Genomic DNA, 56,775 nt, shown 5'->3' on the forward strand with positions numbered 1-56,775 from the left:
CCGCCTTGATGAGCGACTGGCGCGCCGGATTCTGGCCCGAACCGGCCGCGAGCACTTGGCCCAGGATCACTTCGCTCACCTGATCCGGCTTCACGCCCGCGCGCTCCAGCACGGCCTTGATGACCGTCGCGCCCAGTTCCGGCGCCGCGATTTTCGCGAGCGAGCCGCCGAATTTGCCTACCGCCGTACGCGCGGCCGATACGATCACTACGTCAGTCATTTTCTATCCTCGTGAAACTGCGAAAGCGTCAACGGACTTCCGTTTGCGAAGCGATGCACGCGATACGGAAACGCATCCATTACGAATGGATTCGGTGAGTTCGATTCGAACCCGGGCGATTGATGCGCAGCGTCGATTGCGGAGCGATGTCCGACCGTCCGATGCTTGAGCGAGCGACTTTCAAAGGGCGTCGCGCCGACTGCGGGATGACCTCGCCTGAAGGACGCGGTCTCTTCCGCATAGAAAATCCCGAACGGGATGCGGCAAACGTGCAGCCAATTGCGTGGTCCATTTATATGGGCCTTTAATAAAATCTCTCAGGTTCAGCACCGCCCTTCTCTTTCGCCTTGCCGCGCAAATCGCGCAGACGCAATTCCACCGCGCGAATTTCGCGCAGTCGTGCAGCAAGGTTTATCGGAAGTTATTCGGTCGTGCGTGCTTGTGCGACGCACCAAATTAGTAACAATTCTAAACGCAAAACATGCGTAAAAAATTTCATATTAGTAGGTAAAAACCCTAGATCGCGGAAAAACCGCTTATCTTTCATGTAAGAAATTCGCGAATTACTCGAACGCACGTTCAATAATCATCCTATATTACGGTGAAAATTGCGCGGTTGTATGATCACTTTGCGCGAATTCAGGTAATTAGGTAATACCTAAGCCCGGCATTTGAAGCATGCGCTACATTGAAAAGGTTTGCGCCGTCTTTAACGTTATATTCGAATTAACTACTGGGTATAACCATTCGATCTTTAATCGACGTGGTTATTCGGACACATATGACGCCATGATGAAAGTGCGAGCCATTAATCGATTGCCAATTGCTGCGGCAGTTTGACATCCGTCAACAAAAAGTAATTGTGTCGGACGGCAGCAAAAGCCGCCCGACATTCGGCCAAACCTTCACAGCGCCAGAACGAGCCTTTTGCCCTTCGCGCGTGAACAGCACGTCATCATGCGATTGTTCGACTGGCGTTCGCCTCGGGTCAGCACCACGTCGCGGTGATCGATCTCGCCTTCCAGCACGCGCACCTCGCACGATCCGCACAGCCCTTCTTCGCAGTCGCTCTGAACATCGACGTTCGCGCGTCTGAGCGTCCTGAGCAGTGTCTGATCGGCCGGGACGGTCAGGACGAGGCCGGAATCCTTCAGTTCGACTTCGAACGCGCGTTCCTTTTCGGGATCGAGCGTGCCGATCTTCGATTCGAAATGCTCGATTCGAAGCGCGTCTTCGGGCCACGACGCGCTCGCGTCGGCGAGCGCGTCGAGCATCCGCGCCGGGCCGCACGCATAAACGCGCGTGCCCTCCTCCACGGCGAGCGCGGCGAAGTCGTTGCGCACACCCTCTTCCGAGACGTACGCGCGCAGACGCTCGCCGTGCAGCGCGCGCATTTCATCGAGAAGGGCCATGGACGCGCGCGAGCGTCCGCTGTAGTGCACTTCGTAGTCGATGCCGAGCGAACGCGCGCGACGCGCCATCGCGCTGATCGGCGTAATGCCGATGCCGCCCGCGATCAGCACGAGCTTCTTCGCGGTCTCGTCGAGACGAAAGTGATTGCGCGGGCCGCGAATGCGCCAGTGCGCGCCCGGCTTCACGTTCTCGTGCACCCACGCCGAACCGCCACGGCTCTCGCTCTCGCGCAGCACGGCGATTTCGAACGCGCGGGCGTCGGCGGGATCGCCGCACAGCGAATACTGGCGCGAGATGCCGGTCTCGCCGCACACGACATCGATATGCGAGCCCGCCGTCCAGCGCGGCAGATCGCGTCCGTTCGCCGACACGAGCCGCACGCGCACGATGCGATCCGCGCAGGTCTCGACCGAATCGACGATCACCGCGCGGCTCACCGCATGCAACGACGGCTCGCCGATCCGCACGACCGCGCGCGGCTCGCGCACCGATGAATCGGCGCGCTCGGGATTCATCGCCGGATCCCATTCCACATATAGATGCTCCGGCCCGCGAAACGACGTGTTCGGCACATACGTGAAGCGTTGTTCGGCGAGGCGCATGTGCGGCAGACGGCGCGTGAGCTCGTCCAGAAAAACCTGCATCTCCATGCGCGCGAGATTCTTGCCCATGCACTGATGCGCGCCATAGCCGAACGTCAGCTGATCGCTGGCGTTTTCGCGGCGGATGTCGAAAAGATCGGCATCGGCGAACTGATGTTGATCGTGATTCGCCGACGACGTCACGATCAACAGCTTCGATCCCGCCGCGATCTCGATGCCGCCGATCGTCACGTCCTTCGTCGCTAGCCGTCGCCATGCAGCGACCGAGCCGTTATGCCGCAAGCACTCTTCGACTGCGTTGGGAATCAGGCTCGGGTCGTCGCAGATGTCGCGCCAGGCGTCGGGGTGTTGCAGCAGCAGTTTCATCGCGTTCGCGGTCGCGTTGGCCGTCGTCTCGTGCGCGGCGACGATGCCCGCCATCATCATCGAATGCAGATAAGAGTCGGTGACGACTTCGGGCAGCTCCTTCTGCTTGCGGATGCCGTATTGCATCCAGCCGGGGCCGGACGGATCTTCGCGCATCTTGTCGAGCACTTTGCCCGCGTATTGCCAGAACTTGCCGACCGCGTGCGCGACTTCGACCTGTTCCTCGGGCTTCGGCCGTCCCCATGTGTTGACCGTGTGCGCAATCGAATAGCGGCGCAGCGTGTCCATGTCTTCTTCGGGCACGCCAAGAAAATGCAGCGCGACGGTGAGCGGCACTTCCCACAACATCTGATCGACGAGATCGGCGCGGCCATCGTCGATGAAGCGATCGACGTACTCGCGCGCGAGCGCACGCACCATCGGCTCGTGATGCGCGAGCGCTTCGGGCGTGAACGGATCCATCAGCGCGCGGCGGCGCGGCATGTGCGCGGGCTCGTCCTCGTTGACGAGCGTGCGGTTCAGCGCGAATCCGTAGGACGCGAGCACCGCGTTCGCTTCCGAGCCGGTCGGCGTGATTTTCTCGAGCGCGATCGACGGACTGAACGTGATGTTGTCGCGGAAAATCGCCTTGATGTCGTCGTAGCGCGTGACGACCCAATAGCCGAGCTTCGGGCTGTAGAACACCGGTTCCTGTTCGCGCGCCCATCGCACGTATTCGGGCGGGTCTTGCTGATAGCCGTCGCCGAACGGATCGAACTCGGCCGCGCCCGCGCTGATCGGGCAGCCGTTCGGTGCTTTGACGTGGAATGGGCAATGCGGCGCAGCGGTCATGCTCGTCTCCTGTTTTTTTCGCGTGACCACAGTATGCAACGCGTCACCACTTCCAGCGCACGCCCAATCCTCCGCCGATGGAATCGCGATGCGAACCGCCGATGTTCGTCGAATACACGAGGTTCGCGAAGAGACTGCCGCGCGCGCTCACTTTCGCGACGATGCCCGCGCCGAATTGCGCGGTCGTCGCGGAGACGTTCGTCGGAATGACGGTCGTGCCCGCGAACGTCGTGGTGTCCGTCGCGCCGAAGTAGCGCCACAGGTTCGCGGTCACATACGGCTCGAAGGTCGTGCGGGCCGCATCGAAATGACCGTAGAGGCGCACGCCGAGCCGGCCGACGAAGCCGCTCGCTTGGTCGAAGGACACGGACGAAATGCCGTCGTCGATGTCGTGGAGATTCGCGTGTTGCCAGATGAGTTGCGCTTGCGGTTCGATCGCGAGGCGGGCGGATAGCGGAATCGGCAGACCCGCTTCGACCGATGCGGCGAACGCGCTGCCGTGCGTCGTCGCGCCGACGCCGCGGTTCGATTGCGGATCGGCGGTGAGCGAACTGCCGAGCAGCACGGCGTCGGTGTACCAGCCGCCCGGGCCGATGTGCGTCCAGTACAGCCCCGCGCTGTACGCGTTGATCGACAGGTGGCCGACGCTCGAGTTCGGAAAGCCGAGTGCAAAACCGTCGACGTCGCCGCTCGCGCGCGCGAAGCCGAGGAAGAAGCCGTAGTGATTTCGATGACCGGCCGGCGTCGCATCGGCATGGATATCGTGGCCGACCTGCAGGCCGCCGATGCCGCCGCTGAATTCGGGATCGGCCGCGCCGCTGTTGTGCTGGGTCGCGTGGCCGCCCCAAACGCGCGACCACGCGGCGGGCAGCGCGCCGGTTTCCGTCAGCAGCGACTGCTCGCCCTGACGTTCGTGGAATGTGCCGATCTGCTGGATCGCGAGTTCGCGGACGATCGGCGACAGCTCTGCGTAGACGGGCACTTCCATCCGATAGAGCGGGATCGGCGCCGCGCCGGGCGGCGGTGGCGGCGGCAGCGGTGGTGTACCCGCGGCGGCGGTTGGTATGGGTTCGGGCGTTGGGGCTGGCGTTGGCGTCGGTGTTGGACTTGGCGTGGGCGTGGGCGTCGGAGCCGGCGTCAGTGTTGGTGGGGACGGCGGCGTCGGCGTCGGCGTCGGCGTTGGCGTTGGCGTTGGCGTTGGCGTTGGCGTCGGCGTTGGCGTTGGCGTTGGCGTTGGCGTTGGCGTTGGCGTTGGCGTTGGCGTTGGCGTTGGCGTTGGTGTTGGCGTTGGTGTTGGCGTTGGTGTTGGCGTTGGCGTTGGTGTTGGCGTTGGCGTTGGTGTTGGTGTTGGCGTTGGCGTTGGCGTTGGTGTTGGTGTTGGCGTCGGCGATGGCGTTGGCGTAGGCACCGGCGTCGGCGTCGGCATAGGCACAGGCACAGGCACAGGCACAGGCACAGCAGGCGCGGGCGGCACGCTCGAACGCAGATACCAGTTGTCCGCCGTTCCGTCACTCACACCGCCCTTGAACAGGAAATACCTGTAAGCGCCCACCTCCAGCGGATGTGCGAGCGAAAACGCCCCCGCCGACGTCGTCGCCCCGTTCGTCGCCTGCACGACCAGAATGCCGTCGTTCACCGTCAGGCCGCCGATGCCGCCGACATTCGTCACGCCGATCGACGTCGTTCCCGCACCCGCGCCTTGTGCGATCACGAGCCGGTCGCTCGGCGCGCCGTCCGCGCCGAGCACGCTCTGCACGAGAAGCCGTCCGTCGTTGCCGGTGTAGTTGCCGTTCACCACGAACGCATCGCTCGTGCTCGAACCGCCGTTCGTCAGATCGATCGTGCCCGCGTTGTTCAGCGCGACAAGTCGCCCCGCGATCGCCGGCTGTACCGACGTGCGTCCGATGCCGCCCGCGAAAATCGTGCTCGTCGCGTCGAGATTGAGCGCGCCGGTTCCGGTCGCGGCATCGCCGAGCGTCAGACCTTTCGCGTCGAATGTGAGTTGCGTATTGTTCGACGCGTTCACCGTCTCCCAATTCGAAAAGCGCGCGAGGCCGCTTGCCTGCACGTTGTCGAACGTGAGCGAATCGGTGCCCGCACCGCCATCGAAGCTCGTGGTCGCGGCGAGCGTCGCGTCGTTCAGATTGCGGATCACCGCCGAATCGTTGCCCGCTCCGAGCGACACCGGCCCGGCGATCGTGCCGCCGCTCCAGATCAGCGTATCGACGCCGAAAGTCGTCGTCACTCCTTGCCCGATCGAGCCGCCCGCGATCGCCAGCGAGTTCGTGCCGCTGCCGAGATCGACGCGTCCGCCGATCGTCCCGCCCGACAGCGTGAACGTGTCGTCGTTCTGCGCGGCGGTCACGTTGCCGTCGACCTGTCCGCCCGACATGTCGAACACGTTGTTTCCGACATTCAAATCCACCGTTGCGAGGCGCCCGCCAGTGATCTTCACGACGTCGCCGTTCGCGAGCGTGCCAAGCACGCGCCCGCCCGATATCGAGAACGTGTCGCGCCCGTCGCCCTGATCGATGGAATCGATCTGTCCGCCTGTCATCGTGGCGGTGTCGGCGCCGTCGCCCTGGCGAATCTGTCCGGTGACGACGCCGCCGTTCATGTCGAAAGTATCGTTACCGGTATCGGTGCGTACGGCGACGCCCGCGCCCCCCGCAATGGTCCCGCTATTGATGATCGACACGTTGATCTTGCCGGTCGCGGCAATCGCCTCCGCGCTCGTGCCGCGAATCGCGCCGCTGTTGCCGATCGTTTCTGCGCCATTGGCAATCGTCACGCCGGTCGCGCCCTGAATCGTGCCGGCGTTGTCGATCGCGCCACCCCGATTCGCGACGATGCCGCCCGCCTGCTGGCTGACGATGCTCGCGCCCGCCGCATTCGTGACGGACGCCGCATTCGCGAGCGACACGCCCGCCCCGCCCGCGCCACGCGCGACGATCGATCCTGTGTTGGTGATCGCGCCGGGCGTCGCATCCTGCGAAACGATGCCGGACGCGTTGTTGCCCGACACGTCGATGGTGCCGTTGTTGGTCACGACGTTCTGGCCCGGTGTACCGGCCACGAACATGCCGTTTGCGCTCGCGCCGGTCGTCGTGATGGCGCCATTGTTCACGAGCGTGTCGCCGCTGGTTCGCGCCGCCATGCCATGAGAACCCGCCCCGCTCGTCGCGATCGCGCCATCGTTGACCAACGTGCCGCCGCCCGGACTGGCGAAGTCGTTCATCGCCGAAGCGCTTGCACCGCTCGTCGTGAGCGTGCCGCCTGCCTCGTTGCGCATCGTGACGGCGGCGGCGTTGTTGAACATCGCTTCCGAATTCATGCCGACCGTGAAGATCGCGCCGCGATTGACGAGCGTGTTGCGCCCGGTCGTCGCGCTTTGCGACGTCATGGCGTCGGAACCGTCACCTGTGATTTGCAACGTGCCCTCGTTGGTCGCCGTGCTGGTGTTGCGCACGAATAGCCCGTTGCCGGCAATGTCGAGTTCGACGCCCGTCAACACGTTGATCGTCACGTTGACGCTGCCCGGCACCGCGATGACCGATACGTTCGAAGGATTGGGCGAGCGTGTATCGCAAGTCGCGGTCTGATTGGACTGCGGCGCAGTCCTGTCGCACCCGGCGACAGCGGGCGCCACGCGAACGAGACAGGACACGCCGAACGCAAGCGATAACGCATGAGCGAGCGGCGTCGATCGCATCGGAAGCGAAAAGCGGCGCATGGGTTCTCCGGCTCCGCTGACGATTTCATTTTTATCAGCAGTGCTTCGCATCGTTGCGACGATGATCGGCCCGCTGATTGCTGCTTCTCGTCAACGTTTTTGCTCAGAGTAGTCCACGCATTGCGCGTCAGCAATGTCCGCTTGATCGCTTGCCGCTTCAGATGGGCTTGCCCTCGCTCGATGCCCAATTGGGCATCAACGCGTTGCTCGGCAATGTTTCGTCGATCAACTTTTCGGCCGTTCGCCGGCCCGCGACCGGCAGCCCTTCGGGGTTCAGCACGCCGATCTGCACCAGCACCGAAGCCTGATCCCAGTAGATATGCTCGTTGTAGAGCTTGTCGCCGCGAAAGCGGATAACGGCTAGCATCGGAACCTCGAAGTATTTTCCCGTCGGCGCGAGGCCGGGCAGCAGCCAGTCGATTTCGCAACTATGCGTTGCACAGAACACGAATTCGTCGACGACGCGATCCGCGCCGATCGTGCGCGATACCGGAATCAGCTTCGTATCGGCGGGATTCGAGTGGACGAAGTGATATCGATAGAAACGCTTCAACTGATCGTGCCCAACGCCGCCTGTCATCGTCGGGACGTGGTTCACGTATGGCTCGGCGACCATCGTCGGCATGACGGCGTCGACGTCGCGCGTGGCGAATTCGAAATAGCAGTGCTGCTCCCACAAGTGATTCAGATCGAAGTGCGGACCGAGCACCTTGCGCAACATCGAAAGCGTGCGTGAGTACGCCATCAGCGCGGCGGGTTTGTCGTAGTGCGCGGAATCCGAAACGATGAAGCCCGCCGACGCGCCCGGATAAACATAGCGTTCGATGTGCGGTCTGCCCGTGAGCGCCGGCTCGACTTCGCGCGCATCGTGCGCCGCGCGTTCGGCGAAGTGGAAGACCATCGGGCAGCGGATCGTCGGGATATCGGCGAGACAGGCGCTGAAATCGTCCGCGTAGTAGCAGGCAGCGCAATCGACGTCGGCCTGCGCGGCGATGCGCGTCGCGAAGCGGCCGCCGCGCCCGTACCCGATCACGCCCACTTTGCCGGCGTGCTGCGGCAACGCGCGCAGGGCATCGACGAGCGCCGCGAAATTGTCCGCGGCGATACCGCCGGGTTGCGGATCGTGCCCGGGAAGTTGCGGCGCGATCACGACGTACCCTTCTTCGGCGTACAGATCGGCGGAGCGCATGACGAATTCGTCGAGGCCGGCCGCGTCGTGCAGCAACACGATGCCCGGTCCCGAACCTTTCGCGGGCTGCGTGACGTAAGCCGGAATGATCGTGCCGGCGCGAAGCGCGATGTCGATGAAGCTGCCGCTCATATCTGCGTCTCCTTATATATAGAAGTTGTTCTTGCGCTTACGACGTCAGCGTGTCCGCGAGCAGCTTCACGTTGAGCGCGACGATCACGGCCGCGACGAGCCACGCCAGCGCGCTCGTCCAGCGCGAAATCGCGAAGACGCCCATTTTTCGCCGGTCCGATACGAAGCGCACCAGCGGAATGACGGCGAATGGCAGTTGCATCGACAAAATGACCTGGCTCAGCACGAGCAACTGGCCGGTGCCCTTTTCGCCGTAGATCGCCGTCACGACGATCACGGGAACGATGGCGATCGCGCGCGTGATGAGACGCCGCGCCCAGTTCGGTATGCGCAGGCGCAGAAAACCTTCCATCACGATCTGGCCGGCGAGCGTCGCGGTCACGGTCGAGTTCAGGCCCGACGCGAGCAATGCCACCGCGAAGAGCGTCGATGCGATGCTCAGGCCGAGGAGCGGCGAAAGCAGGCGGAACGCATCGCCGATTTCCGCGACCTCGTCGTGACCGTTCGCGTGAAACACCGCGGCGGCGACGATCAGGATCGCCGCGTTGATGAAAAGCGCGAGCGTCAGCGCGATGGTGCTGTCAATCGTCGCCCAGCGAATCGCAGCGCGCCGGGCCGTGACGGACTTGCCATACGCGCGCGTCTGCACGATCGACGAATGCAGGTAAAGGTTGTGCGGCATGACCGTCGCGCCGAGGATGCCGATGGCGACATACAGCATTTCGCGATCGGCGACGATGCGCGGCGACGGGATGAAGCCGCGCAGGACTTCGGCGAACGGCGGCGCGGCAGCGGCGATCTGCAACGCGAAGCAGCTCGCGATCACGACCAGAAGCGCGATGACGAAGGCTTCCAGCAGACGGAAGCCTTTGTTGATGAGAAGCAGCAGAAGGAAGGCATCGAGCGCGGTCAGGAGCGCGCCCGCGATCAGCGGGATGCCGAAGAGCAGTTGCAGCGCGATCGCGGTGCCGATCACCTCGGCCAGATCGCACGCGACGATCGCCGCTTCGCAGGCGAGCCACAGGGCGAAGTTCACCGGCTTCGGATAATGATCGCGGCAGGCTTGCGCCAGATCGCGCCCGGTCGCGACGCCCAGTCGGACGGCGAGCGCCTGAAGCAGAATCGCCATCAGGTTCGACAACAGGATGACGGCGAGCAAGGTGTAGCCGAAGCGCGAGCCGCCAGCGATGTCGGTTGCCCAGTTGCCCGGGTCCATATAGCCGACCGAAATCATGTAGCCGGGACCCGCGAACGCGAGGAAGCGCCGAATCCATCGGCCGGTTTCGGGCACATGAACCGACGCGTACACCTCGGGGAGGCTCGGGCGGAACGCGTCGTCCTGCTCGGGCGGTTTCGAAGCGGGGCGTACAGGATCAAGCATCGGCTCGTTTCTCCTGCGGAAACCTGCTGTGGATGTTGTGAAAATATGCGCCGCGGCGAGTGAACATTCAAGCGCATCGGACGGGCGTTGGTTACAGATGCCGCAGCCCTGTGCTTCGCGTCTGATAATCGGACTTATCAGACGTAGCGATTTTCCTTGTCAAATTCGAAGTCGGTTGCTAACCTTCGCCCAAATCACTGAAACGTAAGGATAAATGCCAGACAACACAGGGCGCTCCAGAGAGCGCTTGGCAGATAACTCGGGGCAGGCGAATGCGCCGAGCCGTCTCACGCGTCAACACTTCGCGCTTTATCGCGGTTATCTCGACGGCGTTTCCGAAGCACAGTTGCATGCATCGTATGGCGATTCCAGCGCCGATGTACGCTCGACTCGACGGCTGATCGAGGCGCTGCGCGACACGCTTTCCGTTCTCGCACGCCGCGCACGGGACACGGACGCGGCTCACCTGCTGCGGCTTCGTCCCGGCAGCATCCCGCTGTTCGAGCCGCCGCCCGCCGCCGTCGCCCCGCCGCTCGACGCGTTCCGCGAAAAAATCGATCCGGACGGCGTGTACGGCGAATCGGAACTGCTCGCGCTTTACGAGGAGGCTTATCCGCCCGAGAGCTCGCCTGCTCTCGATCGGCGCGCGGCGCGTAACGCCCGATTGCGTCGCCGGCAGGCGGACGCGCTCGCGCGCATGGAGGCGTCGCTCGCACAGGATCCACGTCCGGATCATCCGGTCGATGGCTGGTTCGAGCCGGCCGTCGCCGCGCGATTGACTGCCGCCGGACTTTCGACGCTCGCGGATGTCATCGAACTCATCGAGCGGCGACGGCATCGGTGGTATGCGGCCGTGCCACGGCTCGGTCCAAAAGGCGCGCAACGCGTGGTCGACTGGCTGCAACTCCACGCCGAGGCACTCCGGCACACGCTTTCGCCGGCCGCGCTCGTGCCTCGGCGCCAGTGGCAGCCCGGAGACGTCGTGTCGACGCAAAGCGCGGACGTCGACGCAAGCGACTCGATCGCCATTTCTCCCCTTGAAACGTTGCGGGTTCCGCTGGCGCTCGACGGATCGAAAGGGTCGAATCGGGCGCACACGCACCCGCGATTCGATACGGACATCCGCGCGATCACCGCTTGGCTGGAGGCCCGGTCAAACAGTACGCACACGCGGCGTGCCTATCGGCGGGAGGCGGAACGCCTGCTGCTGTGGGCGTTGATCGAGAAAGGCAAGCCGATTTCGTCTCTCGATGCAGCCGATTGCGCCGAGTACGTCGGTGTTTTTCTCGCGGATCCGCAGCCGGCGGCGCGCTGGATCGCGAAGGGTCGCCCTGAGCGTTGTTTTGCCGACTGGCGCCCTTTTGCCGGCCCGCTTTCCGATCGCAGCCGCGAAACGGCCCGGTCGATATTGGGCGCCATGTGCGAGTGGCTCGTCGGCGAAGGTTATCTGGCGGCCAATCCGTTTGCCGGATTTGCGCGTGTCGCGACGCCGCCGGTATTCGATTCGGCGACGCGGTCGCTCGATCTGACGCAGTGGAAATGCGTGTTGCAATCGGTCGAACGGACCGAATACTCGTTCGCCGAGCATCGCGACAAATTGGCGCTGCTTCTCGCGTACGCCACGGGCCTGCGACGGGCCGAACTCGCATTCGCAACCACCGACGCGCTCAGCGCCGGGCGTCTTTCCGGCGTGGACGGCGTGGTCTGGCGACTTGCCGTCGATGGCGGCCGCGGCGCGACGCGGACGGTGCTTTTGCCGCCGATCGTCGTCGAAACGCTCATCGAAAACCTGGCGATGCGCGGACTGCCGCGCCCGTTGGATTGCGCCGAAGGCACGCCAATACTGGCTCAGGCGCGCGGCGGACAGTCATTGACGCCCGACGGCATTGGGAAAATGTTCAAGACGATTTTCTCGAACGCGGCCGCATTGATGGAATCTCATGCGCCCGGCGCTGGCAGGCACCTGACTCGCGCGAGTACGCATTGGCTGCGCCACACACATTCGACGCACGCGCTCGGACACGGCGCGGATCTGCGCGAGGTCAGCGCCGGACTCGGCCATTCCGATGTTTCGACCACCGCTCTGTATCTGGAAAACGAAGACGCGGGGCGTTTCCTTGGCATCGAGAAGTTGATTCGCGGCATCTCGTTAACGCGTAAACCTTCGGATCGGTCCTAATTTCGCGTTTACACGAGCGTCGAGCGTTGTAAAAATGTCCGCTGCGGGCGATCAAGTACTTCAGAGTTTACTTGAGGTTTACCGGTTCGCCGTTTATTCTTCGGTTTGCAGCTTGTTTTCCACAAACCGAAGAATTATTTGCTTACCCAGGCCCGCCAGTGACTGCGAATTCCATGCTAAGCGCTCGGCTTCCCGAAGTCGATCAATCCGTTTCGATCGAAACGCTCTTGGGGGTGGCCGCCCAAGCCACTGACATTCTCAATCAGATCCGCGATGCAATGTTGGAGCCGTATCCGCGCAAAAGCGCACCAACATTCACGAGCGCGCAGGTCGCGTCGCTCTGCGGCATCGACAAGCAGCGGTTCCAGTACCTGACGACCAAGGGCGAGCTGCCAGCGGGCACGTCCAAGGGCGCGGGCCGCAGCAAGGAATTCACGCTCGAAGAAGCGCTCACATGGATCCGCGCGACGAAAGAACGCCCCCGCCGGCCTGAAGGCAAGCGCGGGCGGATCGTGACCGTCGCGAACTTCAAAGGTGGCGTCGCCAAGACCACAACCGCCGTCTCGGCCGCACAGGCCCTGACGCTGCTCGGCCGCAGAGTGCTGGTCATCGACTGCGATCCGCAGGGCACGACGACACAGCTATGCGGCTGGGCGCCCGACGCCGAAATCTCGGACGATCAGACCCTTCTTCCGCTGATCTACGGCGATCAGCAGACGTTGCACTATGCAGTGCAGGAAACGTACTGGCATAACTTGGATCTCATCCCGGCTTCGTCATCGCTCTTCGATGCGGAGTTCGAGATTCCCGCCAAGGTGCTGAACGACAGCACGTTCGAATTCTGGGAAATCGTCCGCAAAGGCCTCATGCCGCTGACGGAAGAGTACGACGCGGTCGTCATCGACACGCCTCCGGCGCTCAGCTATCTCACCATCAACGCGCTGCTCGCGTCGGATGCGATTCTGCTGCCCTGCCCGCCCGAGGCGCTGGATTTCGCAAGCTCGACACAGTTCTGGCATCTCTTTGCGGACATCGCCAAGAAGCTGCCGGGCGTGCTCGAGCAAAAGCGCTTCGACTTCGTGAATGTGATTCTGACTAAAGCCAAGTCGGATGACGTGTCGCGTGTTGTGCGCGGTTGGCTTCAGAAAGCATACGGCGATCGCGTCCTGCCTTTCGAGATTCCGGAGTCGACCGTACCAAAAGGTGCGTCGGCGCAATTGTCGACGGTATATGACTTGTCGAAGCCGGACGGCAGCACGGCCGCTTACAACCGATTCAAAGAGCCGCTCGACCGGCTCGCCGAGCATCTCGACGCGCAGTTCGCCCGCGCGTGGAATCAGACGGAGGATTAAATGGGCATCGGGGACAGACTCCTCGCCAAGACAGCGAACATCGGCAGTAAGCCCACAGAAGGAACGCAAGCGCGTCCAGTCAGCACGGAACCGCGTACGTCTCCCGGTCGGTTGATGGATGCGCAGCATCGCATCAATACGGCGCAGGCGCGCATCAAAGAACTTGAGTCGCAACTCGAGGAACGAGCGGCGCTCGAAGTGCCGCTCGATGCGCTCGTGGAAGTCAGCGGACGGCGTCGCAAACTCACGGCCGAGCAGTTCCAGGAGTTGAAGAGCAATCTCGCGCAACACGCGCTCGCCACGCCTATTCTGGTGCGCGCTTTGCCGGATGCTCGTTACGAGATCGTTGCGGGACATAACCGCGTCGCTGCATACCGGGAACTCGGACGATCGACGATACGCGCCAACGTTGCTTCGATCGAAGAAGGGGAAATCGAGTTCGCGGCGTTCTTCTCGAACCTGCTATCGCCATCGCTTACGGATTTCGAGAAGTATTGGAACTTCAAACGATTGCAGGAATTGAGCGGACTCTCGCGCACGGAAATCTCTGAAAGCGCCGGATTGAGCAAGAGTCACGTCACGCGAATCTTCTCATTCGACGCCCTTCCAGAGGCAGCCAAAGCCGCACTCGCCGAAAAGCCAGAGCGACTCGGCAGCAATGCCGCGCAAAAGCTCGCGGCGCTAACAGAAGCCGGCAAGGCGGAAAAGGTCGTCGAAGCCGTCCGACGGTTGGTCGAAGACGAGAATTTTACGCAGGACAAGGCGGTCGCCCTCGTCGCGGAAAAGCCGCGCGCAGTGACTCCAAGCGCAACAGTGGTCCGAGCGGGCCGCAGGAAGGTCTGCGAAGTGTCCACGCGAAATGGTGTGGTGGGAGTTCGTTTCTTCGAGAAGGACGCGGGCGACGCAGAGCAATGGGGACAGCGCATTGCTGACTTCATCAACAAGACACTAAGTGAATCGGAGCAAGACTGAGGCTCTACTAGAGTTTTCTTTTAAATCAATGACTTAACGAGAACCGGAAAGTCGTTGACACTGAACCTAGTAGAACCTCTTTGCAAATCAGAGACTTAGCGTAGTGGCAAACCTGAGGGTGCTATGTAACGAACAAGTTCCACAAAGACAAAAGCCTTCGGCGCCAACCGAAGGCTTTTGAATATCGGGCTTAACTGCTTATCGCCCGGTCCGCTTCCCGACGCCAATCGGGTCACGAGTACGCAACTCGAAGTTTAGCGGAACGCGATTAGCAGTCAAGCATTTGTCTTCCATTTTTCGAAATGGACGTACTTGACATGCGTATCGCGCAACTTTCCGTTGCAGGCGAGGCTCTTTCTCGCCTAAAAAACTCTGGACCGTCTTCAGCGGTTGCCGATCAAGAAGCTCTCGATGAGTACGCTTGTGATCGTTCGAATCTGCCTTGGGTCATTTTCCGGGCCGCTCATCGAGCCACGCACACGACGGCGTTGCCTGCACGCGCGCGTGCCCTGCTCGCCGCCTTGGCCCGCACAGTCGACGCATCTCGTCCGTTCGCACCCATCTTCGCGCGGCGCGAACTGCTCACGGGCCGGGCCCAGCAATCCATGCGGACCTTCTATCGCAGCATGGACGACCTCGAGGGCGCCGGGTTTATCATCCGGCCGCCTCAGACCCGCTATGGCGCTGCCGGCCTGTTTGGTCGCGCATATATCCACCTGACGCAGAAGGCAGCCGCTTTGCTCGGACTCGTTGACGTAGCCGATGCGACCACTACGCAGCCCGCTCAACATCGGGAGAGCGCGTCAGACGCCCAAGCCGGCTTTTCTGACGGCCATCCGTCTGTCACCGTGGCAGACGGTGCTATATATAAGGATCTACTCCCTAATACTCAAAAGAGACAACCAGGACGACTTCCCGCCGATCTGCAACGCCTCGTGTCTCTGGGATTTCGTGAATTCCTGATCTTCAAACTCATGCAAGAAGCGAAAGCCCACGGCAAGCTTCTCTCCGATGTCGTCGAAGCAAGTTGGGCACCCTTGCAACGCGCAACGCATCCGATCAGCTACCTTCGCACCCTTCTGCGAGTCCCGGTCGACTTCGCCTATCGGGCGCGAAGCCAGCGCGAAGCCCACGTGCAGCAGCAAATCGAGCGAACGACTTCTGCGCGCACAGATGAAGTTGTAGGCGGTTTGGCCGGCCGGTCATTCGTCAGCCGTGACGGCTTGCGCCGCTACCGCGTCTCCGACGACGCCCGTTCCATCGTGATCTGCCATCGCGACGAGCCGCATCCGCGCGTCCATGCGGGCACATGGCAGAAAGATTTCGTTGCGGCCTTTGAGGCAGGTCACATCCTGCTCGACGACAAAGATCGCTTCGGCTCTCACGTCGATTTCCCGACGCCTCGAGCCGCAGTCCCGACCGACCTCCAGCGCAAATCCGAAGCGCGCCTGAGCGACATCAAAGCGCTTCTCCGCTTGAAGAGCGTGGGCGGGACCCCATCTGCGAAACCAAGGGACGTGGCGCGACCAATGCTGAAGGACAAGTCCGCTATCGCCCCTTTGAGTTCGCTTTTGCAGGCGGTGCTCCGTGCGGCGCCATCAACCAATTTTCGCGATTCAGCGGGTACGAGTTCGTGATGAACGGGCGGCCAAAACATCAGATGAATCGACGTGAGACCGCGCCCGGAAACTTTTTGAATTAGGCTGCTGCGTCGCAGCAAAAGCTGATATACTCTAAGGTTGCGCCTGAATGGGCGATTGGAAAACGCAAACACCGCGTCTGGATGCGGTTTGCGTGCTTTGCTCGATGCGATTTTCAGCAAGCCGTCCGTGGTCGAAGCTGTCATCGAAATCATCGCGAGCCGTTACGCTCGCTCCCGGGGATCTGTCGTCGCCGAGCAAACCTGTCGAGGAGAAAGTATGGCAAGTTTTGATCGGGAAGATTCGGAGCTGGATATCGTCGCGCCGGCGCGCAAGGCACCGGGCCGGCGGGCGAACAAAGGGAAGGGCCAGGCCGGCACGATACAGCCCGATGTCGCGATGACCGCCGAACAGAATGAAGAGCGTCAGCGTCAGATGCGCGCGCTCATCCAGTTGGGCAAGGAGCGCGGCTATCTCACGCACGCCGAGATCAACGACCACCTTCCGGATAACTTCGCTGAAACGGCGGCGATGGAAACCGTCGTCAGCACGTTCCACGATATGGGTGTCGCGGTCTACGAGCAGGCGCCGGACGCCGAAACGCTGCTGCTGAGCGACAACGCCCCAAGCGTGGTGACGGACGAGCAATCGGACGAAGAAGCGGAAAACGCGCTGTCGACCGTCGATTCCGAATTCGGCCGCACGACCGACCCGGTTCGCATGTACATGCGTGAAATGGGCGCGACCGAGCTGCTCACGCGCGCCGGCGAAATCGCGATTGCGAAGCGCATCGAAGACGGGCTGCACGAGATGATTCAGGCGATCGCGGCGTGCCCGTCGACGGTCGCGACGATTCTCGCGGACGCGGCGCAAGTCGAATCGGGCGAGCTGAAGATCGACGAACTGGTCGATGGCCTGAAGGAAGAGGACACGGCAGATGAAGACATGTCGGCTTCCGATACGACCGACTCCGCCGAAATCGATACGGATACCGACGAATCCGACAGCGACGAAGACGACGACGACGATCTCGATGGCGCTGGCGATTCCGCTGCATCGAACGAAGCGCGTCTGAAGCAACTGAAGGCCGACTGTCTGGAGATCTTCGCACGCGTGCGCGAGCTGGCGGAACAGGCGAGCAGTCCTAAGGGTTCGGGTGCCGCTGCGGCGAAGGCTGTCGAAAAGGCTCGAGCCGAAATCCAGCGCGAGCTCGGTTCGATCCGCTTCACGGCGAAGACCATCGACCGCCTGTGCGCGAACGTTCAGCAGCAGGTCGCGCAGGTGCGTGACATCGAACGTCGCGTGTTGCAGATCGCGGTGGATCGTTGCGGCATGCCGCGCGACAAGTTCGTCGAATCGTTCGTCGGTCACGAGACCGATCTCGAATGGACGGCACGTGCGTCGGCGGCTTCGAAGCAATACGGCGCGTCGCTCGAGCGCAGCCTGCCGGCGATTCAGGCAGAGCAGCAGAAGCTCATCGACATCGAAGGCGTCGTCGAGATGCCGCTGCAGCAACTGAAGAAGATCAACCGTCAGATGACGGCTGCCGAATTGAAGATGCGTCAGGCCAAGCGCGAGATGATCGAAGCGAACCTGCGTCTCGTCATCTCGATTGCGAAGAAGTACGTCAATCGCGGCATGCAGTTCCTGGATCTGATTCAGGAAGGCAACATCGGTCTGATGAAGGCGGTGGACAAGTTCGAATATCGCCGTGGCTGGAAGTTCTCGACGTATGCGACGTGGTGGGTTCGTCAGGCCGTGACGCGTTCGCTCGCCGATCAGGCGCGCACGATCCGCGTGCCGGTGCACATGATCGAAACGATCAACAAACTGAACCGCATCTCGCGCGAGATCCTGCAGCAGACGGGCCTGGAAGCGCATCCGTCGGTGCTGGCCGAGCGCATGGAAATGCCGGAAGAGAAGATCCGCGGCATTCTCAAGATCGCGAAGCAACCGGTGTCGCTGGAAACGCCGGTCGGCGAAGATGCCGATGCAACGCTTGGCGACATGATCGAAGATCAGGGCGCTGCTTCTCCGGCAGAGGCCGCCGTGCACGCGAACATGCGCGCCGCGATCGACGATGCGCTCAACGCGCTGTCGCCGCGCGAGGCGAAGGTGCTGCGCATGCGCTTTGGCATCGACACGGCTTCGGACTATACGCTTGAAGAACTGGGCAAGCAGTTCGATGTGACGCGCGAGCGCATTCGCCAGATCGAGAGCAAGGCGATGCGCAAGCTCATGCATCCGAGCCGCGCCGACAAGCTGCGTCCGTTCCTGGATCGCTGATTCTGCGGGCCGCCTGGACTGACGTTCGGGCGAACTCTGAAGCGCGTGCCGCCAGAAATGGCGGCACGCGCTTTTTTATTTGCGCGATGACATCAGCCGTGCGTCGTGCCTTTAGGCATCCTTGACGACGCGCACGCCTGCAACGCGACGATCGCCTTGTTTGCGAGCGTGAGCGTTTCCTCGCAGGCGAGGCGGTCGCGAAAGATCGAGCATCCGCCGCCGGCGTTCACTTTCGCCACCGCGTTACGCAGCTTGTCGAGCGCGGATTGCGGCGAGCCGGCGTCGCGAATCATCGATGCGATATCGAAAGCGCTGCCGGCGTCGGTTTCGACGTAGCCGGGGCATTGCGTTTGCGCGTGAGCCGCCATGCAAATCATGCCGGCAGCCGCAGCTAGCGAAAGGCGCCGGGCGCGGCGTCGAGAAGGGTAGAGGAGGGCATCCATTGGCGTCACCATCGTCAGATTCGCATTGACAAATCATGCGTTCGGCGAACTCGTGACGGCTGGAACGGACGAATGCTTGTCCACAGAATCGGTGGGCAAGATTGTGGATATCCTGAGCATCGCCGGGCCAACGTGTTGATGCGTAACGCATTTGACCCGGCGTACGAAATTCGCGCGTTGCTTCGTCTCCCATTCTGAACCGGTAAAAAAATTCGCGCCGGCCGCGTCAAAAAAGCCTAAATGCGGAATGCCTGGACGGTTTGCCCGAGTTCGCGCGCCTGCGCGTCGAGCGCGTGCGCGGCCGTCGCCGCTTCGTTCACGAGGGCGGCATTCTTCTGCATCAAACGATCCATCTGCGATACCGCGTCGTTCACTTCGTCGATGCCGCTGCTTTGCTCGCGCGAAGCCGTCGCGATCGCTTCGACGAGCATCGACACGGCGTCGACGGAAGCGAGCAGATCGGCGAGCGTCGTGCCCGCGCGCATGACCGTCGAGCCGCTCGATTCGACGTGCGCGTTCACTTCGCGGGTCAATTGCGAGATTTCCTTCGCCGCGGCCGACGAGCGTCGCGCGAGCGCGCGAACTTCCTCGGCGACGACAGCAAAGCCACGTCCGAGCGACCCGGCTCGCGCCGCTTCGACCGCCGCGTTCAGCGCGAGCAGATTCGTCTGAAACGCGATGGATTCGATCACGCTCGTAATCTGCCGGATCTGCGCCGAACGCGACGACAAATCCATCATGCGCGCGATTGCATCGGCGACGGCGCGTTCGCCATCCTTCGCGCGCCCAGACGCTTCCCTCGCCAACTCGCGCGCGCGATTCGCGTGCTCGGCGTTCGCGCGAACGGTGGATGCGATCTGCTCCATGCTCGCCGACGTCTGCTGCAAGCTCGCCCCATGTTCCTCGGTGCGCGCGGACAGCGCGTGGTTGCCCTCGGTGATGTCCGCCGCCGCGACGCCGATGGTCTGCGTCGAGCGCTTGATGTCGCCGACCATCGACGCGAGCTGGCTGCGCATCAGGCTCATCGCGTACATCACACTTTGCGTGTCGCCGCGCGCGACGGGCACATCGGTCAGCAGATCGCCTTGCGAGACGCGCCGCGCCACGCTTGCCGCGAGTTCCGGTTCGCCGCCGAGCTGGCGCATGAGCGAGCGCGCCAACGAAAAGCAGAGCCAGCCGACGAGCGCCACGCCCGCCCCGATGCACGCGCCCACGCTCCATTGCACGATGCGGCTCACGCGTTGCGCGTCGTCGTATTCCTGCTGTGCGGCGGTGAGCTGAAACGCGCGCAGATCGGTGCTTTCCTTCTTGACGCGCTTCGCTTGCGGCTCGATCTGCTGCGTGACGATCCACTGTGCTTCGGCCAAATTGTTGGCGGCGAGCAGATCCGTCGACGGACGAAAGCCTTTGTCGCGCAGTGTCGCCCAGTCGGCGGCGAGGCGCTTTGCGAGCGGCGCTTCGGTCGAATCGAGCGGATAGCGCAGATAGCGGCCGAGCAGGGCATCGATATTTGCGACGCGCTGCTGCGTCGATGCGACCACGGCTTGCGTCTTTTGCGCCGATGGATCGAGCACGGCATCGCTGATCGCGAACTGGCTTTGCGTGATGAGTTCGTCGATCGTGGAAATGGTCTGCAGCGCTTGCACGCGCCCTTCGAAGACGTGGCGTAGCGCGGCATTGCCTTGCTGGACGCCGAATAATCCGACGCTGCCGACCGCGACGAGCACGGCGGCGACCGCGCCCGTGACGATCGCGAGGCGCGCCTTGACGGTGAACTTTGACATGTTCGGTAGAAGAGAAACGTGCGCGGAGAAGTCCGAGGCGCGCAGCGGCCAATCATCGGACTTTTATGGAGAGCGCAATCTACCGATCGTCGACGACGTTTGTGTGACAAGCGCCGCGGTCACGCGCCGCAAACCTTTGCGTGCGCGTTCCCAACGAAAGCGACCGATGCCCCGCAATCAATCACGCTTCGGAACCTCCAGTCCGCGCTTCACCGCAGGCCGCGCGAGAAACGCGTCGAGCACGCGCTCGACGTTCTTGAACTCGTGAAAATCCACCAGCTCGCGCGCTTCGTAAAAGCCGATCAGATTGCGCACCCACGGAAACGTGGAGATATCCGCGATGCTGTACTCGTCGCCCATGATCCAGTCGCGACCTTCGAGCCGCTTGTCGAGGACACCAAGAAGCCGCTTCGATTCGGCGACGTAGCGCGCACGCGGACGCTTATCCTCGTAATCCTTGCCCGCGAACTTGTGAAAGAAGCCGACCTGCCCGAACATCGGGCCGACGCCGCCCATCTGGAACATCAGCCATTGCAGCGTTTCGTAGCGCTTCGCCACATCGTCGGGCATCAACTGGCCGCTCTTCGCCGCGAGATAGACAAGAATCGCACCGGATTCGAAGAGCGGCATCGGCTCGCCGTTGGGTCCGTCCGGATCGATGATCGCGGGAATTTTGTTGTTCGGATTGAGCGACAGGAACTCGTCCGACATCTGATCGTTCTTGTCGAAGCGCACGAGATGCGGCTCGTAAGGCAGGCCGGTTTCCTCGAGCATGATCGAGACTTTCACGCCATTGGGCGTCGGCAGCGAATAGAGCTGAATGCGCTCGGGATGCTGAGCGGGCCATTTGCGGGTGATGGGGAAATCGGCAAGCGCGGTCATTTAGAGTCCTCGAAGGTCGAAGCGCCGAATATAACGATTTCGCGGCTTTCCTGCGTCGAAGACACCATCGCGCGCGCTGTCATCCGCTCGCCGCATCGACAGGAAAAGATTGAGGGATCTCGTACAGACGACGTATGTCGAAACGCGGAATCTGTTCTTGCCTCGACTACAAAAGCGATTGTAGGAATCGCAGCATCGATACGAGGATTGCGCGCAGCGCGAAGGTCAAGAAGTCAACGAACAACGAAGAAACCAAGCCCTTGCGGGAATGTGCAGCGCGAACGCGACGTGCGGGCCGGTCCACTGGCTCGGTTATTGCATCGGCACGGGTGCCCGGGAATCCGTGCCGGCCTTACGAACCGTTGGTTACGCTGCCATGAAAACCGCTCCTCTCGCAACGCTTACCGCAATCGCTGCCGTGGTCGGGGGACTGCTGCCCAGCCTGTGCACCGCCACGTCTCTCGAAAGCCAGCTCGACTGCAAGTCCAGCGCGCACAACTTCATCGCACCGCTCGTCGCCGATAAATCCATCGACGCCCGCCCCATGCGCGTCGAGGCGAATTCGGTCAACGCGTTCAAGCCGACCCAGGGAAGCGAGCTCACCGCTTACGGCTTTCGCGTCTATGCCGTGCTGGGCTACGAGCACGGCGACGACATGTTCAAGCGCGGCAGCGGCCAGCCGATCAACGATTCCGCGTATGGCGTCGTGGTGCTCGCCGCGTCGGAAACGGTCGAGGCGAAGGTGCGCGAATCGGGCAGCACGGCGGTCGTCAAACAGGTCGTGCCGATGATGATGACCGCCGTCTTCTGCGACGGCAGCGGCGCGAGCAAGACGACGGCCGGCGCCGTTACGACGGAAGCGTCGCGGAATCGCTGAATCATCGTCGATAATGTTCTCCCCAAAAGCGCGCGCAAAGTGTCGCGCGCCCGACAACAGGAGAACGCCGACATGTCTGACGCAGCCAAGCAGTCTCAACGAATCGCCATCGTCACCGGAGCGGGAAGCGGGATCGGCCGTGCGGCGGCGCTGGCCTTGCTCGGCGACGGCTGGTCGGTCGTGCTTGCCGGAAGACGTCCCGCGCCGCTCGACGCGGTGATCGGCGAATCGAATGCAGCGGAGCGCGCGCTCGCCGTGCCGACCGACGTCTCCGATCCGCAATCGGTCGAGAAGCTCTTCAAGGCGGCGGTCGAGCGCTTCGGCCGCGTCGATCTGCTGTTCAACAACGCTGGCGTGACGAATCCGCCGGGACCGTTCGAGGACTGGACGCCCGAGCAATGGAAGAACGTCGTCGATATCAATCTGAACGGCATGTTCTATTGCCTGCAGCAAGCATTCCGCACGATGAAGGCGCAAACGCCCACGGGCGGCCGCATCATCAATAACGGTTCGATTTCCGCGAGCGCGCCGCGCCCCAATTCGGCGGCCTACACGGCGACGAAGCACGCGGTGCAAGGTCTCACGAAGACCGCATCGCTCGATGGCCGCAAGTACGACATCGCGGTCGGTCAGATCGATGTCGGCAATGCTTTCACCGAGCTGTCGGAGCGCATGTCGAAGGGCGTGCCGCAAGCGAACGGCGAGATCGCCATCGAACCGATGATGGACGTGAAGATCGTCGGCCAGTCGGTGCTCTACATGGCGAACCTGCCGCTCGAAGCCAACGTGCTGTTCCACACCGTGATGGCCACCAAGATGCCGTTCGTCGGCCGCGGCTGATTCTTCTTCTACGCGATCCGATACCAGACGCGAATGCCCGAGTACCAATGGCTCACGCTGGTATCGTCGCCGGCGCCGAACGTCGAGAGGCTCTCGACGTTCAGCACGTCGACGTCGTTCTCGGCAATCCACCTGTTCGCGCGCTCGACGAGCGCCGCGCCGTTCTCGTACACGTTGCCCTTGATGAGGTGATGCTGCACGATCTGTCGCTCGAAGTCTTCGTAAGCGATCTTCGCCATCCGCTGTCTCCTGATTTTCGTTCTGATGCGCCGATGTATCAGCGGCCGTTTATGTTGCGGCGCAGCGCTATCGCCGCATGACGCGTTCTGCCGATTCGAGCATCATATGGCCTGAGACACGCTCGTGCGAATCGGTGAATTCCGCGTGCGGGCGGCACGAGAACGCCAAGGAGAGCACGATGGACATGCGGCAACGCGAGCACATCGAGGCAGTCGTCGCGGCGACCACGCGGGCGGACGCGCTCGGTACGGCGCGAGCGCACGACGGCATCATTCAGTCTTCATGGCGGCGTTGCGTGCATCAGTACGGACTCGATCCGTCGCGCATGCAGGAAGCGCGCATCCTGCCGCAGACGCGCCTGCGCGAGCATCAGCAGCGCATCGACGACTTCGCGCGCATCGCGCGTCACGGTCTCGAAGCCTTGTACGAGCAGGTCGCGGGCATGGGTTATGTCGTGCTGCTCACCGATGCGCTCGGCGTGACCGTCGATTACATCGGCGATGCGAACACCGATTCCTCGCTGCGCCGCGCGGGTCTCTATCTCGGCGCGGAGTGGAGCGAAGCGGGCGCGGGCACCTGCGCGGTCGGCACCGCGCTCACGACGGGGCAGGCGCTCACCGTCCATCAGATCGATCATTTCGACGCCACGCACATTCCGCTCACGTGCACCGCCGCGCCGCTCTACGATTCGCGCGGCGCGCTTTCCGCGATCCTCGACATTTCCGCGCTCGTGTCGCCGCAAGCGCGCGACAGCCAGAATCTCGCGCTGCAACTCGTGCGGATTTACGCGGGGCACATCGAGAACGCGAATTTTCTGCGCACGCATCGGCAGGACTGGATTCTGAAGCTGAACACCGCGCCGGAATTCGTCGATGTGAACCCCGAATATCTGATCGCGCTCGATGCGAGCGGACGCATCGTCGGACACAATCGCCGCGCGCATACGATGCTCGCCGCCGAAATCGGCCGTCCGGTCGCGCCGGGAGAAAGGGCGACGTCGCTGATCGGCGTGCCGTTCGATACGCTTTTCGACGCGCGCATCGAAGAGCTGGGCCGCTTCGTCTATTCGCGCCCGAGCGAATTGCGCGCGGTGCCGCTCGCAAAATCCGGCGCGCTGCTTTATCTGAGCGTGATGCCGCCCGCGCCGTGCGTCACGCCGTCGACCAACGCGACTGCGGCGCGCAGCGTGGAAGTGCCCGCGCCGCTCGCCGCGCTGTGCGGTGGCGATGCCGCGCTCAGGCGTCAACTGGAACGCGCCGCGAAGCTCGTCGATTCGCCGATCAACCTGCTCGTCAATGGCGAAACCGGCAGCGGCAAGGAGTTTTTCGCGAAGGCGCTGCATCGCGCGAGCGCGCGGCGCGCGGGGCCGTTCGTCGCGGTGAATTGCGCGGCGATTCCGGAGACGCTCATCGAAAGCGAATTGTTCGGGCATCTGCCGAACAGCTTTTCGGGCGCGGGCGCGAAGGGCAAGCGCGGGCTCATTCAGGAAGCGGACGGCGGCACGCTCTTTCTCGATGAAATCGGCGACATGCCGCGCGAGTTGCAATCGCGGCTGCTGCGCGTACTGGCCGAAGGCGAAGTGCTCGCGATCGGCGCGTCGCGGCCCGTATCGGTCGATGTGCGCGTGATTTCCGCCACCCATCATTCGCTCGACGCGCTCATGCACGACGGACGCTTCCGCGAGGATCTCTACTATCGCCTGAACGGCGCGCGCTTCACGCTGCCGCCGCTGCGCGAACGAAGCGATCTCGACTGGCTCGTCGACAAGCTGCTCGAAGGCGCGGTCACGCTGACGCCGGCGGCGCGTGAACGGCTGCATCGGCATGAGTGGCCGGGCAATCTGCGCGAGCTTTGCAACGTGCTGCGCTATGCGCGCGCGGTGTGCGCGAACGGTTCGATCGATGTCGATGATCTGCCGGAAGGATTCGACGGCGCGCCGACGTCAGTCGAAGCCGAGCCGGCGCGCGCCGTCGTCGAGGATTTCGATCCGCATCGGCTGCCGCCCGAAGGCATGCTGCTGATGCAGTATCTGCGCGCGGCGAGCTGGAATCTGAGCGCGGTCGCGCGGCAGATCGGCGTGAGCCGCATGACGCTTTACCGGCGCATGGCGCGCTACGGCATCAAGTCGCCGAATCAGCGCGACGCGGGTCACTAACGCGCGATACGCCTGTACTCCCGCCGATACACCTGCCGCTGTGACACCTGTCACGGCGGCGCCCCGTACACCCTCCAAAGCGCCCGATTTCCGCGGGTAATCCCTCGCTTTTTCGCGCGCGAAAGCCGTCTTCAGATTGGCATGGCGCTTGCCTTTATCCGCCGCACAAAACACACAACGGAGACACTGGCATGCGTGACAGCGCGGCGCCGCTCGTCGGCATCATCGCCAATCCTGTTTCGGCGCGGGACATCCGGCGCGTCATCGCGAATGCGAACAGCCTGCAGCTCGCGGATCGCGTGAATATCGTGTTGCGGCTGCTGTCGTCGCTCGCGTCGTGCGGCGCTTCGCGCGTGCTGATGATGCCGGACCGCGAAGGTCTCAAGGTCATGCTCCAACGGCATCTTTCGCGCAAGCAAGGTCCGGACGCCGCGCTCGCTCACGTCGAATTCCTCGACATGCCCGTGACCGCGCGCGTCGACGACACGTTTCGCGCCGCGCGCATGATGCACGACGCCGGCGCCGATGCGCTCATCGTGCTCGGCGGCGACGGCACGCATCGCGCGGTCGTGCGCGAGTGCGGCCAGGTGCCGATCGCAGGCTTGTCGACGGGCACGAACAACGCCTATCCGGAAATGCGGGAGCCGACCATCTCCGGACTTGCGACGGGGCTCTACGCAACGGGCCGCGTCCCCGCGCGCCAAGCGCTCGCGTCGAACAAGTTGCTCGACATCGAAGTTCGCGATGCGAAAGGCAGCGTGCGCCGCGACATCGCGCTCGTCGATGCCGTGATTTCGCACGAGCATTTCATCGGTGCGCGGGCGCTGTGGAAGATCGACACGCTCGCCGCCGTCTACGTCTCTTACGCCGATCCGCAGGCGATCGGCATGTCGGCGATCGCCGGTCTGCTCGAACCGCTCGGGCGGCACGACAAGGGCGGACTCGCGATCGAGCTCGGCAGACCAGGCGACTGCGAATTCGAACTGCACGCGCCGATCGCGCCCGGCCTCGTCGAACCCGTGCCGATCGCGAACTGGACGCGCCTCGCCGACGGCGTGCCGCATCGCGTGAAGCAGAAGAGCGGCATCGTCGCGCTCGACGGCGAACGCGAGCTCGCCTTCGGACCCGGCGACGAAGTGAGCGTCACGCTCAGGGAAAGCGCTTTTCGCAGCATCGATGTCGCCGCGTGCATGCGTTACGCGGCGGCGTCCGGGCTGATGCGTCAGTCCAGCAGCCACACCCGCTAGGCCAACCCACGGAAGACATCAAAGGAGACAGAGATGACAGCGACGCAACATGCGGGCGGCTTGCCGCTCTCCAAGGACGAACTGCTGAGCGCGTATCGCAAGATGCGCACGATCCGCGATTTCGAAGAGCGCCTGCACGTCGATTTCGGACGCGGGGACATTCCCGGCTTCGTGCACCTGTACGCGGGCGAGGAGGCGGCGGGCGTCGGCATCATGACGCATTTGAACGATGGCGACCGCATCGCGAGCACGCATCGTGGACATGGACACTGCATCGCGAAAGGCGTCGATCCGGTCGCGATGATGAAGGAGATCTACGGCAAGAAAGGCGGCTCGTGCAACGGCAAGGGCGGCTCGATGCATATCGCCGATCTGTCGAAAGGGATGATGGGCGCGAACGGCATTCTCGGCGCGGGCGCGCCGCTGATCTGCGGCGCGGCGCTCGCGGCGAAGTTTCGCGGCAAGGGCGAAGTCGGCATCACGTTCGCGGGCGATGGCGCGTCGAACCAGGGCACGTTTCTCGAAAGCCTGAATCTCGCGGCCGTGTGGAACCTGCCGGTGATCTTCGTGATCGAGAACAACGGCTATGCCGAATCGACCGCGCGCGACTACGGCACGGCCGTCGATAGCTACGTCGATCGCGCGGCGGGCTTCGGCATTCCGGGCGTGACCGTCGACGGCACCGATTTCTTCGCGGTGTACGAAGCGGCGGGCGAGGTCATCAAACGCGCGCGCGAAGGCGGCGGGCCGGCGCTGCTCGAATGCAAGATGATCCGCTTCTACGGTCACTTCGAAGGCGACGCGCAGACGTACCGCGCGCCCGGCGAAATCGACGATATCCGCTCGAACAAGGATTGCCTGAAGAAGTTCGCGGCCGCCGTCACGCAAGCCGACGTGATCTCCCCGGGAGAACTCGACGCGATCGACAAGGAGGTCGCCGCGCTGATCGACCGCGCGGTGCAGGAAGCGAAGGACGCGCCTTTGCCGACCGCCGCCGATCTGCTCACCGATGTCTACGTCAAATATTGATTCGAGGAGACAAACACCATGGCCCGCAAACTGAGCATGAAGATGGCGATCAACGAAGCCATCGATCAGGAAATGACGCGCGATCCGAGTGTGATCGTGCTGGGTGAGGACATCGTCGGCGGCGCAGGCGCGGACGGCGAGAAAGACGCGTGGGGCGGCGTGCTCGGCGTCACCAAAGGTCTGTACGCGAAGCACGGCGATCGCCTTCTGGATACGCCGCTCTCGGAATCGGCATACGTGGGCGCGGCGATCGGCGCGGCGGCGTGCGGCATGCGTCCGGTCGCGGAGCTGATGTTCATCGACTTCATGGGCGTGTGTTTCGACCAGATCTTCAATCAGGCGGCGAAGTTCCGCTACATGTTCGGCGGCAAGGCGGAAACGCCCGTCGTGATCCGCGCGATGGTCGGCGCGGGCTTTCGCGCGGCCGCGCAGCATAGCCAGATGCTGACCTCGCTGTTCACGCACATTCCGGGGCTGAAGGTCGTGTGCCCGTCGACGCCCTACGACACAAAGGGATTGCTGATTCAGGCGATCCGCGACAACGATCCGGTCATTTTCTGCGAGCACAAGAATCTCTACGGCTTCGAAGGCGAAGTGCCCGAGAACTCGTATGCGATTCCGTTCGGCGAAGCGAACGTCGTGCGCGACGGCAAGGACGTGTCGATCGTCACGTACGGCTTGATGGTGCATCGCGCGCTGGAGGCGGCCGCGACGCTCGCGAAGGAAGGCATCGAAGCGGAAGTCGTCGATCTGCGCACGCTGTCGCCGCTCGATCTCGATACGGTGCTGGAGACGGTCGAGAACACGGGCAGGCTCGTCGTCGTCGATGAGGCGAACCCACGCTGCAATATCGCCACGGATATTTCCGCGCAGGTCGCGCAGCAGGCGTTCGGCGCGCTGAAAGCGGGCATCCAGATGGTCTGCGCACCGCATACGCCGGTGCCGTTCTCGCCGACGCTCGAAGATCTTTACATACCGAGCGCCGCGCAGATCGCCGACGCCGCACGAAAAACCATGAAGGGAGGAAAGCACTGATGGCCGCAATCACACCGATCGTGATGCCCAAATGGGGCTTGTCGATGAAGGAAGGCACGGTCAACGAATGGCTCGTGGAGGAGGGCACGGAGATTACCGTCGGCATGCCGATTCTCGATGTCGAAACCGACAAGATCGCCAACGCCGTCGAAGCGCCCGACGCGGGTTTGCTGCGTCGGCGGGTCGCGTCGGCGGGCGATACGCTGCCGGTCAAGGCGCTGCTCGGCGTGCTCGCGCCGTCCGACGTGAGCGACGCCGATATCGACGCGTACGTTTCGTCCTACGTCACGCCCGCCGAAGATGAGGAAGCGGGCGAGGAAGCGGCGGCGTATCACTTCGTCGATGTCGATGGCATCCGCGTGCGCTACGCCTCGCGCGGCGGCGACGATGCGAGCCGGCCCGCGGTGTTGTTCATCCACGGCTTCGGCGGCGATCTCGACAACTGGCTGTTCAACCTCGATGCGCTCGCCGAAAGGAACCGCGTATTCGCGCTGGATCTGCCGGGCCACGGACAATCGACGCCTAAAGTGCCTGGAACGTCTCTGGCAGCGCTGGCCGCGTTCGTCGGCAAGTTCATGGACGCCGTGGGTCTGGAAGCGGCGCATCTCGTCGGCCATTCGATGGGCGGCGGCATCGCGGCGCAGATGGCCGTCGATCAGCCGTCGCGCGTGCAGTCCGTGTCGCTCATTTCGCCTGCCGGCTTCGGCGATGAAGTGAACAATGCGTACACCGAAGGCTTCGTCACGGCCGAATCGCGTCGCGAGCTGAAACCGGTGGTCGAACTGCTGTTCGCGAATCCCGAACTCGTCAGCCGCCAGATGCTCGACGATCTCCTGAAGTACAAGCGGCTCGACGGCGTCAGCGACGCGCTGACATCGCTCAACGGCGGCTTGTTCGCGGGCGGAAAGCAGAGCGCGCTGCCGGGCGGCAAGCTGGCTGCGTCGCGCAAGCCGGTGCTCGTGATCTGGGGCGAAAAGGACCAGATCATTCCCGCCGCGCACGCGAAGCATGCACCGGAAGGCGCGACCGTTCGCGTGTTCGACGACGCCGGGCACATGAGTCAGATGGAGAAGGCCAACGAAGTCAACGCGTTGTTGAAGGAGCACGTAGGCAAGGGCGGCTGATCGTCCGGCGCGCGCCGCGGCGGAGCAGGACACCGTCGCGGCGCGTCCGCGCGTTCTTGACTACCATGTCGGGATCGCGTCTGCGTCGGCGCGTCATTCCTTCGATGCCATGCCCTTCCAACTGATCGATCCCGCCGCGCTTTCCGGCGATCCGCACGATCCGCTGCAAGCCGAAGAAGCGCTCCTCGCGCGCGCGGCCGCGGGCGATGCCGTCGCGCATGTCTGGGACGCGCCTGCATCGCTCGTCGTGCCGCGCAGCTATCAGCGTTACGCGGCGCTCGCCGACGCGCGCGAGGCTTTTGCTGCGCGCGGCTGTCCCGTGTGGCTGCGTCTGTCCGGCGGCGGTCTCGTTCCGCAGGGTCCGGGCGTGCTCAATCTGAGCCTCGCGTATCCGGTGCGCGCGCCGATGGGCGCGCTGTCCGAAACCGTCTACGTGCATCTGTGCCGGATTCTCGCCGATGCCCTCAGCTCGCTCGGCGTGCTGACGCACTGGCAGGCGGTCGAAGGTTCTTTCTGCGACGGCCGCTTCAATCTCGCCTGGGGCCCCGGCGACGACGCCCGCAAGATCGCGGGCACCGCGCAGTACTGGCGGCGCGTGCCGCACGGCGACAAGGACCAGCCGCTCTATGCGGTGCTTGCCCACGCCGTCCTGCTCGTCGATGCCGATCCGATCGAAATCAACGAGCGCGCCAACGCCTTCGAAGCGATGATCGAAAGCGGACGCCGCTACGAAGAACTGCGGATCGTGACCGTTGCGCAGGCGCTCGCCTACGAATGCTTTTCGATGCCCGCCGACCTGCGCGAGCGCGTGCGCGCGACATTGATCGACCGCGTGAAGGATGCGTCGCCGCCGGAACAATAAAAACGCATCGAGGTGGCCATGCCGCTCAGAAGTGCTTCGAACGGGTTCTTCTTCGCGCTTTGGGTGGCCGTGTGCGCGGCCGCGCCCGAATTTCTGTGGCAAGGGCTGTTTTCGCTCTTCGGCCATTTTTCGCTGACCGATGCCGCCGCCGCGCTCCTGATCGGCGCGATTCTCGCGTTCTTCGTCGAGCCGGTGCTGGAGCGCTTGCGCGGTCTGTCCGACGCGCACGAGCCCGCCGAGAAATCTCCCGCTTTCGCCGCGTGCGAGGCGTTGAGCTTTGCGATCGTCGCCGTCTGCGTGCACGAGGCGATCACCGTGTATGTCGCAGCGAGTCACGCCAACGAGCAGGCAAGCGAGAACCTCGTGAAAGCCGTGGCGCAGGCGCTGCAATGGGCGATCACGCCGTTTTTCATCACGATTGCGTGGATGGCCGCGCGCGCGCCGTCGTGGATCGCGTGGCCGATTGCGGCGCTGTCGATCATCGTCGGTTTGCTGGTCGGCGTGATATTCGGCTGGAGCGCGCATGTGCTCGTGACGAGCGCGATTCCCACGATAGCCGTGCTGATCGCGGGATGTCTCATCGTGCGGGAACAGTGGGATGCGTTCACGTTCAGGCGCTGCGCCCGCGCGACCGGCGTGATCGCGCTCGCCTGGCTCGTGCTGACGGGCGCGCTGCAACTCGCGCTATGGCTCGCGCACGTACAGGCGTTTCGCGTGTATGAGCGATCGGAGTTCTGGAGCGACTTGCGGTTTTATATCGGCTGGGTGACGGGCTTGCTCGTGGCGCCGTCGTTCGTGCCCGATGCGCCGCTCGCCGCCGGCGGCGATGACCGGCGCGTGCGGCATTGACTCAGTCTGTCAGTAAGTTCCGGGCGGCGGCTGCCAGCCCGGCGGCGGCGGAGGCGGCGGAGGCGTGGTGGAATACGCGCCGCCGGACGGCTGAACCATGCGCGTCGAGCCGCGTACCGGCACTTTGTCGCCGGCGGCGTACATGCATTGCAGATACGCGTAGTCGTAGCGCTGCTGCACGTTGTAGCCCGATGCCTGCGATGCCCCGACGCCGAACGCGCTGCCGGTCAGAAGGCCCGCGCCCGCGCCGATGGCCGCTCCCGATCCGCCGCCGAAGGCCGCGCCCGCCGCCGCGCCGAGCGCGGTGCCGACGACCGCGCTGCCGACCGCGCTGTTGGTCGCCGCCTGATTGGCGTCCACGCCGCCGACCTGCTGAAGGGCAAACTGGCGGCAGGAGTTGTCATCGGCGCGGAACTGGTCGAACGTTTTGGTGCTGCCGGGTAGCGCCATCACACTGGGGCCGGTAGGCATCACGGTGCAGGCCGAAAGGCCCGTCACGCCGATTGCCGCCAGTAAAAGGCCAAGCCTCGAGTAGTTCATGGATTCTTGCGAATTCGCTTCGTTATCGGTTTTCAAAGTGCCGAACAGCCTCAGTTCGATGGCGGCGGCGTCGCCGGAACCGGACGCCATGCGTTGGCGCATTGCTTCACGTACGGGTAATAGGCCTTCGCGGAGTCGCAGTAGTACCACATGCCTGGCTGCTGCGCGGGCGCGCCCGGATCGGCGGCGGGCTGACCCTGCTCGACGTATTGAACCGGCGCGGCAGGCTGAACGACGACGGGCGGCGGCGGATAGTAGTAATACGGCGCCGGCGCGACGGGATACGGGTAATACACGGGTCCGCCGACCCACACGCCGACGCGCGCCCAGGCGTACGCGTTGGCGGTCACGCCCGCGCTCGCGATCAGCGATAGCGCGATAAAAGCCTTCAGGCGATTCACGTCCTTCTCCAGAAAAAATGTTTGCGATGTCGATGGCGCTAACGGAAATCCGACCTCCGCAGTTGACCTGACATAGCGCATCCTCGAACGCTATTCCCTTTGCCGGAGAATTTCAATTACGCGGAACGGCGCGTATTTTTCGGCGCGTTACCCGGTAACAAAGTGTCGTGAATTCATGCGCGCAGCACGGTGATTCCGGCGCGTTCGATCGGTTCGACGAGCTTCGCGTCGGCGGTTTCCTCGACGATGACCGTCTGAGCCAGATCGATCCCGCCGATCCTGTAGGCCGACGCCGCGTTGAGCTTCGCCGCCGACGCCAGCACGACGGTTTCCGCCGCGCGCGCCGCGAGCGCGCGCTTGACGTGCGCTTCCTCGAAATCGCCGGTAGTGAGGCCGGCCGTCGGATGTACGCCGGTGACGCCCATGAAATAGAGATCGGCGTGAATGTGCGACATGGCTTCGACGGCAGCGGCCCCGACCGTGACGATCGAATGCTTGTAGAGCTTGCCGCCGATCAGCACGACGTCGACCGAAGCGTGCTCCGCCAGCGCCACGGCGACGCTCGGATTATGCGTGACGATCGTCGCGGACAGATTCGCCGGCAACTGACGCACGAGCAGCGCGGACGTCGTGCCGCCGTCGATGATCGCGATCTGCCCCGGCGCGATCATGTCCGCCGCTTTCTTCGCGATGCGCCGCTTCGCCTCCGATTCCATGTCCTCGCGCCGCGCGAACGGCGCGATCGCGGGCGAAGCAGGCAGCGCGCCGCCGTGCACGCGTTGCAGCAGCCCTTCGGCCGCGAGTTCGCGCAGATCGCGCCGCACCGTGTCCTCGGAAATGCCGAAGCGTGCGCTCAGTTCGGCGGCGAGCACCTGGCCGTCGCGTTTGAGGGCATCGAGAATCGCTTTCTTGCGCTGACTGGTCAACATTGTTTGCACGAAATTTCTTGATATTGCACGAAACTGCACGCTACCATGAGTTCAACAACTTGTCGAACGGGTGAACCGATGGAAACGAGCGAGCGCGTCCGCATCCTCAAAACCGAAGTGCTGTCGGACGACTGGTACGTCCTCAGAAAAGTGACTTTCGATTTTCAGCGCCGCGATGGCGCCTGGCAGCGTCAGAGCCGCGAAACCTACGATCGCGGCAACGGCGCGACGATTCTGCTGCGCGATCGCAAGACCGGCAACGTGCTGCTGACGCGCCAGTTCCGCATGCCCGCGTTCGTCAACGGACACGACGGCATGCTGATCGAGTCGCCCGGCGGCCTGCTCGACGACGCCACGCCCGAAGAGCGCATTCGCGCGGAAGTCGAGGAGGAAACGGGTTATCGCGTGCATCGCGTCGAGAAGATCTTCGAGGCGTTCATGAGCCCGGGATCGGTCACGGAGAAGCTCTATTTCTACGTCGGCGATTACGACAGCTCGATGCGCGTTTCGGACGGCGGCGGCGTAGAGGAAGAGGGCGAGGAAATCGAGACGATCGAAGTCCCGCTGCAAACCGCCATGCAGATGATCGAGCGCGGCGAAATCATGGACGGCAAGACGATCATGCTGCTGCAATACGCCGCGCTCGCGGCGCGTTCAGGCGAGTAGCGACACCGTCTTCACCTGCGCCCACAGGCGCATGCCTTCGACGATGCCTAGCCGGTCCAGCGAATAACGCGTGACGCGCGCGAGCAGCGGCGAGCCGTCGACGTCGAGCCGCACCACGGCTTGCGACGGATGGGCGTCCTTCGCGATGCCGATCACCGTCGCGGGCAGCACGTTCAGCACGCTGCTGCGCTCGTGCTCGTGCGTGCCGGTGACGAGACTCACGTCGCGCGCCTTGATGGCGACGCGCATCGTCTTGCCGCAGGACAAAGGCGTATGCACGACGGCGAGCTTCGCGCGCGAGCCCGGCAGCGCGAGCGTGAGCAGGCCGTACTTGCTGTCGTATCCGTCGACGATTCCCTCGAACACGACCGATGCGTCGTCGGCCATTGCGAGCGGCAGATCGAGCCGCGCGAGCGTATCGGCGATCGGCCCGCTCGCAAGCGCACGGCCGCCTTCGAGCAGCACGAGATGATCCGCGAGACGCGCGACTTCTTCGGGCGCGTGGCTCACGTAGATCACGGGAATGTCGAGTTCATCGTGCAGGCGTTCGAGATACGGCAGGATTTCCTGCTTGCGTTTTTGATCGAGCGACGCGAGCGGTTCATCGAGCAAAAGCAGACGCGGACTCGTCAAGAGCGCCCGCGCGATGCCCACGCGTTGCCGTTCGCCGCCTGACAATCCGGCCGGCATGCGCTCCAGCAGATGCGCGATGCCGAGCAAGTCCGCCGCCTGCGACAAATCCACGCGCCGCTCTGCCGACTTCACGCGCTCCAGCCCGAAGCGCAGATTCTTCTTCACGCTCAAGTGCGGAAAGAGGCTCGCTTCCTGAAAGACGTAGCCGAGCGGGCGCTTGTGCGTCGGCAGAAAAATGCGGCGCTCGGTGTCGAGCCAGACTTCGCCGTTGACGACGAGCCGCCCGGCGCGCGGCCGCGCGAGTCCCGCGAGACAGCGCAGCAGCGTGGTTTTTCCGGAGCCGGAATGGCCGAAGATCGCGGTGACGCCGCGACCGGGCAGCGCGAGATCGATATCGAAGGCGAAACCCTCGTGCTCGACGAGAAAGCGCGCTTCGATGGCTTCGTCGGAACGGGTATGCGCGCGGTCGAGCATCACGCGTTGATAAGTGAGTTCAGACATGAGCCGTGACGGAACGTCGGCCGGAGTAGAGCAGCAGAAGAACGACGAACGAGAATATCACCATGCCGCCCGCGAGCCAGTGCGCCTGCGCGTATTCGAGCGCCTCGACGTGATCGAAGATCTGCACGGACACGACGCGCGTGCGCCCCGGAATATTGCCGCCGATCATCAGCACGACGCCGAATTCGCCGACGGTATGTGCGAAGCCGAGAATCGTCGCCGTGACGATGCCCGGCCGCGCGAGCGGCAGCGCCACCGTGAGAAACGTGTCCCACGGACCGGCGCGCAATGTCGCGGCGGCTTCGAGCGGACGGCGCCCGATCGCTTCGAACGCATTCTGCAGCGGCTGCACGACGAACGGCATCGAATAGATCACCGAGCCGACGACGAGCCCCGTGAACGTGAACGGCAGCAAGCCGATACCGAGCGCCTGCGTGATCTTGCCGACATAACCGTTCGGCCCCATCAGCACGAGCAGATAGAAGCCGATGACCGTCGGCGGCAGCACGAGCGGCAGCGCCACCACCGCGCCGACGACGCCCTTCAGTTTCGAACGCGTATGCGTGAGCCACCACGCGATCGGCGTGCCGGCGACGAGCAGGAGCACCGTTGTCAGCGACGCGAGTTCGAGCGTCAGCGTAATAGCCTGGAGATCGGCGCTATCGAGCGGCATCGGCGAAATTAGAGTTGATAACCGTAGGACTTGATGACTTCGGCGGCCTTCGGACCCTTCAGGTACTCGATGAACTGCTTCGCGACCGGATTGTCCTTGCCCTTGTTCAGGATAACCGCGTCCTGTTTGATTGGCTCGTGGAGGTTCGCCGGCACGATCCACGCCGAGCCGCTCGTGACCTTGCCGTTCTTGTAGATCTGCGACAGCGCGACGAAGCCGAGCTCCGCGTTGCCGGTCGCGACGAACTGCTGCGTCTGTGAAATGTTCTGGCCTTCGACGACCTTGGGCTTGATTTCTGCTGCGAGGCCGAGCTTGTCGAGCGTCTGATAGCCGGCGAGACCGTACGGCGCGGCCTTCGGGTTCGCGATCGCGATGTGCTTGAACGCGTTCTTCTTCAGCACGTCGCCTTTATCGTCGACGTAGCCGTCTTTCGCGGACCACAGCGCGAGCGCGCCCGTCGCGTAGGTGAAGCGGCTGCCGGGAACGGTCGCGCCTTCGCTGTCGAGCTTGGCGGGCGTGGCGTCGTCGGCGGCGAGGAACACTTCGAACGGCGCGCCGTTCTTGATCTGCGCGTAGAACTGACCCGTCGCGCCGAACGATGCGACGACCTTGTTGCCGGTGTCTTTCTCGAAGTCGGCGGCGATCGCCTGCACGGGCGCCGTGAAGTTGGCCGCGACCGCGACCTGCACTTCGCCGGCCAGCGCGGATGCCGAAGCAATGCCCGCAGCGAGCGGAACGAACGCGCAAAGCAAAGCGCGCAGAATACGAGTCATCACGTAAAGCTCCTTGAACCGAGTTGAAATTCTGCTTATGGAACGACTTCAGGCGGCGCGTTGGAGGCCGCGAGCGTGTGGCCGTAGGGTCCGGCGAGCACCGTAATATATACGAGTATATTGCGTCGGTGCATGGGTTTCGGCGCGACTCGTCGGATGATTGTTTGATGGACTCATTGTGAGTGACACTCAAAGATATGAGTTGACCGTTTTCGTGTTTTCCGATGAAACTGATCGCCGAAAGGTAAATTGCCAGCCACGATAAACTGAGCCGCGCTCAATTCGAGCGCGCAGGAGACGAAGCATGACCGACGCAGCGAATCTGCAACGCCTGAAGCTCGGCATCGAAGGCCACGTCGCGCGCGTGACGCTCGATCGCCCCGACGTGCGCAACGCCTTCGACGACGCGACCATCGTCGAGCTGACCGCCGCCTTCCGCGCGCTCGACGACGACGCCAACGTGCGCGTTATCGTGCTTGCCGCGAACGGTCCGGCATTCTGCGCGGGCGCCGATCTCAACTGGATGAAGCGCATGGCGGGCTATTCGGAAGCGGAAAATCGCGCCGATGCGCTCGGTCTCGCCACCATGCTCAACACGATTTACGCCTGCTCGAAGCCGGTCATCGCGCGCGTGCAGGGCGACGCCTACGCGGGCGGCATGGGACTCGTCGCCGTGTGCGATATCGCGGTCGCGGCGGACACGGCGCACTTCTGTCTCTCCGAAGCGAAGCTCGGCCTGATGCCCGCGACGATCGCGCCGTACGTGATCCGCGCGATGGGCGCGCGCGCGGCGCATCGCTATTTCGTGACGGCCGAGCGCTTCGATGCCGCCGAAGCGCTGCGTCTCGGTTTCGTGCACGAAGCCGTCGCCGCCGATCAGCTCGATGCGCGCGTCGAAGCGATCGCCGCGAGCATCGCCGCGAACAGTCCGAACGCCGTGCGCGAATGCAAGAAGCTCGTCGCGGATTTCGCGGGCAAGGAGATCGACGAACCGTCGATCGGCGAGACGGCGGAGCGCATCGCGCGCATCCGCGCATCGGACGAGGGGCGCGAAGGCGTGCGCAGCTTCCTCGAGAAGCGCAAGCCGTCCTGGCTCGTTTGAAGCACCGGAGGAATCGACGTGATTACGCTGCATCACTGCGTGAGCGCGCGCTCGTTCCGGCCGCTGTGGGCGCTGGAAGAAATCGGCGTGCCGTATGAACTGAAGATGCTGCCGTTTCCGCCGCGCGTGTTCGCGCGCGGTTTCAAGGACGTGAATCCGCTCGGCACGATTCCGGCGCTCACCGACGATGCGGACGACGCGCTTTTCATGACCGAATCGTCGGCGATCTGCCAGTATCTGGCGGCGCGCTATTCGCCGGGCGCGCTCGATGTCGCGCCGCACGAGGCCGATTTCGGCCGTTATCTCAACTTCGTGCATTTCGGCGAAGCGACGCTCACGTTTCCGCAGACGCTCGTGCTTCGCTACGCGCATCTGGAGCCGCCGGAGCGGCTGCAGCCGCAGATCGTCGAGGATTACGCGCGGTGGTTCCACGCGCGTCTGCGCACGCTCGCGCCGCTGCTCGACGCGCAGCCGTATCTGTGCGCGGGGCGTTTCACGGCGGCGGACATTTCCGTCGGCTACGCGCTGATGCTCGCGGAATTGCTGGGGCAGAGCGCGCACTTCGCGCCATCGATCGCGGAATACTGGCGGCGTCTGCGCGAACGCGAAGGCTTCGTCCGCGCGCTCGAGGCGCAGGAAGCCGCGGCGCTCGCGCAAGGCGTATCGACGACGGCGTCGCCACTGCTGCGTCCGTAGTTACCCTCCTTCACGTCCCCCCGTCCGTAGGGCTGTGCGAAGCGCCACGCAGCCGTACTCTTCACATCACGCGCTGACGTTCACGCGCGCCGATTCAGAGAGTCTTACTTGACGAGGTTGGCGATGATCGTTCTTTCCTGGTTCCTGTCGGTTGTCCTTGCGCTGCTCGCGACGGCCACCATTGCGATGGCGCTGCCGACATCCCCCGCGGACGAACTGAACGCCACCGCGCCGCAATCGATTTTCAGCATCGAGATGAATCGCTTCGACGCGGTGCTCGCGTCGTGCATGCCGAATGCCGACTGACGACGACGACGGCGCGCGCGGGGCGCGTCGTTGGGCGGCGGAAGTAAGTGTTGTCGAATCAATGCGTTGCAGCAAAATCTGAAACGATATCCACAGGCTTGTGCCCAGTTTCTGTGGACAACATAAAGCATCGAGGCCGAAGAGCCTGGGAAGATAACCCCAAGCCAGGCGCCACGGGCGCGTCAGGAGACCAACCGACGCAGCAGCAGAATCCGCCGATAATGACGGTTCCACGACAACGGGCGTCGAACCAGGAACCGCATGACCGCCAATCTTCCCAACGTCTGGGACGACGATTACCGGCGCTGGCTCGCCGAACTGAAACTACGTGTCGAGCGCGCGCGCCAGCGGGCGGCGGCCAGCGCGAACCGGGAGCTCGTCACGCTGTATTGGCAGATCGGCCGCGATATTCTCGATCGTCAGCGGCGACAGGGCTGGGGCGCGGGCGTCATCGATCAGCTCGCGCGCGATCTGAAATCGGCGTTTCCCGACATGCGCGGCTTTTCACCGCGCAATCTGAAATACATGCGCGCGCTCGCGCAGGCGTGGCCGGACGAGGCATTCGTGCAGCAGCCTGCTGCACAATTGCCGTGGTTCCATCTCTGCACGCTGCTCGACAAGCTCAAGAATCAGGACGATCGAAGCTGGTACGCGGCGAAGGCGCTGGAGCACGGCTGGTCGCGCCAGATTCTCGTGATGCAGATCGAAACCGCCGCGCACACGCGCAGCGGCAGCGCGATCACCAATTTCGACGAGCGCCTGCCGCCGCCGCAATCCGATCTGGCGCGCGACGCGCTCAAGGATCCATACATCTTCGATTTCCTCGGACTCGCCGAAAACGCGCAGGAACGCGATATCGAACAGGCGCTCACGCAGCACATCACGCGCTTTCTGCTGGAGCTGGGCGCAGGCTTCGCGTTCGTCGGACGGCAGTATCGGCTGGATGTGGGCGGCGACGAGTTCTTCATCGATCTGCTGTTCTATCACCTGAAGCTGCGCTGCTACGTGGTGGTCGAACTGAAGACGACGCCGTTCAAGCCCGAATACGCCGGCCAGCTCAATTTCTACCTCTCCGCTGTCGATGCGCAACTGAAGGCGCCCGACGATCAGCCGACGATCGGGCTTTTGCTGTGCAAGGAGAAGAACCGGCTGGTCGCCGAATATGCGCTGCGCGGCGTCGCGAAGCCGATGGGCGTCGCCGAATATCAGCTGCTGCGTGAAGTTCCGGCATCGCTGGAGACGACCCTGCCTTCGATCGACCAGATCGAGGCCGAATTGCGCGGCGACATGCCGGACGAGCGGTGAAGCGGCCAGAAAATTAGGCCAAAAAAAAGCCCGCTTCAGTTGAGCGGGCTTGAATCCACATCGGTTGAGACATGGAGGAGACAGGTGTTAGTATAAACCCTTAAGCCGCCACGTCAACACCTAAAACAAAAAAAATCGCAATCGGTAATCGACCGCAGCAAATTTGCAACACATCGGCGGCGGTCACTGCTTGCCGAGGCTGTGATAGTAGGCGGCCAGATTGGCGACGTCCGCGTCGGACAAGGTTTTCGCCATCATCGACATCATTTCGTTCTTGCGCTCGCCCGTGCGGAAATCGTTGAGCGCCTTCACGAGATATTCCTCCGTCTGCCCGGCGAGATTGGGCGCTTCCGGCAGTTTCGACATTCCGTCGATGCCGTGACAGGCCGCGCACGCCGTCGCCTTCGCGCGCCCGGCTTTGATGTCGCCGGCGGCGAACGACGCGGAAGCGCCCGCCGCCAGAACGCCCGCGAGCACCGCCGCCGTCAGCGCGACCCTCATTTGGCCCCCGAATACGAAATGCGATAGATCGCGCCCGCGTAGTCATCGGAGACGAGCATCGAGCCGTCTTGCAGCATCTGCACGTCGGCGGGACGGCCCATGTACTCACCGCTGCTCGTCAGCCAGCCTTCCGCGAAGACTTCCGCCTCGCCTGCGGTGCCGTCGTCCTTGATCGGCGTGAACATGATGCGCGCGCCGATCGGCTTCGTGCGGTTCCACGAGCCGTGCTCCGCAACGAAGATGCCGCCCTGATACTTCTGCGGGAACATCTTCCCGTTGTAGAACGACATGCCGAGATCGGCGGCATGCGCGGCGAACTCGACCTGCGGAAACACGAGACCCGCCGGCGGATTCTGGTCCTTGTATTCCACCGTTCGCACCTTGCCGCCGCCGTACCACGGAAAGCCGAAGTTCTCGCCGCCCTTGGTCGCGCGATTCAGCTCGCCCGGCGGGGTGTCGTCGCCCATGCCGTCGACCTGGTTATCGGTGAACCAGAGCGTCTTGTCCTTCGGATTGAAATCGAGACCGACCGAATTGCGCACGCCGTGCGCGTAGACTTCGCGGTTCTTGCCGTCCTGATCCAGACGGATGATGCCCGCGAGCCCATTCCTGTCGAGTTCGGCGAGCTTGTCTTTCGGCGGCACGTTCCACGGCTGGCCGAGCGCGATGTACAGCTTCTTGTCCGGCCCGACGCGGCAGTAGCGCGCGCCGTGATTGAAGCTTTCGAACTGCGTCGGGATCAGCTTGCCCTGCGGGACGACGACCGCCGCGGCGACATCCGGTCCGCCTTCGCCGAAGAACTGCGCCGCCGGGAAGCCGAGCACGCGGTTCTGCTCGACCACGTAGAGCACGCCGTCCGGCGAGAAGCAGACGCCATTGGGCACCTTGAACGTCACCGACGACGCGAACTGCACGACATCGCTCGCTACGCGTTGCTTGGTCCGGTCAGTCACCTGCCACACGCGATTTTTGCGGCTGCCGACGAACACGACGCCCGTCGAAGGCTCGATCGTCATCGCGCGGGCCTCGGGCACGACGGCGTATAGCTCGATTTTGAAGCCGGGCGGCAATTTGATCTGCTCGAGATTCTTGCGCAGCGCATCGGCCGTCTGGCCAGCTTGCGGAATGGTTTCCGGCGGTGCGGCATTGCCCGTCTGCCGGAAATTCGAAAGCGCGTTGATGTTGTCCTGCGCGGCGTTCGCGTGCGGCACGCAGGCGATCATCGCGCCGACGGCCAACGGCAAAAGCTTGAACGTTGCGTTCATCCGGTTTGTCTCCTGTTGTTGTTAATAACCGGAGCGGACGTTTCGGTGGCGCCGTCCGGTTCCATGCAAAGCAAAAGGTGCTCTCGGAATTGCACTGAACAAAACACGGCCACTTCCGCCGACGCGCGCATCGCACGACGCTTCGGCAATGAAAACAATCTTAGGATAGAAATCGCTTAAGTAAGCAGCGGATGACTAAGTTTCGCTGCGGCGCGCGGTTGCATGCGGCATCTATTTCCGGCCGTCGAAGAGAAAGACGTCGGTGCGGTCCGGGCTCGGCAACGCGACGAGTAGACGCGCGCCGTCGAGCACCGCGTGACCGGTCACGGTCGTATCGGGAAGCGGGCAGGGCGCGGGGCCGAAGGTCACGGAGACGTCGTAGGCGTTCGCGCCTTGGTGCGGCGCCGTCGTGCCTTTGAAGATGCAGCCGGATGTCGTCGTGCCGGCGAGATAGCCGTCGCCCGCGACCGTGATGCGCGTCTGCGTCGTTCCGCCGAGCGACATGCCGCGTCCGCTGTACAGGCCGCCCGCGTTGGCGCGGCTCGGCGCGATGTCGAGCATCGGCGCGGCGTTGGCGGAAAACGCGAGCCCCGCGCCGCCGTCCTTGTTCGCGACAGTTCCGTCGACGGCGGGCGCGCGCGCGAAGTTCACGCTGAAAACGGCCGCCGACGCAGGCGCCTTGCCCACGCGATAGTCGAATGCGGCGTCGCTGATGAAGCGGCCATCGCCCGATTGCTTGCCGTTCTTCGCGACCGCGACGCCCGCGAGTCCCGCGCCGCCCGCGCTTGCGTAGAAGAGATAGGCGGTGCCGTCGAAAAGCATGAGAAGCGTGGCTTGCGCCGTGTTGCCCGTGAGCGAGCCTTTGTAGACGCCGCCCGAAGGTAGCGTCGTCGTAACGGCGCCGGGCGGCGGCGCGGAGTTGGAACCGCCGGTGGAACATGCAGCGAGAGCGATGGCGCAAACCACGAAGGGAATTGCGTTTCTTGTCATTCTGCACTCCGGTCGCGAGCGATGAGAGTCCTGTATAAGCGCTTCAATCATGCAGGTCAAGCGCGTCGCGCCGGCTCATTCAGCGCTCATTCGGCCTCTTTACGATGCTTTGCATGGCAACGCGATACGCGAAACGCGAGCCGAAACCAACAAGACATCGTCCGATCTGAGGAGCAAGAACATGAACAAGTCGACTATCGCGGTCTGCGCTTTGGCCGTCGCCTGCACGGTGGGCATGAGCGGTTGCGCATCGATGGGAAGTTCCGCCGACATCTACGACAGCATGCAGACGCAACACGAGGAAACGGTGCGTATGGCGACCGTCGAAAGCGTGCGCGGCGTGACGATCGAGAACAACGACGGCCATCCGGCTCCGTTCGGCGCGATCGGTGGCGGCCTGCTCGGCGCGGTGGCGGGCAGCGCGGTCGGAGAAGGACACGGCTCGCTGCTTGCCGGCGTGATCGGCGGCATTGCCGGCGCGGTCGCGGGCGATCAAATTCAGGATCATCTCGAACGGCAGAAGGGAATCGAAATCACCGTGCGTCTCGACAACGGCGATTTGCGCGCGATCACCCAGGCCGCCGATGGCCAGATGTTCTACGCCGGCCAGCGCGTGCGTTTGCTGTCGAGCGGCGGCATCACGCGCGTGACGGCCTGATCGTGTGAAGGAAGTGTGAACGTGCAGAATGAGCGGATCGTGAGGTGCGTTCGGATGGGAAGCAATCGGCGGATCATCGTGTTCGGCGCGTTCGACCGGCATAACTTCGGCGACATGTTGTTCGCGCATGTCGTCGCGGCCTTGCTCGCTGAACGCCGTCCGAACGTCGAACCGATATTCGCCGGATGCGCGCGGCGCGAACTGCGCGCGCACGGCGGCCACGACGTCGCCGCGCTTTCGCAACTGGCCGCGCGCTGGCGCGACGAGCCCGTCGTGCTGATCCACGCGGGCGGCGAGTTGCTGACGTGCGACGCGTGGGAAGCCGCCGTGATGCTGAAGCATCCCGACGAAGCGCAAGCCTGCATCGCCCGATACGAGTCGCGCGCGGCGGATCGAAACGCGTGGGCGCGCGCCGAACTCGGCATGGACGCGCTCGCGCCGTACGTCATCGGCCGCGAGACGTTTCCGCGAGCGGCGTCGATTTCCTTCGATGCGATCGGCGGCGCGACGCTCGACGCCCGCGATGCCGCGTTTCAGGCCGAAGTGCTGGCCAAGCTCCGTTCAGCCGATGACATCAGCGTCCGAGACACGCACACGCAAGCCTTCCTGAAGCGCGCGGGAATCGACGCGCGCCTCGTCCCCGATCCGGCATCGATGGTCGCCGAGCTTTTCGACGCGCGCATCCGGACGCGCGCCGGCGCATGCCGCGCGTTCCCGCGCGGTTATCTGGCCGTCCAGTTCAGCGCGGATTTCGGCGACGACGCGACGCTCGCGCAAATCGCGCATCAACTGGATCTGATCGGCGCATCGACGGGACTGGGCATCGCGCTGTTTCGCGCGGGCGCGGCGCCGTGGCACGACGACATCGCGGTCTACGAGCGCATGGCGGCGCGTATGCGCCATCCGTCGGTGACGATCTTCGATTCGCTCGACGTCTGGGACATCTGCGCGCTGATCGCGAAAAGCGACGGTTACGCGGGCAGCAGCCTGCATGGCCGGATCGTCGCGATGGCGTACGGCTTGCCGCGCGTGAATATCGCGCACACGGACGCGGCCAAGCAGCGCGCGTACGCCTCGACGTGGGAGATCGCGGGCGCGCCGGGTGTGGTGAGCATCGCCGAATTGCACCCCGCCATGCACGAAGCGCGGGCGATGGATCGCGCGGCGCTTCGCGAGACGGCATCGGCGCTCGCGAAGGCGCATCGGGCGGGATTCGAGCGTGTCGCGCGATCGGCGCTCGGGCCATGAAGACGCGAAATCCGGATACGACCTGACGGCCGCCGAAAGCGGCGCGAAGGCTTCCGGAAAGGCGAGATCGGCGCTGGCTGAATAACGCGCCCGGATGCTTCGGGCCGATGCGGGCGAAGGTAGGATGACGGCTTTCGTTCACGCGCAGCAGGTCCATTCCGAATGAATAGCATCACGAAACTCTTCAAGGTCGAAACGATCAATTCACGCGAGGTGACGGTCGAGTTCATCCGCGCGCTGTGGCATTTGCGCTCGCTGCTCGGCACGCTGCTGATGGCGTTCTTCGCGCTCTGCGCGGCGATGTTCTGGCTCGGCGCGCCCGTCGAAACCGCGACGCACGCGCGCGTTTCGTTCGGCGCAACCGTCTATTACTGCGGCGTGACGGCGCTGACCATCGGATACGGCGATGTCGTCGCGACGACGGGCATCGGGCGAGCCTTGTCGATGTTGCTGGGCTTGTATGGCGTGCTCGTCACCGGCACGACGACGGCGGTGGCCGTGTTCGCGGTCCAGCGCGCGGTGAAACGCGATGCGCGACACGCGCCCTGAAGATCGCCGCGTTCCGTCCTATGCTTCATCAGGCGCCATCGAAGGGAGCGACAACGTCATGAACAGCCTCGAAGGAAAGATCGTCGCCATCACGGGCGGCTTCGGCAGTCTCGGACTCGCGACGGCGCGCGTGCTCGCGCAACGCGGCGCGCGGGTCGCGCTGATCGGCCACGGCGCGGCGTCGGAAGCGTTGCCCGCGCCGCTCGGCGACGCGTGCATCGTGACCGGCATCGATCTGACGGATGCGAAATCGGCGCAACAAGCCATCGATACGGTCGTTCAGCGGACGGGCGGCCTCGATGCGCTCGTGAACGTCGCCGGCGCATTCGCCTGGGAAACGGTCGCGGACGGCAGCGCCGACACCTGGCAAGCGATGTTCGATGTCAACGTGAAGACCGCGCTCAACGCATCGAAGGCCGCGCTCGCGCAACTGGGCGCGAAGGAAGGCGGGCGCATCGTCAATGTCGGCGCGCTCGCGGCGATGAAAGCGGGCATGGGGATGGGCGCTTACGCGGCATCGAAGGCCGCGCTGTTGCGCCTGACCGAAGCGCTCGCCGAAGAGTTGAAGGACACGGGCGTGACGGTGAACGCGGTGTTGCCGTCGATCATCGATACCGCGCCGAATCGCCGCGACATGCCCGACGCCGATTTCTCCCGCTGGGTGCGGCCCGAAGCGCTCGGCGCGGTGATCGCGTTCCTGCTTTCGCCGGATGCGCAATGCATCACGGGCGCGGCGGTTCCGGTGACGGGACGCGTCTGACGTTTCAGCGCGACTGCGCCTTGAAGCCTTCGCCCTGCATGCCCGCGCGATCCACCGCCGCAATGCGGTTGCGGCCGTTGTCCTTCGCCTGATACAACTGCGCGTCGGTCAGATTGATGAACGCCGTCACGTCCATGCGCTCGCCCGGAACGACGGTGCCCACGCCGAAGCTCGCCGTCACTCGCTGATCGTGCGGCGAGCGCACGTGCGCAATCGCTTCCTCGGCGATCAGCGCGCGGCAACGCTCCGCGACGCGTATCGCGGATTCGGCGTCGGTATCGGCGAGAATCAGCGCGAATTCCTCGCCGCCGAACCGGCCGAGAAAGTGCTGCGGACCCGCCGCCTCGCCGAGCACGCGCGCAATGCGCTTCAGACACTCGTCGCCCTGAACGTGGCCGTAGTAATCGTTGTACGACTTGAAGAAGTCGATATCGATCATCACGAGCGACAGCGGCTTGCCCGAATCCTTCGCGGCATGCCATTCGCGCGCCATCACGTCGTCGAAGCGGCGGCGATTGCCGACGCCCGTCAGGCTGTCGCTGAACGACAGGCGTTCCAGTTCGCGCTGCATTTGCGCGAGCTTTTCTTCGGTGCGCTTGCGTTCGCTGATATCGAACATGAAGCCGATCAGCGCCTCGACCTCGCCTTTCTCGTTGCGCTCGACGTGCACGACATCGCGCAGCCACACGTAGCCGCCGTCGCGGGTGAGCGCGCGGTAATCCGCTTCGTGATCCGTGCCCGCCTTCGATTGAGAGACGCAGAAGTTGACGACTGCTTCGCGGTCGTCGGGATGCATGCGCTCGGCCCAGTCGTTGACCGTTTTCCACGACGACGGCGCCCAGCCGAGCAGGGCCTCGATCTGCGGGCCGATGTAGGCGAATTCCATCGTCGCCCAGTCGATCTTCCACGGAATCGCCTTGGTCGATTCGAGCAGCGTGCGATAGACGGCGTGATCGTCCTCGCCGAGCGCGCGCTCGGGCGGCGCGAGTGTGTCTTCGTGCCGCAGGAAAGCGGCCTGGAGCGAACTGTCGGATGGGGCGCGATTCATCGTGTGCGGTGGCGGCGATGCCTGGTGGACGTGTGCGTGTGTTATCGGCAACGTCCGCCGATTCTGAAGTCGCGCGTGAGGTTTCGGACTTTACTGGTGGGAAGTGCGCGCGCAGTCGCCTATGCTCGCCGGGTAGCTGCAACGCTACAAGGTGGTCTCGTACCTTTGCCCCGACAGGGTCGGGGCTTTTTTTCGCCCGATCGACGTCCTCACCCCTCCCCCCACACCACAAAGTGCATGACATCGGTGCGCGCCTCGTCGAAGCCCGCTTCGCAATAAGCCAGATACAGCCGCCACGTCCGCACGAAGGCTTCATCGAATCCTTGCGCGCGGACTGCATCGGCGTGCATCTCGAACGCGTCTCGCCAACACCTCAGCGTCCTTGCGTAATCCGCGCCGAACGAAAGCGTCGCGCGTGCATCGAGTCCCGCGCGCCGCGCCGCGCGTGCGAAGCGCTCCGGGCTCGGCAGCATGCCGCCCGGAAAGATCGTCTCGCGGATGAAGTCACTGGACGCGCGATACGCGGCAAAGCGCGCATCGTCGATGGTGATCGACTGCACGAGCGCCTTCGCGCCCGGCGCGAGACAGCGGCGCAGCACGCGGAAATACGCCGGCCAGAACCGTTCGCCCACGGCTTCGAACATTTCGATCGACACCACCGCGTCGTACTGTCCATACACATCGCGATAGTCGCGCAGTTCGATATCGACAAGCCCGCTCAAACCTTCGCGCGCTACGCGTTCCACGGCGAACGCATGTTGCGCGGTCGAAACGGTCACGCCGTGCACGCGTATGCCGAGACGCGCCGCGTGCCGCGCGAAGGCGCCCCAGCCGCAGCCGATCTCCAGCACGCGCATCCCCGCCGTGAGTCCGAGCGTATCGACGATGCGCCGATACTTCCGTTCCTGCGCCGCTTCGAGCGGAAGACCGGCGTCGCCATCGAACCATGCGCTCGAATACGTCCACGTCGGATCGAGCCAGAGCCCGTAGAACGCGTTGCCGATGTCGTAATGCGCGTGAATGTTGCGGCGGCTCCCCGCGCGCGTGTTCAGGCGCAGACGATGCCGCACGTTGTGCCAGCACCGCGCGACAAAGCCGCCCGCGACCGTGCGCGCGAGCGCCGTCTCGTTGCGGATCGCGAGCCGCAGCAGGGCGCACGGATCGGGCGTATCGAGCCATTTCGCCCGATACGCCCGCGCGAAGCCGATGTCGCCCGCGCGCAGAATCGCCCGGCACGCGCGCCAGTCGCGGATGAAAAGAAGCGCCGCCGGTTGCATCAGCGGATCGCCGAACACAGAGCGCCCGCCATCCGGCATGACGAGCACGAGATGTCCGACGCTGATGCGACGCAGAAGGCCGAGAAAGATCCGCGCGGACATCGGCATCGCCGATGTCGCGGAGAAAGATCGCAGCAGGTTCATGGTCGCGTCTCGTCCCTCGTCGGTGGATGCTTGCCGTAAAAAGGCACGCGCTTCATCCACAGCCGCAGCGCTTGCCAGTGAATCCGCGCAATGACGCCCGCGGCGAAGAGCGGCGCGCACAAGAGCGTGCGACACGCGAGCGCGCCGGTGAGCGGCCGCGCGACGAGACCGATCGCGGTGCGCAGCAGCAGCCCGTCGCGGTCGCGATAATCGATCGAGATGCTCAAGCGGTCGCCACGCTGCCGCACGCGAAACGCGTAGTCGCCGGCGACATCGCAAAAGGGCGAAACGTGCAGCGTCTTGCGGCAGACGAGCACGGTGTCTTCGACGATCGGCGCATGATCCTGCGCGCTCAGCAAATAGCCGCGATGCTCGCCGAAGGTGTTGCGCACATCGGCGTAAAGCGCGCGCAACGCGCCTGCGCGGTCATGACAGAACCAGAAGCTCACCGGATTGAACGCGTAGCCGAAGACGCGCGGAATCGTCAGAAGATGGATTTCGCCGTCGGCGGGAATGCGCGACTGCGCGAGGCACGCGCGCATCCAGAGATCGAGATCGCAGTGTTCGCGCGGGCCGTAATCGCATCGAAACAGCGCGAGCGGCCGAATGCGGTCGATGCCGAACCACGCACAGCGCAACGCGTCGAGACGCGCGACGTCGCAACGCACGTAGCGCACCGGATACTCGAAGCGATGCCGCGCCGGACGCAGCCGCTCGTGCATCACGCGGCCCGTCAGCCATTGCGCCGTCTTCATGGTCGCGCCCATGCCGGCTGGACGCCGAAATCGCGCGCGACGCGCAACGCCGATTTCAGGCCGTCTTCGTGAAAGCCGTAACCGGTCCACGCGCCCGCGTGCCACGTCCGGCGCACGCCCTGAATGCGCGGCAGACGCGCCTGAGCATCGATGGCGGCGAGATCGAAGAGCGGATGTTCGTATTCGTAGCGGCCGAGTTGCGTGCGAGGCGCGGGTTCATCGACGGGATTGAGCGTGACGATGACCGGCATCCTGAAAGGAAGCGGCTGAAGCTGATCGAGCAGATAGCTCACGCAGACGGGCGCGGCCGCGTCGCGCGCAAGCGCCGCACGCGCGCCGATGTAGTTCCAGGCCGACCACACGCGGCGGCGGCGCGGCAAGAGCGCGCAATCCGTATGCAGCACCGCGATGTTGCGCTGATACCGCACGGCGCCGAGCACTGCGCGCTCATCGGCGGATGCGTCGTCGATGAGGCCCAGGCTCGTCGGTGCGTGCGTCGCGAGCACGACGGCATCGAAGCGCTCGGGACCGGCATCGTCGGTCATCACGGTGACGCCGTTGTCGTCGCGGCGCACGCCTCGCACGGGCGCGCGCGTGCGTGCGTCGTCGAGCGTGGCCGCGATGCGCCGCACATACTCGCGCGCGCCGCCCGCGACGGTCTTCCACGGCGGCCGGCCGTTCACCTGCAATAGCGCGTGATTGAGACAGAAGCGCAGGAACGTGGCGGCGGGAAAGCGCAGGATGTCGTGCGCGGCGCTCGACCAGATCGCCGCGGCCATCGGCAGAAGATAGTGGCGCTGAAACGGCGCGCCGTATCCGCCCTCGACGAGCAGTTCGCCGACCGAGCAGCGCGTCGCGCTCACGCGTTCGAGCTGCCTATGAGCCGATGCATTGAAGCGCAGAATGTCGCCCAGCATGCCGATGAACGACGGCGAGAAGAGATTGCGCCGCTGCGCGAACACGGTGTTGAGGTTTGTGCCCGCCCATTCGAAGCGTCCGCCGTCGAGCGAAACGGAAAACGTCATGTCGCTGCGATGCGCCGCGACGCCGAGTTCATCGAACAGCGCGATGAGATTGGGATACGTTCGGTCGTTGAACACGAGAAAGCCCGTATCGACGGGATGCTGCACGCCGTCGAGCGCGACATCGACGGTATGCGTATGGCCGCCGAGATAATCGGCGGCTTCGAAAAGCGTCACGCGATGCGCGCGCGAGAGCAGATACGCGCTCGCGAGACCGGCGATCCCCGCGCCGATCACCGCGATGCGCTGCTGTCTTTCTTTTGTCGATGATTCCATGACGGGCGGTCTCCTCGCGCCAAAAGGTCTCCTCGCGCCGCGTGGACGTGGCTGTTCCAGACGAGTGCGAGATCAAATACGAGAAAGACGCGCGCGCGGATGCACGCGCGCCGCGCTGCTTCAGTCGCGCTGACCGGGACTTTGAAATCCCGGCTGACCGATCTGCTCCGGCGATTGCGGCACGCGGCTAAAACGCGCGGTGTCGTAGCCCATCGCGTCGAGGCGCGCGAGCATCGAGCGATAGATGTCGTCGCTCATCGCCGGCTCGCGCGAGAAGATCCAGCCGAGCTTTCTGTTCGGATAGCCGAGGATCGTGTAGCGATAATCCGGATCGACGTAGAGCGTGAGTTGCGTCACGCGTATCGGCCAGAAGAGTTGCACGCTCCATTCGCCGCCGTTGCTGCCGGGCTTCACGGTATCGACGAAACGATGCGTCGTTTCCTCTTGCCCGAAGCCGTTCTTGCGGCCGAAAAAGACGTCGTCGATTTTTCCGTCCGCGCGCAGCGACCATTCGACATGCGTGCCGACGAAATCGCGTTCCGCGAAGTACGGAATATTCGCGATGACATACCAGCGCCCCATGTAGCGCGGCACGTCCACGGCAACGGTTTCGAGCGGTCGGTTCGCTCGCGGATTCGGATTCGGCGGACTCGAACAGCTCGCCACCGCCACGACGACGCCGGCCGCCACCAGCGCCACGACGAGCGCCCGCTTCGTGTTTGTCATGGCATCACCTTTATCGGACGCTTCTCGAACAGATAGTGCGCGACGCCCCATTCGCGGCCGCGCGCGTAGCCGAACAACTCGGCCACCGCCATGTAGAACATGCGCCAGCGCTGAAACCAGATGGCGGCCGCATCGCCGTAGACGTCGCGCAGCATCGGCATGACGCGATCGCGAGCGGCATCGAGATTCGCGAGCCATTGATTCGCCGTGCGCGCGTAGTGCGTGCCGTTCATCCACCACTGACGCGTGACGCGCAAATCGTCCTGAAAGTGCAGCAGCAAGGACGCGGATGGCATCGTGCCGCCGGTGAAGAAATAGCGCGACATCCAGTCGCCGCCGTCGCGCGATGTGAAGTGATACGCAAGCGTCGCGTGCGCGAAGTGGTGGACAAAAAGTCGTCCGTCATCGGCGAGCCAGCGCGCGATCTTCGCGAGCAACAGGCCGTAATGCTTCATGTGCTCGAACATTTCGATCGACAGAATGCGATCGAACGGCGTCTCGTCGTGCGCGAAATCGAAATCGACGACATCGCCCGTCACGACGCGCAAGTTGCGAAGGCCGCGCTGCCGCGCCCGCGCTTCGATGAACGCGCGTTGCCCGCCCGAATTAGACAGCGCGACGATTTGTGCGCGCGGATAACGCTCCGCCATCCACAGCGCGAGCGAGCCCCAGCCGCAGCCGAGATCGAGGATGCGTTGACCATCGGCGAGTTGCGCGCGCTCGGCATAGCGTTCGAGCATCGCGAGTTCGGCTTGCGCGAGCGTTTCGTCGCCGCGCGGGTACAGACCGCACGAGTACTTCAGGCGCGGGCCGAGGTGCGCTTCGAAGAACGCATCGGGCAGCTCGTAATGCTGCGCGTTGGCGGCGTGCGTATCGATCGCGATCGGGCTCGCGCGCAGTTCGTTCAGAAAGCGCTCGAACGCCTGCGTGCGTTGCGCGTTGTCGTTCGCATATTCGTCGATGAGACGCTGACGGATCAGCAGGCGCATGCCGGCGCGCACGAGCGCATCAGGCACGAGGCCGCGCTCGCACGCGCGAATGATGCGGCTTTCGTCGAGCGCGGGCATGTCGGCGGGTGCGGCGGGCGCGGATGAGGTATCGCGGGCGGTGATGTTCATCGGCGTGTCCTTGCTTTGTTCATGCGCGTTTACGCGGCCACGGAATCAGCGCGCTCGTCGTTCGCATGTAGTCGCGATAGCCGTCGCGCGTATCGGCGAGATGCGCTTCGAGAATCGGAATGCCCGATACCTTCAGCAGCAGCCACGCCATCAGCACGGGCGGCGCGAGCGTCGCCCAGCCCCGCGGCATGCCGATCGAGAGCACCGCGTACGCGAGCCAATGCACGCATTCGAAGAAGTAATTCGGATGGCGCGAATAGCGCCACCAGCCATCGCGGCACACTTTTCCGCGATGCGCGGGATCGGCGGCGAAGCGCTTGAGTTGACGATCGGCCGCCGCTTCGCCCGCGACCGCGACGATCCACACGGCGGCGAATCCCGCGATGCACAGCGGACTCGCCGCCTCGCGCGCATAGGCGGGCACGAAGAACGCGATGGCAAGCAGCATCGAAATGAACGCCTGCAACTGGAAGAAGCCGAGCATGTTGCGCGCGGCGTGTTCGCCCCAGCGTTCGCGAAACGCGCGATAGCGCGTGTCTTCCGGCTTGCCGCGATTGCGCCGCCACAGATGCCGCGCGAGCCGCGCGCTCCAGAGCCCGCCGCCCGCCGCGACGCATACGCGATTGACCGTCGCGCCGGTCCCGCACGCGGCGATGACGAGCGCGGCCGCGCCGAGCGAAGCGGCCCAGAGCGGATCGACCATGCCCGCGTTTTTCGTGCGCAACTGCCAGAGCCACGCGGCGAAAAAGACCAGCACGAATCCGCTGACGACGACGAGCACGGTGACGATGAAAGGCATGGCGGCTCCGCGAACAGGCGTTCACCGAGTCATACGGATGCCGAGTGCGATTGGATGCAGCGAACGAAAGATGGACGTTCGCTATGCGAGAGTCGCGATGCGATCGATCGTCAGGTCGAACGCATCTGGCCGGTTGCGAGCACGGGTCCGGTCGGGGCGCCCGTCGGCGAGCCGCCGGGAGGTTCGTCGGATACGGCGAGCACGGCCTGCGCGCTGAGTTGCGCGACGATCTCGGGCGGCAGCGTCATCGTCGCGGGACGATCGGGCGGGAAGACGCCGAGGGCAATCGGCTTCGCGTTCGGCGGAATCAGCCACAGTTCCGTCGCGCGATTCGCGGGGATCGTGACGTGCGACGCGGGCACGACGACCATGCGCGCGCGCCGCACATCGACGGTCGCGGTCCAGTGCACGACGCCGTCCTTGCGCGCGATCGACGCGACCATGTACTCGCCGGAGACGGCTGCCGTCGTCGGCGTTTGCGGGGCTTGCCGCAGCAAGGTGAAGGTCACGCCGAGCAGGACGAGCGCGGCGACGCTCGCGCCGATCGTCAGCCAGCGCCACACGTTCAGGCTGTCGCGCCAGCGTTCGCGTTTCGGCTGCGGCGCGATGAATCCCAGATCGCGGCGGATGCGCGTCCACACGCGCCGCGGCGGCGCGATCGCGCGGACATCGTCGGCGAGCGGGGCAAGACGTCGCTGCCAGTCATCGAGCGTGTGCCGCAACGCGGGATCGCGCGACACGTCCGCTTCGAGCGCTGCGCGTTCGTGCGCGTCGAGCACGCCGAGCGCATATTCGGCGCAGCGCAGATCGTCGTCGTCGCGAGCGGGCGTGTTCATTGTTCGAGGCAGGTCTTGAGCTGCATCAGGCTGCGGCGAATCCAGCTTTTCATCGTGCCGAGCGGCACGGCGAGCCTCTGCGCCAGTTCGTTGTACGTCGCGCCGGTGAAGAACGCCTCGCGGATCGCGCTCTTCTGCTGCGGCTCCAGCCGGTCGAGACACGATTCGAGCCGCCGCCGTTCCTCGCTCGATTCCGCCGCGGCCGCGGGCGTGGGCGCTTCGTCGGCGATGTCGGGCGCATCGCCTTCGCCAAGCAGTTCTTCGCGATGCTGACGCATGCGGTCGATCGTGCGATTGCGCCCGAGCGCGACGAGCCATGTCATCGCGCTGCCGCGTGCCGGATCGAAGGTATCCGCGCGACGCCAGGCCGTGGCGAACACTTCCTGCAGCAGGTCTTCGGCTTCGCCGCGATCGCGGATCATGCGCACGATCACGCCGAACACTCGCGCCGATGTCGCGCGATACAACTCGGCGAACGCCTGTTCGTCGCCCTTCGCGACGTTCGTGAGCATCTCGTCGATGCGCTCGCGGGGCAGGCGTTCGATATCGCCGGAGTAGGTGTCCGTCATGTGCAGGTCAGGTGTCTCGCGGCGCAATCCCTACTTGTGCGAAAGCATCGTTCCACGGCAACCCGACGCGAGACACCGGCACGCATAGAGCCGCTTGAGCGCCGCGGTGCGCCGGCCATCGACGGTCAGGCAATAATCGATGAACAACTCCTGGCCTTTGCCGATCGGCCGGATCGCGCGGATGAACACGCGCTCGCCGTCCTGCTCCGCTTCGCAGTTCGGCGCGCAACTATGATTGAGCCAGCGCGCGGAATTGCCGCCGCGCGCGCCGTCGATGACCGTGCCGTCATCGAGACCGAAGAGGAAGGTATGACCCTCTTCCGCGTTCGATTTCGCGTGCATGCGCTGCGCCTCCTTCCACGACAGGCGCAGACCCTTGTATTCGAGCAACAGCGCGCCCGTGGGAAGGTCGGCGAGAGCGAAAACGCCCCGGCCATGAACGGGCGATGTCCGGACAGTGATTCGACGCATGGTGTGGCGGGCCGCAGTGAGGAGGTTGAATATTTGAGTGCAGGCGTGACCATCGTTATGATGTGGCCGTCATAAATCGTTGTCACGTCCATGCCCGCAGTTTCTCCCCGCAAGAGCAGGAAGCGCAAGCCATTACGCGGCTCGCTTGCGCGATATCGCAACCGGATCGTCGAAGTTCTCGGGGAGGCGCGCGGCCAGCGCGTGATGATACGGTCGATTCATGACGACGGCGTGGAGCGGCGCACCGCCGTGAAATGGATCAACCTGCTCCCGCTCGAAACGGAGTTGTTCTAGCGCTACCGGATGTCGCGCTTCTGAACGATGCGGCTCACCACCACGAGACAAACCGCGAGCAACACGCCGACATAGCCCACGACGGCCAGCCATCCGCCGTGCTGCCAGAAAGATCCGCCGATCGATCCGAGCACGCTCGACCCGACGTAGTAAGCGAGCAGATAGAGCGATGCCGCGTGACCCTTGGCACTGCCGGCGAGTTGCCCGACCCATCCGCTCGCGACCGAATGCGTGACGAAGAAGCCGATCGTCACGAGCACGATGCCGACGATGATCGTCACGAGCGCGCCCGAAAGCGTCAGCGCGAGACCCAGAGCGAACAGCACGACACCGCTGACGAGAACCGGCGCTCGTCCGAACCTGTCGGCAAGCGCGCCCGCCGTCGACGACGACACCATCCCGAACAGATACGCGCCGAAGATCAGGCCGCATGCGGTCGCGCTCAGGTTGAACGGCGGCGCGACAAGACGGAATCCCGCGTAGTTGTACACGGTCACGAACGCGCCCATCGCGAGAAAGCCGATGGCGAACACGAGCGGCAGAAGTCCGTGAAGCAATTGCGCTTTCCACAGCTGAAAATGATGCCGAAGCGTGAGATCGGTGCGTTTGACGAAACGCCGTGACGGCGGCAGCAGCATCACGAATGCGATGGCCGCGATCAGATCGATGACGCTGATCGTCCACATCGCCGTGCGCCACGAGAAATATTCCTCGAGCGCGCTCGTGCCGATCCGCCCGATCATGCCGCCGAAAGCCGTGCCGCCGACGTAAAGGCCCATCGCGAAGCCGAGCCCTTCGGCTGCGATTTCTTCGGCGAGATACGCCATGGCGACGGCGGGCACGCCGCCAAGCGCGAAGCCTTCGAGCGCGCGCCATACGAGCATCGCGTCCCAGTTCGATGCGCTCGCTGCCAGCAGATTGAACACGGCCGCCGATGTCATCGATGTGAACATCAGCCCGCGCCGCCCGACGCGCTCGGACAACGCGCCCGCGCACAGAATGGACACCGCGAGAAATCCGGTCGAAACCGACAGCGACAGCGAACTCGCCGCCGCGCCGATATGAAACTCGCGCGCGAACGCCGGAAGCAGCGGCTGGACGCAATAGAGCAGCGAAAACGTCGAGAAGCCCGCGAGAAAGAGCGCGAGCGCGATGCGCCGATACGCGGCCGAAGCAGGAGAAATGCCGCTGGGAAGCGGGCGCGTCGCGGCGGTGCGTTCGTGGGTCGCCGACGGTGAAATCGAAGGGGAGGACATGGGCGTCGCCGGTTGAGAAGTAACC

At 64.1% G+C, this 56,775-nt stretch carries 51 protein-coding genes and 1 pseudogene; 23 read left to right on the forward strand and 29 right to left on the reverse strand.

Translation table 11 applies throughout. The annotated features are described in order from the left end of the window. The 5 genes and pseudogenes from QCE49_RS19125 to QCE49_RS19145 all read right to left on the reverse strand — a co-directional run. A pseudogene (locus tag QCE49_RS19125) lies at window positions 1–220 on the reverse strand (acetyl-CoA C-acetyltransferase); the annotation flags it as partial. Between the two features lie 905 nt (window positions 221–1,125). Beyond that, window positions 1,126–3,432, reverse strand: coding sequence for a cytochrome P450/oxidoreductase (locus QCE49_RS19130; protein ID WP_250458109.1), 2,307 nt, complete (start codon window positions 3,430–3,432; stop codon window positions 1,126–1,128). Window positions 3,433–3,475: 43 nt separating this feature from the next. After that, a complete protein-coding gene (locus QCE49_RS19135; protein WP_309806306.1) occupies window positions 3,476–7,165 on the reverse strand; it encodes an autotransporter outer membrane beta-barrel domain-containing protein in 3,690 nt (1,229 codons plus the stop codon). A gap of 157 nt (window positions 7,166–7,322) precedes the next feature. Next, window positions 7,323–8,486, reverse strand: coding sequence for a dienelactone hydrolase family protein (locus QCE49_RS19140; protein ID WP_250458106.1), 1,164 nt, complete (start codon window positions 8,484–8,486; stop codon window positions 7,323–7,325). 37 nt (window positions 8,487–8,523) lie between these two features. Further along, the gene (locus QCE49_RS19145) at window positions 8,524–9,867 is read right to left on the reverse strand and encodes an Nramp family divalent metal transporter (protein WP_250458105.1); all 1,344 of its coding nucleotides are present in this window, start codon (window positions 9,865–9,867) and stop codon (window positions 8,524–8,526) included. Between the two features lie 697 nt (window positions 9,868–10,564). Between QCE49_RS19145 and QCE49_RS19150 the strand changes: the two genes are divergently transcribed. The 5 genes from QCE49_RS19150 (at window position 10,565) to rpoD (ending at window position 18,296) form a co-directional block, all read left to right on the forward strand. Then, window positions 10,565–12,046, forward strand: a complete 1,482-nt coding sequence (locus tag QCE49_RS19150; RefSeq protein ID WP_250458112.1) for a site-specific integrase — start codon at window positions 10,565–10,567, stop codon at window positions 12,044–12,046. Between the two features lie 173 nt (window positions 12,047–12,219). Continuing rightward, window positions 12,220–13,398: a ParA family protein gene (locus QCE49_RS19155; protein ID WP_008347131.1), complete on the forward strand. Its 1,179-nt coding sequence runs from the start codon at window positions 12,220–12,222 to the stop codon at window positions 13,396–13,398. Further along, complete coding sequence (locus QCE49_RS19160) at window positions 13,399–14,370, forward strand: ParB/RepB/Spo0J family partition protein (RefSeq protein ID WP_008347132.1); 972 nt, start codon at window positions 13,399–13,401, stop codon at window positions 14,368–14,370. 317 nt (window positions 14,371–14,687) lie between these two features. Beyond that, complete coding sequence (locus QCE49_RS19165) at window positions 14,688–16,007, forward strand: replication protein O (protein WP_250458104.1); 1,320 nt, start codon at window positions 14,688–14,690, stop codon at window positions 16,005–16,007. A 282-nt stretch (window positions 16,008–16,289) separates the two neighbouring features. Then, the gene (gene rpoD, locus QCE49_RS19170) at window positions 16,290–18,296 is read left to right on the forward strand and encodes an RNA polymerase sigma factor RpoD (protein ID WP_034472225.1); all 2,007 of its coding nucleotides are present in this window, start codon (window positions 16,290–16,292) and stop codon (window positions 18,294–18,296) included. A gap of 92 nt (window positions 18,297–18,388) precedes the next feature. On the opposite strand, the gene QCE49_RS19175 is transcribed toward rpoD, so the two are convergent. From QCE49_RS19175 to QCE49_RS19185, 3 genes are all read right to left on the reverse strand, one after another. Next, window positions 18,389–18,664, reverse strand: a complete 276-nt coding sequence (locus QCE49_RS19175; RefSeq protein WP_008347139.1) for a hypothetical protein — start codon at window positions 18,662–18,664, stop codon at window positions 18,389–18,391. Window positions 18,665–18,975: 311 nt separating this feature from the next. Continuing rightward, window positions 18,976–20,523: a methyl-accepting chemotaxis protein gene (locus QCE49_RS19180; RefSeq protein WP_250458103.1), complete on the reverse strand. Its 1,548-nt coding sequence runs from the start codon at window positions 20,521–20,523 to the stop codon at window positions 18,976–18,978. A 177-nt stretch (window positions 20,524–20,700) separates the two neighbouring features. Beyond that, window positions 20,701–21,405, reverse strand: coding sequence for a glutathione S-transferase N-terminal domain-containing protein (locus QCE49_RS19185; protein ID WP_250458102.1), 705 nt, complete (start codon window positions 21,403–21,405; stop codon window positions 20,701–20,703). 376 nt (window positions 21,406–21,781) lie between these two features. Here QCE49_RS19185 and QCE49_RS19190 point away from each other — a divergent pair, with 376 nt between their 5' ends. Further along, a complete protein-coding gene (locus QCE49_RS19190) occupies window positions 21,782–22,282 on the forward strand; it encodes a hypothetical protein (RefSeq protein WP_008347146.1) in 501 nt (166 codons plus the stop codon). A 72-nt stretch (window positions 22,283–22,354) separates the two neighbouring features. Then, a complete protein-coding gene (locus QCE49_RS19195; protein ID WP_008347148.1) occupies window positions 22,355–23,122 on the forward strand; it encodes an SDR family oxidoreductase in 768 nt (255 codons plus the stop codon). Window positions 23,123–23,130: 8 nt separating this feature from the next. Here the strand turns inward: QCE49_RS19195 and QCE49_RS19200 are convergent, their stop codons facing one another. Next, on the reverse strand, window positions 23,131–23,361 hold the full coding sequence (locus QCE49_RS19200; RefSeq protein WP_008347150.1) for a hypothetical protein: 231 nt from the start codon (window positions 23,359–23,361) through the stop codon (window positions 23,131–23,133). A 179-nt stretch (window positions 23,362–23,540) separates the two neighbouring features. Here QCE49_RS19200 and QCE49_RS19205 point away from each other — a divergent pair, with 179 nt between their 5' ends. From QCE49_RS19205 to QCE49_RS19235, 7 genes are all read left to right on the forward strand, one after another. Then, window positions 23,541–25,517: a sigma-54-dependent Fis family transcriptional regulator gene (locus QCE49_RS19205; RefSeq protein WP_250458101.1), complete on the forward strand. Its 1,977-nt coding sequence runs from the start codon at window positions 23,541–23,543 to the stop codon at window positions 25,515–25,517. A gap of 191 nt (window positions 25,518–25,708) precedes the next feature. Next, the gene (locus QCE49_RS19210; protein WP_250458100.1) at window positions 25,709–26,764 is read left to right on the forward strand and encodes an ATP-NAD kinase family protein; all 1,056 of its coding nucleotides are present in this window, start codon (window positions 25,709–25,711) and stop codon (window positions 26,762–26,764) included. 33 nt (window positions 26,765–26,797) lie between these two features. Continuing rightward, entirely contained in the window at window positions 26,798–27,793 is a 996-nt protein-coding gene (locus tag QCE49_RS19215) for a thiamine pyrophosphate-dependent dehydrogenase E1 component subunit alpha (protein ID WP_008347155.1), read from the forward strand. A gap of 18 nt (window positions 27,794–27,811) precedes the next feature. Then, window positions 27,812–28,828: an alpha-ketoacid dehydrogenase subunit beta gene (locus QCE49_RS19220; RefSeq protein ID WP_008347157.1), complete on the forward strand. Its 1,017-nt coding sequence runs from the start codon at window positions 27,812–27,814 to the stop codon at window positions 28,826–28,828. Further along, window positions 28,828–29,952, forward strand: a complete 1,125-nt coding sequence (locus QCE49_RS19225; RefSeq protein WP_250458099.1) for an acetoin dehydrogenase dihydrolipoyllysine-residue acetyltransferase subunit — start codon at window positions 28,828–28,830, stop codon at window positions 29,950–29,952. The genes QCE49_RS19220 and QCE49_RS19225 overlap by 1 nt, the downstream gene beginning before the upstream one ends. A 109-nt stretch (window positions 29,953–30,061) precedes the next feature. Then, entirely contained in the window at window positions 30,062–30,814 is a 753-nt protein-coding gene (locus tag QCE49_RS19230) for a lipoyl protein ligase domain-containing protein (RefSeq protein WP_250458098.1), read from the forward strand. An 18-nt stretch (window positions 30,815–30,832) separates the two neighbouring features. Then, window positions 30,833–31,663: a hypothetical protein gene (locus tag QCE49_RS19235; RefSeq protein WP_250458097.1), complete on the forward strand. Its 831-nt coding sequence runs from the start codon at window positions 30,833–30,835 to the stop codon at window positions 31,661–31,663. Window positions 31,664–31,672: 9 nt separating this feature from the next. On the opposite strand, the gene QCE49_RS19240 is transcribed toward QCE49_RS19235, so the two are convergent. The 3 genes from QCE49_RS19240 to QCE49_RS19250 all read right to left on the reverse strand — a co-directional run bounded on the left by QCE49_RS19240 (window position 31,673) and on the right by QCE49_RS19250 (window position 33,533). Then, the gene (locus QCE49_RS19240; RefSeq protein WP_033535907.1) at window positions 31,673–32,203 is read right to left on the reverse strand and encodes a YMGG-like glycine zipper-containing protein; all 531 of its coding nucleotides are present in this window, start codon (window positions 32,201–32,203) and stop codon (window positions 31,673–31,675) included. Window positions 32,204–32,253: 50 nt separating this feature from the next. Beyond that, window positions 32,254–32,604: a hypothetical protein gene (locus QCE49_RS19245; RefSeq protein WP_033535906.1), complete on the reverse strand. Its 351-nt coding sequence runs from the start codon at window positions 32,602–32,604 to the stop codon at window positions 32,254–32,256. Window positions 32,605–32,777: 173 nt separating this feature from the next. Then, window positions 32,778–33,533, reverse strand: coding sequence for a DeoR/GlpR family DNA-binding transcription regulator (locus tag QCE49_RS19250; protein WP_250458111.1), 756 nt, complete (start codon window positions 33,531–33,533; stop codon window positions 32,778–32,780). Window positions 33,534–33,611: 78 nt separating this feature from the next. Between QCE49_RS19250 and QCE49_RS19255 the strand changes: the two genes are divergently transcribed. After that, on the forward strand, window positions 33,612–34,199 hold the full coding sequence (locus QCE49_RS19255) for an NUDIX domain-containing protein (RefSeq protein ID WP_250458096.1): 588 nt from the start codon (window positions 33,612–33,614) through the stop codon (window positions 34,197–34,199). On the opposite strand, the gene modC is transcribed toward QCE49_RS19255, so the two are convergent. From modC to modA, 3 genes are read right to left on the reverse strand one after another with little or no spacing between them, the layout of a single operon-like run. Beyond that, complete coding sequence (modC, locus tag QCE49_RS19260; RefSeq protein ID WP_250458110.1) at window positions 34,188–35,306, reverse strand: molybdenum ABC transporter ATP-binding protein; 1,119 nt, start codon at window positions 35,304–35,306, stop codon at window positions 34,188–34,190. The two genes, QCE49_RS19255 and modC, sit on opposite strands and share 12 nt — an antisense overlap. Window positions 35,307–35,325: 19 nt before the next feature. Beyond that, window positions 35,326–36,006, reverse strand: coding sequence for a molybdate ABC transporter permease subunit (gene modB, locus QCE49_RS19265; RefSeq protein ID WP_250458095.1), 681 nt, complete (start codon window positions 36,004–36,006; stop codon window positions 35,326–35,328). Window positions 36,007–36,014: 8 nt separating this feature from the next. Continuing rightward, the gene (modA, locus tag QCE49_RS19270; protein ID WP_008347177.1) at window positions 36,015–36,779 is read right to left on the reverse strand and encodes a molybdate ABC transporter substrate-binding protein; all 765 of its coding nucleotides are present in this window, start codon (window positions 36,777–36,779) and stop codon (window positions 36,015–36,017) included. 304 nt (window positions 36,780–37,083) lie between these two features. On the opposite strand from modA, the gene QCE49_RS19275 reads away from it, so the two are divergent. From QCE49_RS19275 to QCE49_RS19290, 4 genes are all read left to right on the forward strand, one after another. Continuing rightward, complete coding sequence (locus QCE49_RS19275) at window positions 37,084–37,881, forward strand: enoyl-CoA hydratase/isomerase family protein (protein WP_250458094.1); 798 nt, start codon at window positions 37,084–37,086, stop codon at window positions 37,879–37,881. Between the two features lie 18 nt (window positions 37,882–37,899). Further along, window positions 37,900–38,577, forward strand: a complete 678-nt coding sequence (locus QCE49_RS19280) for a glutathione S-transferase family protein (RefSeq protein WP_008347180.1) — start codon at window positions 37,900–37,902, stop codon at window positions 38,575–38,577. Between the two features lie 123 nt (window positions 38,578–38,700). Then, window positions 38,701–38,883: a hypothetical protein gene (locus QCE49_RS19285; protein WP_175982079.1), complete on the forward strand. Its 183-nt coding sequence runs from the start codon at window positions 38,701–38,703 to the stop codon at window positions 38,881–38,883. A gap of 261 nt (window positions 38,884–39,144) precedes the next feature. Beyond that, entirely contained in the window at window positions 39,145–40,188 is a 1,044-nt protein-coding gene (locus QCE49_RS19290; RefSeq protein WP_008347183.1) for a YhcG family protein, read from the forward strand. 183 nt (window positions 40,189–40,371) lie between these two features. On the opposite strand, the gene QCE49_RS19295 is transcribed toward QCE49_RS19290, so the two are convergent. The 3 genes from QCE49_RS19295 to QCE49_RS19305 form a co-directional block, all read right to left on the reverse strand. Then, window positions 40,372–40,689 (reverse strand): cytochrome c, encoded by a 318-nt coding sequence (locus QCE49_RS19295; RefSeq protein WP_008347185.1) that lies wholly within the window; start codon window positions 40,687–40,689, stop codon window positions 40,372–40,374. Further along, the gene (locus QCE49_RS19300; protein ID WP_034472221.1) at window positions 40,686–41,954 is read right to left on the reverse strand and encodes a sorbosone dehydrogenase family protein; all 1,269 of its coding nucleotides are present in this window, start codon (window positions 41,952–41,954) and stop codon (window positions 40,686–40,688) included. Before QCE49_RS19300 ends, QCE49_RS19295 begins: the two co-directional genes overlap by 4 nt. Window positions 41,955–42,185: 231 nt before the next feature. Beyond that, on the reverse strand, window positions 42,186–42,944 hold the full coding sequence (locus tag QCE49_RS19305; RefSeq protein ID WP_250458093.1) for a hypothetical protein: 759 nt from the start codon (window positions 42,942–42,944) through the stop codon (window positions 42,186–42,188). Between the two features lie 181 nt (window positions 42,945–43,125). On the opposite strand from QCE49_RS19305, the gene QCE49_RS19310 reads away from it, so the two are divergent. From QCE49_RS19310 to QCE49_RS19325, 4 genes are all read left to right on the forward strand, one after another. Further along, entirely contained in the window at window positions 43,126–43,602 is a 477-nt protein-coding gene (locus QCE49_RS19310; RefSeq protein ID WP_250458092.1) for a glycine zipper 2TM domain-containing protein, read from the forward strand. A 54-nt stretch (window positions 43,603–43,656) separates the two neighbouring features. Then, window positions 43,657–44,850, forward strand: a complete 1,194-nt coding sequence (locus tag QCE49_RS19315) for a polysaccharide pyruvyl transferase family protein (protein WP_250458091.1) — start codon at window positions 43,657–43,659, stop codon at window positions 44,848–44,850. A gap of 162 nt (window positions 44,851–45,012) precedes the next feature. Continuing rightward, window positions 45,013–45,399: a potassium channel family protein gene (locus QCE49_RS19320; RefSeq protein ID WP_175982074.1), complete on the forward strand. Its 387-nt coding sequence runs from the start codon at window positions 45,013–45,015 to the stop codon at window positions 45,397–45,399. Between the two features lie 58 nt (window positions 45,400–45,457). Continuing rightward, complete coding sequence (locus QCE49_RS19325; RefSeq protein ID WP_250436975.1) at window positions 45,458–46,159, forward strand: SDR family NAD(P)-dependent oxidoreductase; 702 nt, start codon at window positions 45,458–45,460, stop codon at window positions 46,157–46,159. A gap of 4 nt (window positions 46,160–46,163) precedes the next feature. Here the strand turns inward: QCE49_RS19325 and QCE49_RS19330 are convergent, their stop codons facing one another. From QCE49_RS19330 to QCE49_RS19380, 11 genes are all read right to left on the reverse strand, one after another. Then, the gene (locus QCE49_RS19330) at window positions 46,164–47,207 is read right to left on the reverse strand and encodes a sensor domain-containing diguanylate cyclase (RefSeq protein ID WP_008347198.1); all 1,044 of its coding nucleotides are present in this window, start codon (window positions 47,205–47,207) and stop codon (window positions 46,164–46,166) included. Between the two features lie 209 nt (window positions 47,208–47,416). Next, window positions 47,417–48,628, reverse strand: coding sequence for a cyclopropane-fatty-acyl-phospholipid synthase family protein (locus tag QCE49_RS19335; RefSeq protein ID WP_250458090.1), 1,212 nt, complete (start codon window positions 48,626–48,628; stop codon window positions 47,417–47,419). After that, window positions 48,625–49,395, reverse strand: coding sequence for a DUF1365 domain-containing protein (locus tag QCE49_RS19340; RefSeq protein ID WP_250436977.1), 771 nt, complete (start codon window positions 49,393–49,395; stop codon window positions 48,625–48,627). The genes QCE49_RS19335 and QCE49_RS19340 overlap by 4 nt, the downstream gene beginning before the upstream one ends. After that, a complete protein-coding gene (locus tag QCE49_RS19345) occupies window positions 49,380–50,681 on the reverse strand; it encodes an NAD(P)/FAD-dependent oxidoreductase (RefSeq protein WP_250458089.1) in 1,302 nt (433 codons plus the stop codon). Before QCE49_RS19345 ends, QCE49_RS19340 begins: the two co-directional genes overlap by 16 nt. Window positions 50,682–50,801: 120 nt before the next feature. Next, window positions 50,802–51,407, reverse strand: a complete 606-nt coding sequence (locus QCE49_RS19350; protein ID WP_250458088.1) for a lipocalin family protein — start codon at window positions 51,405–51,407, stop codon at window positions 50,802–50,804. Next, window positions 51,404–52,525, reverse strand: a complete 1,122-nt coding sequence (locus tag QCE49_RS19355; protein WP_250436980.1) for a cyclopropane-fatty-acyl-phospholipid synthase family protein — start codon at window positions 52,523–52,525, stop codon at window positions 51,404–51,406. The genes QCE49_RS19350 and QCE49_RS19355 overlap by 4 nt, the downstream gene beginning before the upstream one ends. A 19-nt stretch (window positions 52,526–52,544) precedes the next feature. Next, entirely contained in the window at window positions 52,545–53,324 is a 780-nt protein-coding gene (locus QCE49_RS19360; RefSeq protein ID WP_250458087.1) for a DUF1295 domain-containing protein, read from the reverse strand. 110 nt (window positions 53,325–53,434) lie between these two features. Further along, window positions 53,435–54,160 (reverse strand): anti-sigma factor domain-containing protein, encoded by a 726-nt coding sequence (locus tag QCE49_RS19365; protein WP_250458086.1) that lies wholly within the window; start codon window positions 54,158–54,160, stop codon window positions 53,435–53,437. Then, complete coding sequence (locus QCE49_RS19370) at window positions 54,157–54,729, reverse strand: sigma-70 family RNA polymerase sigma factor (RefSeq protein ID WP_008347216.1); 573 nt, start codon at window positions 54,727–54,729, stop codon at window positions 54,157–54,159. Before QCE49_RS19370 ends, QCE49_RS19365 begins: the two co-directional genes overlap by 4 nt. A gap of 30 nt (window positions 54,730–54,759) precedes the next feature. Beyond that, complete coding sequence (locus QCE49_RS19375) at window positions 54,760–55,200, reverse strand: SET domain-containing protein (RefSeq protein WP_008347218.1); 441 nt, start codon at window positions 55,198–55,200, stop codon at window positions 54,760–54,762. Between the two features lie 296 nt (window positions 55,201–55,496). Continuing rightward, entirely contained in the window at window positions 55,497–56,750 is a 1,254-nt protein-coding gene (locus QCE49_RS19380) for an MFS transporter (RefSeq protein ID WP_250458085.1), read from the reverse strand. Between the last annotated feature and the right edge of the window lie 25 nt (window positions 56,751–56,775).

The sequence above is a fragment of the Caballeronia sp. LZ008 genome (assembly GCF_031451435.1).
Classification (GTDB): Bacteria; Pseudomonadota; Gammaproteobacteria; order Burkholderiales; family Burkholderiaceae; genus Caballeronia; species Caballeronia zhejiangensis.

Excerpts from the sequence above, each read along its gene's own strand:
- QCE49_RS19130 (WP_250458109.1), bottom strand. The coding sequence starts at position 3,432 with ATGACCGCTGCGCCGCATTGCCCATTCCACGTCAAAGCACCGAACGGC.
- QCE49_RS19135 (WP_309806306.1), bottom strand. The coding sequence starts at position 7,165 with ATGCGCCGCTTTTCGCTTCCGATGCGATCGACGCCGCTCGCTCATGCG.
- QCE49_RS19140 (WP_250458106.1), bottom strand. The coding sequence starts at position 8,486 with ATGAGCGGCAGCTTCATCGACATCGCGCTTCGCGCCGGCACGATCATT.
- QCE49_RS19145 (WP_250458105.1), bottom strand. The coding sequence starts at position 9,867 with ATGCTTGATCCTGTACGCCCCGCTTCGAAACCGCCCGAGCAGGACGAC.
- QCE49_RS19150 (WP_250458112.1), top strand. The coding sequence starts at position 10,565 with ATGGAGGCGTCGCTCGCACAGGATCCACGTCCGGATCATCCGGTCGAT.
- QCE49_RS19155 (WP_008347131.1), top strand. The coding sequence starts at position 12,220 with ATGCTAAGCGCTCGGCTTCCCGAAGTCGATCAATCCGTTTCGATCGAA.
- QCE49_RS19160 (WP_008347132.1), top strand. The coding sequence starts at position 13,399 with ATGGGCATCGGGGACAGACTCCTCGCCAAGACAGCGAACATCGGCAGT.
- QCE49_RS19165 (WP_250458104.1), top strand. The coding sequence starts at position 14,688 with ATGCGTATCGCGCAACTTTCCGTTGCAGGCGAGGCTCTTTCTCGCCTA.
- rpoD (WP_034472225.1), top strand. The coding sequence starts at position 16,290 with ATGGCAAGTTTTGATCGGGAAGATTCGGAGCTGGATATCGTCGCGCCG.
- QCE49_RS19175 (WP_008347139.1), bottom strand. The coding sequence starts at position 18,664 with ATGGCGGCTCACGCGCAAACGCAATGCCCCGGCTACGTCGAAACCGAC.
- QCE49_RS19180 (WP_250458103.1), bottom strand. The coding sequence starts at position 20,523 with ATGTCAAAGTTCACCGTCAAGGCGCGCCTCGCGATCGTCACGGGCGCG.
- QCE49_RS19185 (WP_250458102.1), bottom strand. The coding sequence starts at position 21,405 with ATGACCGCGCTTGCCGATTTCCCCATCACCCGCAAATGGCCCGCTCAG.
- QCE49_RS19190 (WP_008347146.1), top strand. The coding sequence starts at position 21,782 with ATGAAAACCGCTCCTCTCGCAACGCTTACCGCAATCGCTGCCGTGGTC.
- QCE49_RS19195 (WP_008347148.1), top strand. The coding sequence starts at position 22,355 with ATGTCTGACGCAGCCAAGCAGTCTCAACGAATCGCCATCGTCACCGGA.
- QCE49_RS19200 (WP_008347150.1), bottom strand. The coding sequence starts at position 23,361 with ATGGCGAAGATCGCTTACGAAGACTTCGAGCGACAGATCGTGCAGCAT.
- QCE49_RS19205 (WP_250458101.1), top strand. The coding sequence starts at position 23,541 with ATGGACATGCGGCAACGCGAGCACATCGAGGCAGTCGTCGCGGCGACC.
- QCE49_RS19210 (WP_250458100.1), top strand. The coding sequence starts at position 25,709 with ATGCGTGACAGCGCGGCGCCGCTCGTCGGCATCATCGCCAATCCTGTT.
- QCE49_RS19215 (WP_008347155.1), top strand. The coding sequence starts at position 26,798 with ATGACAGCGACGCAACATGCGGGCGGCTTGCCGCTCTCCAAGGACGAA.
- QCE49_RS19220 (WP_008347157.1), top strand. The coding sequence starts at position 27,812 with ATGGCCCGCAAACTGAGCATGAAGATGGCGATCAACGAAGCCATCGAT.
- QCE49_RS19225 (WP_250458099.1), top strand. The coding sequence starts at position 28,828 with ATGGCCGCAATCACACCGATCGTGATGCCCAAATGGGGCTTGTCGATG.
- QCE49_RS19230 (WP_250458098.1), top strand. The coding sequence starts at position 30,062 with ATGCCCTTCCAACTGATCGATCCCGCCGCGCTTTCCGGCGATCCGCAC.
- QCE49_RS19235 (WP_250458097.1), top strand. The coding sequence starts at position 30,833 with ATGCCGCTCAGAAGTGCTTCGAACGGGTTCTTCTTCGCGCTTTGGGTG.
- QCE49_RS19240 (WP_033535907.1), bottom strand. The coding sequence starts at position 32,203 with ATGAACTACTCGAGGCTTGGCCTTTTACTGGCGGCAATCGGCGTGACG.
- QCE49_RS19250 (WP_250458111.1), bottom strand. The coding sequence starts at position 33,533 with ATGTTGACCAGTCAGCGCAAGAAAGCGATTCTCGATGCCCTCAAACGC.
- QCE49_RS19255 (WP_250458096.1), top strand. The coding sequence starts at position 33,612 with ATGGAAACGAGCGAGCGCGTCCGCATCCTCAAAACCGAAGTGCTGTCG.
- modC (WP_250458110.1), bottom strand. The coding sequence starts at position 35,306 with ATGCTCGACCGCGCGCATACCCGTTCCGACGAAGCCATCGAAGCGCGC.
- modB (WP_250458095.1), bottom strand. The coding sequence starts at position 36,006 with ATGCCGCTCGATAGCGCCGATCTCCAGGCTATTACGCTGACGCTCGAA.
- modA (WP_008347177.1), bottom strand. The coding sequence starts at position 36,779 with ATGACTCGTATTCTGCGCGCTTTGCTTTGCGCGTTCGTTCCGCTCGCT.
- QCE49_RS19275 (WP_250458094.1), top strand. The coding sequence starts at position 37,084 with ATGACCGACGCAGCGAATCTGCAACGCCTGAAGCTCGGCATCGAAGGC.
- QCE49_RS19285 (WP_175982079.1), top strand. The coding sequence starts at position 38,701 with ATGATCGTTCTTTCCTGGTTCCTGTCGGTTGTCCTTGCGCTGCTCGCG.
- QCE49_RS19290 (WP_008347183.1), top strand. The coding sequence starts at position 39,145 with ATGACCGCCAATCTTCCCAACGTCTGGGACGACGATTACCGGCGCTGG.
- QCE49_RS19295 (WP_008347185.1), bottom strand. The coding sequence starts at position 40,689 with ATGAGGGTCGCGCTGACGGCGGCGGTGCTCGCGGGCGTTCTGGCGGCG.
- QCE49_RS19300 (WP_034472221.1), bottom strand. The coding sequence starts at position 41,954 with ATGAACGCAACGTTCAAGCTTTTGCCGTTGGCCGTCGGCGCGATGATC.
- QCE49_RS19305 (WP_250458093.1), bottom strand. The coding sequence starts at position 42,944 with ATGACAAGAAACGCAATTCCCTTCGTGGTTTGCGCCATCGCTCTCGCT.
- QCE49_RS19310 (WP_250458092.1), top strand. The coding sequence starts at position 43,126 with ATGAACAAGTCGACTATCGCGGTCTGCGCTTTGGCCGTCGCCTGCACG.
- QCE49_RS19315 (WP_250458091.1), top strand. The coding sequence starts at position 43,657 with ATGGGAAGCAATCGGCGGATCATCGTGTTCGGCGCGTTCGACCGGCAT.
- QCE49_RS19320 (WP_175982074.1), top strand. The coding sequence starts at position 45,013 with ATGAATAGCATCACGAAACTCTTCAAGGTCGAAACGATCAATTCACGC.
- QCE49_RS19325 (WP_250436975.1), top strand. The coding sequence starts at position 45,458 with ATGAACAGCCTCGAAGGAAAGATCGTCGCCATCACGGGCGGCTTCGGC.
- QCE49_RS19330 (WP_008347198.1), bottom strand. The coding sequence starts at position 47,207 with ATGAATCGCGCCCCATCCGACAGTTCGCTCCAGGCCGCTTTCCTGCGG.
- QCE49_RS19335 (WP_250458090.1), bottom strand. The coding sequence starts at position 48,628 with ATGAACCTGCTGCGATCTTTCTCCGCGACATCGGCGATGCCGATGTCC.
- QCE49_RS19340 (WP_250436977.1), bottom strand. The coding sequence starts at position 49,395 with ATGGGCGCGACCATGAAGACGGCGCAATGGCTGACGGGCCGCGTGATG.
- QCE49_RS19345 (WP_250458089.1), bottom strand. The coding sequence starts at position 50,681 with ATGGAATCATCGACAAAAGAAAGACAGCAGCGCATCGCGGTGATCGGC.
- QCE49_RS19350 (WP_250458088.1), bottom strand. The coding sequence starts at position 51,407 with ATGACAAACACGAAGCGGGCGCTCGTCGTGGCGCTGGTGGCGGCCGGC.
- QCE49_RS19355 (WP_250436980.1), bottom strand. The coding sequence starts at position 52,525 with ATGAACATCACCGCCCGCGATACCTCATCCGCGCCCGCCGCACCCGCC.
- QCE49_RS19360 (WP_250458087.1), bottom strand. The coding sequence starts at position 53,324 with ATGCCTTTCATCGTCACCGTGCTCGTCGTCGTCAGCGGATTCGTGCTG.
- QCE49_RS19365 (WP_250458086.1), bottom strand. The coding sequence starts at position 54,160 with ATGAACACGCCCGCTCGCGACGACGACGATCTGCGCTGCGCCGAATAT.
- QCE49_RS19370 (WP_008347216.1), bottom strand. The coding sequence starts at position 54,729 with ATGACGGACACCTACTCCGGCGATATCGAACGCCTGCCCCGCGAGCGC.
- QCE49_RS19375 (WP_008347218.1), bottom strand. The coding sequence starts at position 55,200 with ATGCGTCGAATCACTGTCCGGACATCGCCCGTTCATGGCCGGGGCGTT.
- QCE49_RS19380 (WP_250458085.1), bottom strand. The coding sequence starts at position 56,750 with ATGTCCTCCCCTTCGATTTCACCGTCGGCGACCCACGAACGCACCGCC.